Consider the following 57,171-nt stretch of genomic DNA (forward strand, 5'->3'; position numbering starts at 1 on the left):
CCGCCTGACCCTTGGCTTGGTGTGCCGCTCCATCCCGCGGAGGTCGACACCACAACCCCGGCCCCCCCCCCCGCGGCGGCGGGGGGGGGGGGGGGCCCGCCCCCCCCCCCCACCACCCCTTCCCCCGTTCCGCGCCGACTGGAGAAGCTCCCATGCGCACCCGCACCTCTCTGTACGGTCTGCTCGTCGGCCTGCTGCTGGGCGCGGGCCTGCTGCTCCCGGCCGCCACCGCGACGGCGGCGGACAACGGCACCTGGGGGGTCTTCCCCACGCCCCCGGCCGGTGCTCCGATGACCGACCGCGCGTACTTCTTCCACCAGGGCGCGGCCGGGACCACCGTCAGCGACAGCGCGACGATCCTGAACTCCTCCGACAAGGACCTGACGTTCCAGGTCTTCGCGACCGACGCGATGAACACCCCGGCGGGCGGCGCCTTCGCCCTGCTGCCGGTGGAGACGAAGCCCAAGGACGTCGGCGCGTGGATCACGCTGCCGCCGGAGACCGCGACCACCGTCACCGTCCCGGCCAAGGGGCGCAAGGACATCCCGTTCACCGTGAAGGTCCCGGCGGACGCCACGCCCGGCGATCACGTCGGAGGGATCGTCGCCCTCAACACCGCCGTGGAGGGCATCCAGCAGGAGGGCAAGGTCCAGGTCGGGGTGAAGCGCTCGGTGGGCGCCCGGCTCTACTTCCGGGTGCCGGGGCCGGTGACCCCGGGGCTGAGCGTGGAGGACGTGCGCGTCAGCCGGTCGGCGCCGCTGCTGCCCTGGGTCAAGGACGCCCGCGCCACCATCTCGTACGCCCTGGTCAACCGGGGCAACGTGGTCGTCGAGCCGAAGGTGACGGTGTCCGCCGAGGGGCTGTTCGGGCGCGAGGTGCTGGACCGGCCGGCCCGCGAGCTGAAGCTGGTTCTGCTGCCCGGCCAGCGGATCGAGCTGACCGAACCGTGGCCGGACGCACCGCAGTCGGACTGGGTGACCGTGAAGATCACCGCCGGGGCCGCGGCCCACCCCGATCTCGTCTCCACGTCCGAGACGGACTTCATCGCCGTGCCGTGGCCCGCCGTGGGCTTCCTCCTGGTCGCGGCCGGGGCCGGCATCGCCCTCCTCGTGCTGCGCCGCCGCCGCGCCCACCCGGAACAGGCCGAATCCACACCGGACTTGGCTGAAGCGCGCTGACCGGCGAGGGTGTCCCCGGGGACGGCATCCGGCCGCCTCCGACCACGGGGAGGCACGACCGATGGACCAAGACCACAGAGACACCCGGCCCGGCACGGACGCCGGCCCCGCCGCCCCGGCCAGGGGCGTCGGCCTGCTGACCCGCATCGAGCGCGAGCTGGGCACCGGCACCGCCGCCTACCTGCCGGGGGACGGCTGGATACGGCTCACCCTGCCGCTGGAGGACGGCGGCCCGGCGCCCGTCACGGTGGACGTGGTCGCGGACATCACGCGCGCCCCGCACGGGATCGCGTACCTGCTGCCCGGCGGCGGCCTGAACTTCGCGGCGGACTTCTTCACACCGGGCGGCCCGGCCGACCACAACCTCGCCCACGAGCTGCGCCGCCAGGGCCTGCTCGTCGTCGGTGTCACCCCGCGCGAGGACGCCGCCGCGGCCGAGGACATCACCGCCGAGTGGGGCCTCGCGGCGCACCGCCGGGACCTGGCCCGGGTGGTGGCGGCGCTGGACTCCGTACTGCACCTGCCGTACCAGTACGCCGGGCACTCCGCCGGGGCCGCCCTCGCGCTGGACGCGGCCTCGCACGATCCCTCGCCGCGGCTGCGCCGGGTGGTCGTGCTGGACACGACCGGCCCGTACACCGGCGATCTCGCGGTACGGGCGGCCGCCACCCGGGACGTGTACGCCGCCCAGCTCGCGCAGGGCACCCACGCGGCCGATCCCGGGCTGGCGGCCCTGGTCGCGCGGGCCGTGACCGACCCGGCGGGCTCCTCCGCGGTCCCGTGGCCGCCGGACCCCTCGCTGCGCTTCACCCACGCCGGGCTCGCCCACTTCGCGCTGATCCGCACGGCGGCCCTGCCCGGCCCGGCGAACTGGATCTACGCGCAGGGCCACAGCGCGGGCGGCTACGCCTTCGGCGCCACCCCGGCCGAGGACCGCTTCAGCCTGGCCCACACCCCGCTCGCCACCTGGCACGCGGCCACCGCCGCGCTCGGCAGCGGGCTCCTGCCGACCGCCCTGATGCGGGATCTCGCCGCCGTCTGGGCCGGGGACGGGGCCACGTACCCGATCGCCTGGGAGCGCATCGGCGCCGAGGTGGTCTGGGTCAACACGGAGTTGGGCCGCGGCGACCACCCGCACGGCGCGGAGCTGATCCGCGCGGGCGGCAACGACCGGGTCTCCTTCACGGTCGTCCCCGGCTACGGCCACGGCGACGCGGTCTGGAGCACCAAGGCCGCGGCGGACGTCTGGTCACTGCTGTAGGTCGGGGAAAACGGACTCGCCCCCGCGTGAGGGTTGCGGGGGCGAGCGGTACTGCGGGGCGTGCGGGCGGTCAGTGGTTGCGGGGGAAGCCCAGGTCCACGCCGGCCGGCGCGTCCGAGGGGTCCGGCCAGCGGGTCGTGACGACCTTGCCGCGGGTGTAGAAGTGGATGCCGTCGTTGCCGTAGATGTGCAGGTCGCCGAAGAGCGAGTCCTTCCAGCCGCCGAAGGAGTGGTAGCCCACCGGCACCGGGATCGGCACGTTGACGCCGACCATGCCCGCCTGGATCTCCAGCTGGAAGCGGCGGGCGGCGCCGCCGTCGCGGGTGAAGATCGCGGTGCCGTTGCCGAACGGCGAGGCGTTGATGAGGGCCACGCCCTCCTCGTAGGTCTCGGTGCGCAGCACGCACAGCACCGGGCCGAAGATCTCGTCTCGGTAGGCGTCGGAGTCGGTCTTCACGTTGTCGAGCAGCGAGAGGCCGATCCAGTGGCCGTTCTCGAAGCCGTCCACCGTGTAGCCGGTGCCGTCGAGGACCACGTCGGCGCCCTGGTCGGCCGCGCCCTTCACGTACGAGGCGACCTTGTCGCGGTGGGCGGCCGTGATCAGCGGGCCCATCTCGGAGGTCGGGTCGTTGCCGGGGCCGATCTTGATCTTCTCGGCGCGCTCGCGGATCTTCTCGACGAGGGCGTCACCGATGGAGCCGACCGCCACGACCGCGGAGATCGCCATGCAGCGCTCGCCGGCCGAGCCGTAGGCGGCGGAGACGGCCGCGTCGGCGGCCGCGTCCAGGTCGGCGTCCGGCAGCACGAGCATGTGGTTCTTGGCGCCGCCCAGCGCCTGGACGCGCTTGCCGTTGGCGGAGGCGGTTGTGTGGATGTGGCGGGCGATCGGGGTGGAGCCCACGAAGGAGACGGCCGCGACGTCGGGGTGGGAGAGCAGGGCGTCGACGGCGACCTTGTCACCGTGGACGACGTTCAGCACGCCCGCCGGCAGACCGGCCTCGCTCGCCAGCTCGGCCAGCTTGACGGAGGCGGAGGGGTCCTTCTCGCTCGGCTTGAGGATGAAGGTGTTTCCGCAGGCCACGGCCAGCGGGAACATCCACATCGGGACCATCGCCGGGAAGTTGAAGGGGGTGATGCCCGCGACCACGCCGATGGGCTGGCGGATGGCGGCCACGTCCACGCGGTTGGAGACGGAGGTCGACAGCTCGCCCTTGAGCTGCGTGGTGATCCCGCAGGCCAGCTCGACGATCTCCAGGCCGCGCGCGACCTCGCCCAGCGCGTCCGAGTGGACCTTGCCGTGCTCGGCGGTGATCAGCTCGGCGATGGCGTCGCGGTTGGCGTCCAGCAGGGCGCGGTAGGCGAACAGCACCTTGGTGCGGGCGGCCAGCGAGGACTGGCCCCAGGTCTGGAAGGCCTCCTTCGCGACCTGTACCGCCGCGTCGACCTCTTCGGCCGAGGCGAGCGCGACCTGCGTGGTGACCTCGCCGGTGGCCGGGTCGGTGACCGGGCCGTAGTTGCCCGACGCGCCCTCGACGGTCTTGCCACCGATCCAGTGGTTGACGGTCTTCATGTGCCTTGCTCCTTCACAGATGGCGACGTCGCTGAGCGGCTTGCCGGTCGTACTCTTCACGGGCCTGGGCCGCCGCCTTGCGGGTCGCGGTCTCGGCCACAGGAACATCCCACCACGCCTGTGCCGGGGGTGGGCCCGACACAGTGTCGGGCGTTCGGGTCTGTACGTAGACACATGTGGGACGCGTCGCCGAGCGGGCCTGGGCCAGGGCTTCACGCAGGTCACGTACGGTGCGGGCGCGGATCACGGCCATCCCGAGGGAGGCCGCGTTGGCCGCGAGGTCCACCGGAAGGGGGTCGCCGGTGTACGAGGCGTCGGGCGCCCGGAAGCGGTAGGCGGTGCCGAATCCCTCGGCGCCCACCGCCCCCGAGAGGCCGCCGATGGAGGCGTAGCCGTGGTTGTCGAGGATCACCACCCTGATCGGGAGGCCCTCCTGTACGGCCGTGACGATCTCCGTCGGGTTCATCAGGTAGGTCCCGTCGCCGACCAGCGCCCAGACCGGGCGGCGGGGGGCGGCGAGGGCGATGCCGATCGCGGCCGGGATCTCGTAGCCCATGCAGGAGTACCCGTACTCCAGGTGGTACTGGTCCGCCGACCGGGCCCGCCACAGTTTGTGCAGGTCTCCGGGGAGGGATCCGGCCGCGTTGACGAGGATGTCGGTGCCGTCGACCAGGGCGTCGAGCAGCCCGAGGACCTGGACCTGGGTGGGCGGGGCGTCCTCGTCCTCCTCCGGGACGGCGTAGGCCTGCTCGACGCGGGCCTCCCAGTTCGCCCGCCGTGCCGCGTACGCCGTCGCGTACCCGGGGTCCACGCGGTGCCCGGCGACCGCCTCGCGGAGTTCGTCGAGGCTCTCGCGGGCATCGGCGACCAGCGGCAGGGCGGCGAGTTTGTGGGCGTCGTACGGGTCCAGGTTGAGGCCGATGAACCGGACGGCCGGGTTCTGGAAGAGGGTCGAGGAGGCGGTGGTGAAGTCGGTCAGCCGGGTCCCGGCGGCGATGACGAGATCGGCCTCCCGGGCGACGGCGTCGGCGGCGGCGGTCCCGGTGTGGCCGATCCCGCCCAGGTCGGCGGGGTGGCCGTACGGCAGGACGCCCTTGCCCGCCTGGGTGACGGCGACCGGGATCCCGGTGGCCTCCGCGAAGGCGGCGAGGGCCGCCTGGGCCTCGCTGTGCCGGATACCGCCGCCCGCGACGATCAGGGGCCGCGCGGCCCCGCGTACGGCCTCGGCGGCCCGGGCCAGCTCGTGGCGGTCGGGCCGGGGCCGGCGCACCCCCCACACCCGCACCGCGAAGAACTCCTCGGGCCAGTCGTAGGCCTCCGCCTGCACGTCCTGCGGCAGCGCGAGGGTGACGGCCCCCGTCTGGACGGGGTCGGTGAGCACCCGCACGGCCTGGAGGGCGGCCGGGATCAGGGCCTCGGGGCGGGTGATCCGGTCGAAGTGGCGGGAGACGGGCCGCAGGGCGTCGTTGACGGAGAGGTCGCCGGCGTGGGGGACCTCCAGCTGCTGGAGCACGGGGTCGGCGGGCCGGGTGGCGAAGGTGTCCCCGGGCAGCAGGAGCACCGGGATCCGGTTGATCGTGGCGAGGGCGGCGCCGGTGACGAGGTTGGTGGCGCCGGGCCCGATGGAGGTGGTCACGGCGTGCGCGGAGAGCCGCCCGCTCTGCCGGGCGTACCCGACGGCGGCGTGCACCATGGCCTGCTCGTTGCGCCCCTGGAGGAAGGGCATCGTCTCGGGGCCCGCCTCCAGCAGCGCCTGCCCGATGCCCGCCACGTTGCCGTGCCCGAAGATCCCCCAGGTGGCGGTGATCAGCCGGTGCCTGCGGCCGTCGCGCTCGGCGTACTGGCGGGAGAGGAACCGTACGAGGGCCTGCGCGACGGTGAGCCTCACTGGTGCTCCTCCGATCGGGGGAAGGGCAGCCGGGGGTCGATGTCCTGCCCGTCCCAGCTGCCGCGGATCCAGGCGTGGTCGGGGTGGTCCCGGATCAACCACTCCCGGGGCTCGCCGGGCGCCCCGGCCATCACGTTCAGGTAGTACATGTCGTGCCCGGGGGCGGCGATGGACGGCCCGTGCCAGCCGTCGGGGATGAGCACGGCGTCCCCGGTCCGCACCTCGGTGAGGATGTCGGTCTTCCCGGCGGGCGAGGGGGTCACCCGCTGGTAGCCGAGCCCGGGGGTGCCGCCGTGCGGGGCGATCTCGAAGTAGTAGATCTCTTCGAGCCGGGACTCCTCGCCGGGGTGGTGCTCGTCGTGCTTGTGGGGCGGGTACGAGGACCAGTTCCCGCCGGGGGTGAGCACCTCGACGGCGATGAGCCGGTCGCAGGCGAAGCCGTGCGGGCCGGCGGCGGCGAAGTTGTTCACCTGCCGGGAGCACTGTCCTGCTCCGCGCAGCTCCACCCCCACCCCCTCGGCGGGCCCGTACCGGGCGGGCAGCCGCTCGGCGCACCGCGCCCCTGCGAGGGCGAAGCGCCCGCCGCCGGCGGAAGTGACCTCGGCATGCCCGTCCCGGGGCAGGTACGCGAAGTCGGTGACGCCGTCGAACACCCCGCGCCGCCCGCGCAGTTCGAAGACTTGCGGTGCGCTGCCGGGGCTCTGCCCCGGACCCCGCTCCTCAAACGCCGGAGGGGCTGGGTTGGTCCCCGCCGCCGGGGCCGCAATGGCGCTCCGAGCGTTGCCCGCGCCTGGCGGGCCGGAGTGCCCGGAGGGCACATCCAGCCCCGCCGGCGTTTGAGGCGCGGGGTCCGGGGCGGAGCCCCGATCTGGAACCCGCACCTGACCGTCCGGGGCCGGCTCCGCGCAGCGGACGCGGCACGCGCCCGACAACGGGAGCACGATCCACTCCGCCTCCCCGCACCGGTGCGCGTACGACTCCCCCGGAGCGAGGTCGAGGACGATCAGCCTCGTCCACTCCATCCCCCACTCAGCAGTCACCGGCACGGCCCAGCACCTCCTCCACCTCGTCGGAGAACGGCATCGCCGACGAGCACGCCAACCGCGAAGCGACGATCGCCCCGGCCGCGTTCGCGAACCGCATGACCCGCTCCAGCCCCCACCCTGCGAGCAGCCCGTGGCACAGCGCCCCGCCGAACGCGTCCCCGGCCCCCAGCCCGTTCACCACCTCCACCGCCACCGGCGGCACCTCCGCCACCGTCCCGTCGCGGTGGACCGCCAGCACGCCCTCCGGGCCCCGTTTGACCACGGCCAGTTCCACGCCGGCGGCGAGCAGCGCCCGTGCCGCCGCGTACGGCTCCGCCGCGCCCGTGGCGATCTCGCACTCCTCCGCGTTGCCGACGGCCACCGTCGCCCCGGCCAGTGCCCGCTCGTAGTACGGCCCCGGTTTCTCCCGCCACAGCATGGGCCGCCAGTCCAGGTCGAACACCGTGATCCCGGACTTCGCCCGCGCCTCCAGCGCGGCCAGCGTCGCCGCCCGCGAGGGCTCCTCGCTCAGGCCCGTCCCCGTCATCCAGAACACCCGCGCGGCCCGTACCGCCGCCAGGTCCAGCTCCTCGGCCGCGATCTCCAGGTCGGGGGCCTTCGGCAGCCGGTAGAAGTACAGCGGGAAGCGGTCGGGCGGGAAGATCTCGCAGAAGGTGATCGGCGTGGGGAAGTCCGCGACCTCGGCCACCCACCGGTCGTCCACCCCGAACCCCCGCAGCTCCGCCCGCAGATACGCCCCGAAGGGGTCCGCCCCGGTCCGGGTGATCATCGCGACGCGCCGCCCCAGCCGGGCCGCCGCGACGGCCACGTTGGCCGGGGAGCCGCCCAGGAACCTGCCGAAGGTGTCCGCGTCCGCCAGTGCTACGCCGGTCGTCAACGGGTAGAGATCCACCCCGATCCGGCCCATCGTGATCAGGTCGAACGCGAACGGATCGCCGGTGCCCGCGCCTGCGCCTGTGCCGGTCACAGTCAGTCCTCCCACTTCGTCTCGCACCCTAAGGTGGCCGTCATGACGTCCTCCCCACCCGCGTTGACCCGTATCCGCATCGGATCGGCTCCGGACTCCTGGGGTGTCTGGTTCCCCGACGATCCCCGGCAGACCCCCTGGGAGCGGTTCCTCGACGAGGTCGCCGACGCGGGGTACGAGTGGATCGAGCTCGGCCCCTACGGCTATCTGCCCACCGACCCCGCCCGACTCGCCGAGGAAACAGCCAAACGCGGGCTGCGGGTCTCGGCCGGAACCGTCTTCACCGGACTCCATCACGGGCCCGCCGTGTGGGAGGACACCTGGGAGCACGTGTCGCGGATCGCGGCGCTCACGCAGGCCATGGGCGCGGCCCATCTCGTCGTCATCCCCTCCTTCTGGCGGGACGACAAGACCGGCGAGGTGCTGGAGGACCGCACCCTCACCCCCGGCCAGTGGCGTGAACTGACCGCCCAGACCGAGCGGCTGGGCCGCGAGGTGCGGGAGCGGTACGGGCTGCGGATCGCGGTCCACCCGCATGCCGACACGCACATCGACACCCCTGAGAACGTGGCCCGGTTCCTGGATGCCACCGACCCCGGCCTCGTCTCGCTCTGCCTGGACACCGGGCACTACGCGTACTGCGGCGGCGACAGCGTCCAGGCCGTCGAGACCTTCGGCGAGCGCATCGGCTACCTCCACCTCAAGCAGGTGGATCCGCGGATCCTCGCCGAAGTCGTCGCCGACCAGGTGCCCTTCGGTCCGGCCGTGGCCCGGGGGGTGATGTGCGAGCCGCCGTCGGGGGTGCCCGCCCTGGAACCGGTTCTTGCCGCCGCCCAGCGGCTCGGCGTGGACCTGTTCGCCATCGTGGAACAGGACATGTACCCCTGCGAGCCGGACCGGCCGCTGCCGATCGCCCGCCGCACCCGCGACTACCTGCGCTCCTGCGGCGCCCGCTGACTCCCCGGGAGGGATACGACATGAGCACGCTCGGAATCGCGGTGATCGGCACCGGGAAGATGGGAACGGACCACGTCCGCCGGATCGGCCGGACCGTCGGCGGCGCCCGGGTGGTGGCGGTGGCCGACCCGGACGGGGACCGGGTCAAGGAGGTCGCCGCCGGCCTGGACGGGGCCGGCGCGTACACCGACCCGGCGGCCGCGATAGCCGCGCCCGGGGTGCGGGCCGTGCTCATCGCCTCGCCCGGACCCGCCCACGAGGAGGCGATCGGGCACGCGCTGGCGCAGGAACTGCCGGTGCTGTGCGAGAAGCCGCTCACCCCGGACCCGGCGGGGGCCCTGCGCGTCATGGAGGCCGAACGGCGGCTGGGGCGACGGCTGGTGCAGGTGGGGTTCATGCGCCGGTACGACGCCGAGTACGAGCGGCTCAAGGAGCTGCTGGACGCGGGCGGGATCGGGCGACCGCTCTTCCTGCACTGCCGGCACCGCAACGCCGCCTCCCCGTCCTTCTTCACCAGCGACATGCTGATCAGCGACTCGGTGGTGCACGAGGTGGACGCGGCCCGCTGGCTGCTGGGGCAGGAGATCACCGCCGTCACGGTGCTCTCGCCCCGGCCCACGGCAGCCGCCCCCGAGGGGCTGCGCGATCCCCGGCTGGTGCTGCTGGAGACCTCCGGCGGGGCCGTCGTCGACGTGGAGATCTTCGTCAACTGCGGTTTCGGCTACCAGGTGCAGTGCGAGGCGGTCGGCGAGGCGGGCAGCGCCCGGATCGGCGACGGCCACGCGATGGTGGTGCAGTCGGCGGGCCGCTGGGGCGGCGCGATCGACCAGGACTTCACGGTGCGCTTCGCCGACGCCTACGACCGGCAGCTGCGCGCCTGGGTGGCCGCGGCGGCGCGGGGCCGGGTGGCGGGCCCGGACGCGTGGGACGGCTACGCCGCGGCCGCCGTCTCGGAAGCGGGCCTGACGGCCGCGCGCACCGGCCTACGGACCCCCGTGGAGCTGGCGGAACGACCGGCCCTGTACCACTGATCCCCTCCTCCAAACCTTTTCTTCCCCTTCGACCCCTGTGCCACATCTGTCACAGGGGTCGCCTTTGTGTCACGCATGTCCGCATGACGCGGGTCTTCCGTCACAGGCGGTCGACAGCCCCTCCCCTGCCCTCACCCAGCGTCGTTCCCCGGGCAGAACCCTGAGTGATCGTCAGTGTCCACGCGCCGGCTCCCCCGACGGCCTCCCGGCCGGCCCCGCGGCGTGGACAAGGAGGTGTGGTCATGAGCGACCGACAGCTGTGGTCGTACAAGGAGATCGCCGCCCACATCCGGGTCCAGCCGGACACCGTGCGCTCCTATCGCAAGCACGGGCTGCTCCCCCCACCCGATCATGTGGAGGGCGGCAAGCCCTATTGGTACGCCGACACCGTCCGCGCCTGGGTGGCCCGCCGCCCCGGCAACCGAGGCCGCCGCGAGGACTGACGCACAGCCCCGGGACGGGACTCCCGGGCCCCGTCCCGCACCCACATGCAGTACGCCAATCCGCTGATCGGCCCGCGAAACCCTCAAGCGGTCGCTGCCGCGAACCGATTACCGGACTGGAGCCGACCCAGCTCCGCACGCCCTCCGCATCGGTTCGCAAGGAGCACCGCATGACCCCCGAGACCACCATGAGATCAGCTCACACCCGCCGTCCGCGGAGGAGAACGTGGGCCGCCGGCTGCGCCGTGGCGTCCTTGGCGCTCGCGCTGGCGGGCATCGCTTCCCCGGCCACGGCCGCGGACGGCCCCGGCAAGGCCTCCGCGGCCGGGAAGTCCTGCAAGACATCCAAGCCGAAGGGCAAGAAGGGCCCGAAGGCCACGTGCCCGGCGCCGCTGGCCGGCTATGAAGTGGTCGTCCTCGACAACCAGCTGGTCGCAGCCCACGACAATGCCCAGGCCATCGTGCCGTGCCCCGCCGGCAAGAAGGTGATCGGAGGCGGATTCTTCGGGTTCATCCCTGAGGTGCAGGCCTTCCGGTCCTTCCCGCAAGGATCCGAGTTCACCGCCTGGGTCGTGGTCGTCCAGAACAACTCGAACGTCACCAGCGCTTTCGACGCCTACGCCATCTGCGCGAACGTCGAGAGCTGACGCCACGCCGTTCTGCCGGGAGGCACCCCCGGGCCCGCGGGCACCGGGGGCTCCCGGGCGGGCGCCCCCTACCGGGCCCCGGCCGGGACGGGCTCCGGTTCCGGGTGCTCCGCCGCCGGCTGCGGCGACTCGCCCTCGCTGAGGCCGATCCGCTCGTGCAGGCGGCGCAACGGGCCCGGTGCCCACCAGGTGGCCTTGCCGGTCAGCTTCATGACCGCCGGGACCAGGAGGCTGCGGACGACCATGGCGTCCATCAGCACCGCCAGCGCGATCCCGAGGCCCAGCATCTTGGTGTTGGTCACCCGCGAGGTGCCGATGGCCACCATCACCACCGCCAGGATGAGGGCCGCGGCGGTGATCAGACCGCCGGTGCGGGCCAGTCCGCCGCGCACGGCCCCCTCGTGGTCCCCGGTCCGGTCGTACTCCTCCTTGATCCGGGATATGAGGAACACCCCGTAGTCCATGGACAGCCCGAAGGCGATGCAGAACATCAGCACGGGCAGGGTGGTCTCGATGTCCCCGGTGGCGGTGAAGGAGAGCAGTCCGGAGAGGTGGCCCTCCTGGAAGACCCACACCACCGCCCCGAACATCGCCGTCAGGCTGAGGGCGTTGAGCAGCACCGCCTGGAGCGGTATCAGCAGGCTCCCGCTGAGCAGGAAGACCAGCAGCAGCGTGGCCACTGCCACCAGGGCCAGTGCGGTGGGCAGGGCGTCGGCGATCGCCTCCCGGGTGTCGACGAGCCGCGCCGCCTGCCCTGCCACGGAGGTGCGGAAGTCGGCATCGACCTTCCGCACGTCGCCGACCAGGCCCTGGGCCCGCGGCCCCACAGCCTCCCCCTCGGTGGTCACCGAGAAGTACGCGTAGCTCGCCTCGGCGCCGGTGCTCACCGGCCCGTCGACGCGGACCACCCCGGGCAGCGCGGCCACCCGATCCCGGTAGGCGGCGAGCTCGGCGGGGCCGTGCGCCCCCTCGGCGAACACGGTGAGCTCGCCGCCGGGGCTGCCCGGGAAGCCGTCCCGGATCTGCTGCTGGACCACACGCGACTCGGCGGTGCCGGGCAGCTGCCGGTCGTCCACGGTGCCGAACTTGACGCCGAGGAAGGGAATTCCGAGGAGCAGCAGCCCGGCGGTGGTGGCCACCGCGAAGACCGGGGCCCGGCGCATCACCAGCGCGGCCGCCCGCCCCCAGCCCCGCCTCTGCTCCGCCGTGGCACCAGGCGCGGCGTCGGGCCCGGCATCGGACACGGGCCCCCGCCGCCACAGTCGGCGCAGGTCCAGGGAGTTGACCCGCTCACCGAGCAGTACCAGGGCCGCCGGCAGCAGGATGAGAGCGGCCGCTGCCGCGAGCAGGACCACCGCGACCCCGGCGTAGGCGAAGGAGCGTAGGAAGGGCATCGGGAAGAGGACCATCGCCGAGAGGGCGACCGCGACCGTCAGCGCCGAGAACAGCACGGTGCGCCCGGCGGTGCGCACGGTGGCCCCGACGGCGCCCACCGGATCCCGCCCCGCCGCGAGCTCCTCGCGGAATCTGCGGACGATGAACAGGGCGTAGTCGATGGCGAGTCCGAGGCCGAGGGCGGTGGTCAGGTTCTGCGCGAAGACGGAGACCTCGGTGAACTCGGTGAGGCCGCTCAGCACCGCGTTGGTGCCGAGGATGGCCACGATGCCGACGCCGAGCGGCAGCACGGCCGCGACAGCGCTGCCGAAGACGAGGACGAGCAGGACGAGGGTGACCGGCAGGGCGATCAGCTCGGCGCGCAGCAGGTCCTCCTGGATGGTCGTGGTCACCTCGCGCTGGACCGCGACCGGCCCGCCGAGGGAGACCCGCACCGGTCCGTGCTCGCCCCGGTAGTGGGGGGCGATCCGCTCCAGCACCTCGGAGGCCGCCTTCGGGTCACCCGGCACCCTGGCCGCGATCAGGGCCTGCCGGCCGTCCTCGGAGCGCAGCGCGGGCAGGTGCGTGCGCCAGTACGAGCCGACGCCGACGACCCCCTGTTCGGCGGCGAGCCGCGCGGTCAGCCGCTCCGCCTCGGCGGCGACGGCGGGATCGTCCACCCCGGCGGCCTGTGACCCGGCCTCCACGAGCAGCAGCAGATTGGGCTGGGAGCCCGGGAACTCGCGCTCCAGGGCCTTGGTGGCGTAGGTGGACTGGGCGCCCGGGTCTTCCCAGCCGCCACTGCTCATCCGCTCGGCGACGCCGCCGCCCGCGAACACGGTCAGCGCCGTGACCACGAGCGCGAGCAGCAGCGAGAGACGTGGCCGGGCCGTGACGAAGCGGGTCCACCTGCCGCTCTCCCCGTGCCGCTCTCCCCCGGAAGACGGCGGCTTTTTGACTTCGGACATGACTCGGTGTCCCCTTCACCGTGATTGCCAGGCCGAATAGACTGGCAAACACGAGCAGTCGCTCGCGTTTCCTCAGAATGCGAGCGACCTCTCGTGTTTGTCAATCACCCACGGGAAGCAGGGGATGAGACATGCCGGGGACCGCCAAGGACACATCCGCCGCAACCGGTGAAAACAGCGAGACCGGCACGGCCACCCCGCGCCGCCGCCAGGCCCGCGGCGAGCGCCGGATCAGCCAGCTCCTGGCAGCCGCCGCCGGGGTGTTCTGCCGTACCGGCTACGCCGCCGCCAGCACCAACGCCATCGCGCGCGAGGCCGGAGTATCGCCGGGCACGCTCTACCAGTACTTCCCGAACAAGGAGGCCATCGCGATCGAGCTCGGCGACCAGCTGCTCCGACACGCCCGCGAGACGCACGGCCAGGCCTTCCTGCCCCAGAACCTGAGCCTCCCGCTGCCCGAGGTGCTGGACGCCGTCCTGGACCCGCTGATCGCCTTCAACTGCGAGAACCCGGCCTTCTGGGCCCTCATGCACGGCTCCGGCATCCCCGGGAGCATCGACAAGGAGCACGAGGAGCTCCACTCCAGCATGATCACGCAGGTCCAGGGCGCCGTGCACGCCTTCGTCCCCGAGGCCACACCGACCGAGCTCGCCCACATCTCGAACATGATCCTGGGCATCTTCAAAGCGTCCCTGGACCTGATCCTGACGCACGAGGGAGCCGAACGCGACGCTTACGTCGCGGAGCTGAAGACCGTCCTGCTGCGCTACCTGGAACCGATGGTCACCACGACTCGCTCCCACTGACCCGCCGCGGCCGGCCGCGCTCCGGCTTCGCCCCCCGCGCGCCCGCCCGCAGCCGCAGCCCCACCAGCGGGAACACCAGCACGGACAGCATCCCGGCGCCCACCAGCGCCGCCGCCTCCCCGGGCTCCACCATCCCGTCCTCAACCCCCAGCGTGGTGATCGCCACCACCAGCGGCAGCGCGGTGGACCCGAAGAGCACCAACGCCGCACGGTCCCGCCGCCCCAGGTCCCGGGGCGCCAGCAGCCACATCGGCAGCCCCCGCACGACCAGGAACAGCAGCAGGAACACCGGCAGCAGCAGAAGCACCCGCCCGCCCCCGAGCAGGGCCTTCAGGTCGAACTCGATCCCCGTCACCACGAAGAACAGCGGCACCAGGAAGCCGAAGCCCATGGCCTCCACCTTCGACAGCACGGTCTCGGCGCTGTCCGGCGCGGCCCCCTGGAGCACCAGCCGGGTGATCAGCCCGGCCGCGAAGGCCCCGAGCAGGATGTCGAGCCCGAGCACCTGGGCCAGCGCCAGCATCGCCACCAGCAGCAGGACCACCAGCCGGACCGCGAACTGCGCGCTGCTGTGCAGGGTCTTGGCGATGACCTTGGAGAACCACGGCGGCTTGGGCCGCAGCGCCCAGAACACCGCCGCCGCGGTCAGCACCGCGAAGGCGGCCAGCAGCACCGCCGAGCGCGCCGGCGCCCGGCCGCTCAGCAGCAGCGCCATCGCGATGATCGGCCCGAACTCGCCGATGGAGCCCATCGCCATCATCACGGAGCCGAATCTGCTCTGCAGGTCCCCGGCGTCCCTCAGCACGGGCAGGATCGCGCCCAGCGCGGTGCTGGTGAGCGCGGTGCCGACGTAGACCCCCTTGTCGAAGCCGCCCCCGTGGGCGAGCAGGACGCCGACCCCGAGGCCCAGCGCGAGGGCGATCAGCCAGGCCCACACCGACCTCTTGAGGGTGTCCCCCTTGACCTGGTCGAACTGGATCTCGTAGCCGGCCAGGAAGATCAGCATCGCGAGCCCGAGCTGACTGAGTACGTCGATCACCTGGCCGGTGTGCGCCCAGCCGAGCACGTCCGGGCCGATCAGGACGCCGAGCAGGATCTCGAAGATCACCAGGGGGACGGGCAGCCACCGCGCGATGGCGTACGCGAGCAGGGGCGCGAGCACGGCGACGACGGTGATCAGTACGAAGGTTCCCGGATGATCCATAGAGGCCATTTACGTATATTTACGGAGTATCGGCATCCCAAAAGAGGGGCCTTGGACACTCGCATTAATACCCCCTAGGGGTATAGTCTCTGAGTGTCGGGAGAGAGTGGAGCGAAGCACCGCCTCCCCGCGCGACCGGACACACCCTTGAAGAGGAGAACGACATGACCGCCGAGACGGACACCCTGACCACCACCGTCTACCGCGTGACCGGCATGACCTGCGGGCACTGCGAGGGCTCGGTGACCAAGGAGCTCTCCGCCCTGCCGGGCGTCAGCTCGGTCAAGGCCGTCGCCGCGACCGGCGAGGTCACCGTGGTCTCCGCCGCCCCGCTCGCCGTCGAGGACGTCCGCGCCGCCGTGGACGAGGCCGGCTACGAGCTCGCCGAGGCCTGAGCACCCCGGCGGCACCTGCGCCGCCCGCAGCACCCGCAGCACCCCGCCGGGCCGTATCCGACCAGCTCATACTGGTTCCATACGGCCCGGCCCGCCCTCCCCTCTGGAGCCGGAACATGACCAGCACCCTGCACGACGGACCCATAACGGCGGTCGAGCTCACGATCGGCGGGATGACCTGCGCCTCCTGCGCGGCCCGCATCGAGAAGAAGCTCAACCGGATGGACGGCGTCGAGGCCACGGTGAACTACGCCACCGAGAAGGCGCACGTCTCCTACACCGGCGACGTCCAGGTCGCCGACCTCATCGCCACCGTCGTCAAGACCGGCTACGCCGCGGAAGAGCCCCCGCCGCCCGCCCCGCCCGCCACCGAGGCGGCCACCGAGGAGGGAGCGGAGACCGAGGCCCCGGACCGGGCGCTCGCCGCCCTGCGCCAGCGGCTCCTCGTCTCCGTCACCCTCGCCCTGCCGGTCGTCCTGCTGTCCATGGTCCCGGCCCTCCAGTTCGACAACTGGCAGTGGCTCTCGCTGACCCTCGCCGCCCCCGTCGTGGTCTGGGGCGGGCTCCCCTTCCACAAGGCCGCGTGGACCAACGCCCGGCACGGCGCCGCCACCATGGACACCCTGGTCTCCGTCGGCACGCTCGCCGCCTTCGTCTGGTCCCTGTGGGCCCTGTTCTTCGGCCACGCCGGCATGCCCGGCATGCGGCACGGTTTCGACTTCGCCATTTCCCGTACGGACGGCTCCTCCGCCATCTACCTGGAGGTCGCGGCGGGCGTCATCGGCTTCATCCTCCTCGGCCGCTACCTGGAGGCCCGTTCCAAGCGGAAGGCCGGCGCGGCCCTGCGGGCCCTGATGGAACTGGGCGCCAAGGACGTCGCCGTCCTGCGCGCGGGCCGCGAGGTCCGCATCCCGGTGAGCGCGCTCGCGGTCGGCGACCGGTTCGTCGTCCGCCCGGGCGAGAAGATCGCCACCGACGGCACGGTCGTCGAGGGCAGCTCCGCCGTGGACGCCTCCATGCTGACCGGCGAGTCCGTCCCCGTCGAGGTCACGGTGGGCGACTCCGTCACCGGCGCCACCGTCAACGCCTCCGGCCGCCTCGTCGTCGAGGCCACCCGGATCGGCGCCGACACCCAGCTCGCCCGGATGGCCCGGCTGGTCGAGGAGGCCCAGAACGGAAAGGCCGAGGTCCAGCGCCTGGCCGACCGGATCTCCGCGATCTTCGTACCCGTCGTCCTCGTGCTCGCGCTCGGCACCTGGGTCACCTGGCTGCTGATCACCGACAACCCGACGGCCGCCTTCACCGCCGCCGTGGCCGTCCTGATCATCGCCTGCCCGTGCGCCCTGGGCCTGGCCACCCCGACCGCCCTGATGGTCGGCACCGGCCGGGGCGCTCAGCTCGGCATCCTCATCAAGGGCCCCGAGGTACTGGAGTCCACCCGCCGCGTGGACACCGTCGTCCTGGACAAGACCGGAACCGTCACCACCGGCCGGATGACCCTGGCCGGCGTGCACACCGCCGAGGGCGTCGACGAGGGGGAACTGCTGCGCCTGGCCGGGTCCCTGGAGCACGCCTCCGAGCACCCGATCGCCCGGGCCGTCGCCACCGCGGCGGCCGAGAGGGCCGGCGCCCTGTCGGTCCCGGAGGGCTTCGAGAACCGCGGCGGCCTCGGCGTCCAGGGCGTGGTCGACGGCCACGCCGTCCTGGTGGGCCGCGAACAGCTGCTGGCCGACTGGTCAATGGAGCTGCCGGCCGGGCTCAAGGAGGCCAAGGCGGCCGCCGAGGCCGAGGGCGGCACCGCCGTCCTGGTGGCCTGGGACGGCGCGGCGCGCGGGGTCCTGACCGTCGCCGACGCGGTCAAGGAGACCAGCGCCGAGGCGGTGGCCCGGCTGCGGGCACTGGGCCTCACCCCGGTCCTGCTGACCGGCGACAACCAGGCCGTCGCCGAGACGGTGGCCCGCGCGGTGGGCATCGACGAGGTCATCGCCGAGGTGCTCCCGCAGGACAAGGTCGACGTCGTACGCCGCCTCCAGGCGCAGGGCCGTACGGTCGCCATGGTCGGCGACGGGGTCAACGACGCGGCCGCGCTGGCCCAGGCCGACCTGGGCCTCGCGATGGGCACCGGCACCGACGCGGCCATCGAGGCGGGCGATCTGACCCTCGTACGGGGGGACCTGCGGGTCGCGGCGGACGCGATCCGGCTGTCCCGCCGGACCCTGGCCACGATCAAGGGCAATCTCTTCTGGGCCTTCGGCTACAACGTGGCGGCCCTGCCGCTGGCGGCCGCGGGACTGCTCAACCCGATGATCGCGGGGGCCGCGATGGCCTTCTCCTCGGTCTTCGTGGTGACCAACAGCCTGCGGTTGCGTTCATTCCGGTAGTGGATCTCCTCCGCACCGCACACACGTTTCCTTCACGAGAGACGCAGATCACAGTGATCGCAACGTAACCATCCGGGGTCGCCGCGGGTCTAATGAGGCGATGCCAGGAACGTCTTGGGGGACGTTCCACGGAAGTCTTGGGGGACGTCCGTGGCATCAGCCGGCCGGGACACGTGGCCACGGGAAGCTTTGAGCGGCCTTCCCGACCCGAACGGGTCCCGGCACACACCGACGCCCCGGCGCGGGTCCCGTGGGGGGAATCCGTACCGGGGAAAGGAAAGCGCCCCGACCGCCGACCCGTGGGGGGATCGACGGCGGGGCGCTTTTCGTATGCCTGAAGTGCCTTGAGGGCCTCGGGTCAGCGGGCCTCTACGGGCACGAAGTCGCGCAGGACCTCGCCGGTGTAGATCTGGCGCGGGCGGCCGATGCGGGAACCCGGCTCCTTGATCATCTCGTGCCACTGGGCGATCCAGCCGGGAAGGCGGCCGAGCGCGAAGAGCACGGTGAACATCTCGGTCGGGAAGCCCATGGCCCGGTAGATCAGGCCGGTGTAGAAGTCCACGTTCGGGTAGAGGTTGCGCTCGACGAAGTACTCGTCGGCCAGCGCGTGCTCTTCCAGCTTCAGCGCGATGTCGAGCAGCTCGTCGCTCTTGCCGAGCGCCGAGAGGACATCGTGCGCCGCCGCCTTGATGATCTTCGCCCGGGGGTCGAAGCTCTTGTAGACGCGGTGCCCGAAGCCCATCAGGCGGACGCCGTCCTCCTTGTTCTTCACCTTGCGGATGAAGGCGTCGACGTCGCCGCCGTCACGCTTGATGCCTTCCAGCATCTCGAGGACGGACTGGTTGGCACCGCCGTGCAGCGGGCCCCACAGCGCGGAGATGCCGGCCGAGATCGAGGCGAACATGTTCGCCTGCGAGGAGCCGACCAGGCGCACGGTGGAGGTCGAGCAGTTCTGCTCGTGGTCCGCGTGCAGGATCAGCAGCTTGTCGAGCGCCGAGACCACGACCGGGTCCAGGTCGTACTCCTGAGCCGGCACGGAGAAGGTCATGCGCAGGAAGTTCTCGACGTAGCCGAGGTCGTTGCGCGGGTAGACCACCGGGTGGCCGACCGACTTCTTGTACGCGTAGGCCGCGATCGTCGGCAGCTTGGCCAGCAGGCGGATCGTCGAGAGGTGGCGCTGCTTCTCGTCGAACGGGTTGTGGCTGTCCTGGTAGAACGTGGACAGCGCGCTGACCACGGAGGACAGCATCGCCATCGGGTGCGCGTCGCGCGGGAAGCCGTCGTAGAAGCGCTTGACGTCCTCGTGCAGCAGCGTGTGCTGGGTGATTTCGTTGCGGAACGACGCGAGCTGGTCGACGGTCGGCAGCTCACCGTTGATCAGCAGGTACGCGACCTCGATGAAGGTCGAACGCTCGGCCAGCTGCTCGATCGGGTAACCGCGGTAGCGCAGGATGCCCTGCTCGCCGTCGAGGTAGGTAATCGCGGACTTGTAGGCCGCGGTGTTTCCGTAGCCACTGTCCAAGGTGACGAGCCCGGTCTGGGCCCGCAGCTTCGAGATGTCGAAGCCCTGGTCACCGACGGTGCTCTCGACCACCGGGTAGGTGTATTCACCGTCCGCGTACCGGAGTACTACAGAGTTGTCGCTCACGTCATCCCTCACCGACGTAGTGCCTCTTCTTCGAGGTGCCCTGACTGCCTCTACCTTCCCCCATTTGGCGCAGGAGAGTGCACTCGGGGTCGGCGTTTGGTGCTTCCGACGGCACTCAGTGCCGTCAAGCTGCTCATCCTGCCCCCTCCGCACCGGTGGTGGAACCCCAAATGATCGATCATCTAGGTGATGTTTCCCACCGGTATGCGGCCGGACAGTCGCGCCGCCACCGCCGTGTACCTCCTGCCTGCGGAAACGGTACGCACCGCCTGCCCCAGGGCCTTGCGGGACCCGACCAGGACGACCAGTTTCTTCGCCCGCGTCACCGCCGTGTAGAGCAGATTTCGCTGGAGCATCATCCAAGCACCGGTGGTGACCGGGATCACGACCGCCGGATATTCACTCCCCTGGGAGCGGTGGATGGTGACGGCGTACGCGTGCACGAGCTCATCGAGCTCCGAGAACTCGTAGCCGATCTCCTCGTCCTCCTCCGTCCGGACCGTCAGGCGCTGTTCGTCGAGGTCGAGGCCGGTGACCACGCCGACCGTGCCGTTGAAGACACCGTTGGCGCCCTTCTCGTAGTTGTTCCGGATCTGGGTGACCTTGTCACCCACCCGGAAGACCCGGCCGCCGAACCGCTTCTCGGGCAGGTCCGGCCGGGCGGGCGTGATCGCCTGCTGGAGCAGGCCGTTCAGGTTCCCCGCGCCGGCTGGGCCGCGGTGCATGGGCGCGAGCACCTGGACGTCCCGGCGCGGGTCCAGCCCGAATCTGGCCGGAATCCTTCGGGCCGCCACGTCCACGGCGAGCGCCCCGGCCGCCTCGGTGTCCTCCTCCGGGAAGAGGAAGAAGTCCGGCAGCCCGTCCGTGATCGGCGGCACCCCGGTGTTGATCCGGTGGGCGTTGGTGACCACGCCCGACTGCTGGGCCTGGCGGAAGATCCGGGTCAGCCGGACCGCGGGCACCGGGCCGCCCTCGGCCAGCAGGTCCCGCAGCACCTCCCCGGCGCCGACCGAGGGCAGCTGGTCCACATCCCCGACCAGCAGCAGGTGGGCACCCGGTGCCACCGCCTTGACCAGCTTGTTCGCCAGCAGCAGGTCCAGCATGGAGGCCTCGTCGACCACGACCAGGTCGGCATCGAGCGGCCGCTCCCGGTCGTACGCCGCGTCCCCGCCCGGTTTGAGCTCCAGCAGCCGGTGCACCGTGGAGGCCTCGGCCCCGGTGAGCTCGGCCAGCCGCTTGGCCGCCCGGCCGGTGGGCGCGGCCAGCACCACCTTGGCCTTCTTGGCCCGGGCCAGCTCGACGATCGAGCGCACCGTGAAGGACTTCCCGCAGCCGGGCCCGCCGGTGAGGACGGCGACCCGGCGGGTCAGCGCCAGCTTGACCGCGTCCCGCTGCTCGGGGGCGAGGCTGGCCCCGGTCCGCCCGGCGAGCCAGCCCAGGGCCTTGTCCCAGTCCACGTCCTGGAAGCCCGGCATCCGGTCGTCCTCGGCGTGCAGCAGGCGGCGCACCTGCCCCGCCAGTGACAGCTCGGCCCGGTGGAAGGGCACCAGGTACACGGCGGTCAGCGGATCCGGGCCGCCCTGCGGGTCCGGCACGGATTCCCGTACGACTCCCTCCGGATCGGCGGCGAGCTCGGCCAGGCACTCGATGACCAGCCCGGTGTCCACCTGGAGCAGCTTGACCCCGTCGGCGATGAGCCTCTCCTCGGGGAGGAAGCAGTGCCCCTGGTCGGTGGACTGGGACAGGGCGTACTGCAGCCCGGCCTTGACCCGCTCGGGGCTGTCGTGCGGGATGCCGACGGCCTGGGCGATGCGGTCGGCGGTGAGGAAGCCGATCCCCCAGACGTCGGCGGCGAGCCGGTAGGGCTGGTTCTTCACCACCGAGATGGAGGCGTCGCCGTACTTCTTGTAGATGCGCACCGCGATGGAGGTGGAGACGCCGACGCCCTGGAGGAAGACCATGACCTCCTTGATGGCCTTCTGCTCCTCCCAGGCCGCGCCGATCAGCTTCGTGCGCTTGGGGCCGAGCCCGGGCACCTCGATCAGCCGCTTCGGCTCGGCCTCGATCACGTCGAGCGTGGCGGTGCCGAAGTGCTCCACGATGCGGTCGGCGATCCTCGGGCCGATGCCCTTGATCAGGCCGGAGCCGAGGTAGCGGCGTATGCCCTGGATGGTGGCGGGCAGGACCGTCCGGTAGTTCTCCACCGTGAACTGCCTGCCGTACTGCGGGTGGGAGCCCCAGCGGCCCTCCATGCGCAGGGATTCGCCGGGCTGGGCTCCGAGCAGGGCGCCGACGACCGTCAGCAGGTCTCCCCCGCCGCGGCCGGTGTCGACGCGGGCGACGGTGTACCCGCTCTCCTCGTTGGCGTAGGTGATGCGCTCGAGCACCCCCTCGACCACCGCCAGTTGCACAGCCCCGTTCGTTGCCATGCCCCGAAGCTACCGTCCCGCTCCGACAGCGCGTCAGGCCTGTGGAAAACCAGAAGGGGGTCCGGCCTCGCGGCCGGACCCCCATCACGGTTACCCCTCCCGTGCCGGACTTCCCGATCCCCCCAGATCCCCTCCCGGAAGTGCCGACGCACCATACGACCCGCGATCGCCCCGGACGGTTGCACCCGGTTCCACAGCTTTACTTTTCCATTACGCAGCGCTCACCCGAGGTGCCGGTAAATCGGCACAGAAGTAGCGTTTCAGGCATGAGCGAACCTTCATTCCAGGACGACGTGTTCAATGAGCTCGGCGACGACAAGCTGACCGAGATCGCCGGACTGCTGGGCACCGACGCGAACGGCGCCCGCGACACCGTCGCCCAGACGGTCGGCGCCATGACCGGCGACCTCCAGCAGAAGGCCGGCGCCGATGACGACGACGGCGCGGAGGTCCGCCAGGCCTTCGCGGAGGTGGCGGAGCCGCCGCTCCAGGGCGTGTCGACGCTCGGCGGTGGCCTCGGCGGCATGCTCAGCGGCGGGATGATGGCCGGGGTGCTCGCCAAGGTGAGCAAGCCCGTGGCCAACGCCGTCTCGAAGAAGACCGGCATCCCCGCCCCCACCATCGCCCGGGTCATCGAAATGCTGATCCCGGTCCTGCTGGCCGTCCTCGCCAAGCGCGCGGCCGCCGGCAAGGGCGCGGCCGCCGGCGCCCCGACCGCGGGCGCGACCCCGGCAGCCTCCGGCGCGGCCCCGGCCGAGGGCGGCTTCGACCTGGGCGACCTGCTGGGCAACATCCTGGGCGGCAAGAAGTAAGAAGCAACACGTACGGGTGAACGGCGACCGGGGAACCACGAGCCATCCCCCGGCGCCGCCCCCCGCGCTATCCTCGGGCGCCATGGACACGCCCAAGGACGCCCCCGTCGGCCCGGTGCGCCTGCGGGATCCCGAGCCCGGCGATCTGGGCTGGATCGTGCAGCGGCACGGCGCGCTCTACGCCGCCGAATACGGCTGGAACGCGGAGTTCGAGGGCCTGGTGGCCCGGATCGTCGCGGACTTCGCCGAGGACCACGACCCGTATCTGGAGCGGGTCTGGATCGCCGAGCTGGACGGCCGACCGGTCGGCTCGGTGATGTGCGTACGGGAGGAGGGCACACCCGGCACCGCGCGGCTGCGCCTGCTCCTGGTGGACCCGGAGGGCCGCGGCCACGGCATCGGCACCCGGCTCGTCGACGCCGTCGTCGCCTTCGCCCGCTCGGTGGGCTACCGCGAGCTGGTGCTGTGGACCAACGACGTGCTGACCTCGGCCCGTTCCCTCTACCTGCGCGCCGGCTTCACCCTGGTCGCCGAGCGCCCGCACCGCTCGTACGGGGTCGCCCTGACGGGGCAGGACTGGCGGCTGCCGCTGCAGGAGAACTCCCCGCACTGACACTTCCCGCGCCGGCGCCCGAACCGACCCCCGTACGGTTCGAGGCGCGCGCGGGGGCCAGCGAGGTCAGCGCCACCCCGCCGACCAGGAGCACCGCGGCCAGCCAGCGCAGGCCCGAGACGGACTCCCCCAGCACCAGGGCCGCGGAGGACATCCCGAAGACCGGGACCAGCAGCGAGAACGGCGCCACCGAGGAGGCCGGGTAGCGGCGCATCAGGTAGCTCCAGGCGCCGAAGCCGAACACGGTGGAGATCCAGGCGACGTAGCCGATGACGGCCGCCCCGGACCAGTCGAGGGCGCGCAGCGCGGCCAGGTCCCGCTCGGGCCCCTCCAGCAGCAGCGAGAGCGCGAACAGCGGCAGCACCGGCACCGTGCACACCCACACCATGAAGTTCATCGCGTCGGGCGGGGAGGCCTTGCGGGTCAGGACGTTGGAGACGCCCCAGCAGGCGGCGGCCGCGACGACCAGCACGAAGCCGGTCACCGGCCCGGAGATGCCGCGGTCGATGGCGGCGACCCCGATCCCGGCGAGCGCCACGGCCATGCCCAGCACCCGTACCCGGCCGGGCCGTTCGCGCAGCACGACGGCGGCGAGGACGGCGGTGAAGACGGCCTGGACCTGGAGGACGAGGGAGGACAGCCCGGCCGGCATCCCGGCGGCCATGCCCGTGAAGAGGAGGCCGAACTTGGCGATGCCGAGGGCCGCCCCGACCCCGAGGATCCACTTCCAGGCGACCTTGGGGCGGCCCACGAAGAACACGGCGGGCAGGGCGGCGACCAGGAAGCGCAGGGCGGACAGGAGCAGCGGCGGGAAGTGGCCGAGCCCGATCTCGATGACGACGAAGTTGAAGCCCCAGACGGCGGCGACGAGCACGGCCAGAGCGGTGTGTACGGGACGCATGATCCGAGCATCGGCGCCCCGACCGTGTAGCACCAGCGCGAATCACTTCCGGGATGGATGAAGGATTGCTTACGAATAACAGCGGGGTGCCACCATGGGGCCATGCTCGATCTCGCCCGGCTGCGCGCCCTGCACGCCGTTTCCGTCCACGGCTCGGTCGCGGGCGCCGCGGCCGCCCTCGGCTACACCCCCTCCGCGGTCTCGCAGCAGATCTCCAAGCTGGAGCGGGAGACCCGCACCACCCTGCTGGAGCGGCGCGGCCGCGGGGTCGCGCTGACCGAGGAGGCCCGGCATCTGGCCGATACGGCGCAGGAGTTGCTGGCGATCGTGGAGCGCGCCGAGACCACCCTGGAGGAGCGCCGCGGGCAGCCGACCGGTCTGCTGACGGTGGCCGCGTTCGCCTCGGCGGCGCGCGGGCTGCTGCCGGGGGTGCTGGCCGATCTGGCCCGCCGTCATCCCTCGCTCGACGTACGCCTGACCGAGGTGGATCCGCACCTGTCGGTGGACCTGGTGGCCCGCGGTGTCACCGATCTGGCGGTGGCCCACGACTGGGACATCGCGCCCCTGCCCGCCCCCGAGGGCGTCGAGCAGGTGGTGATCGGGGACGACCTCTGCGACCTGGTCGTGCCCGAGGGCCACCCGTTCACCACGCGGCAGGTCGTCCGCCGCGCCGACCTCGGCGGTCAGCGGTGGGTGTGCCAGCCGCCCGGGCGGGTCTGCCACGACTGGCTGGTCCGCACCCTGCGCACGGCCGGCTTCGAGCCCGAGCTCGCGCACGTGGCGGAGGAGAACCACACCATCGTGGCCCTGGTCGCGGCCGGGCTCGGGGTGGCGGTGGTCCCCCGGCTGGGCACGGGCCGGCTGCCGCCCGGCGCGGTGGCCGTGCCCCTGGAGCCCGGGCCCGTACGCCGGTTGTACGCCCTGTGGCGGACCGGGGCCGCCCGCAGGCCCGCGATCACCGAGGCGGTCCGGACCCTGCAGGAGCACTGGAACCGCTGAGGGGTGGCGTCCGGGTGAAGGAGCGGCGGCAGGCCCGGGGAGGCACGCCCGGCGGCGTACGAACTGCTCGCGCAGGACGGCCGCGCTCCCGTGGCCGACCCGCGGGCGACCTCCTCCACCGGCAGTTCGGTGGTCTCCAGGAGCTCCTCGGCGCGGCTGAGGCGCAGGTTGAGGAGCAGGTTGAGGAGCCAGGTGTGCGGGGTGGTGCCGGTCGCGGCGGCGAACCGGCGGGCGAAGGAGCGCCGGCTCATCAGGGCGCGCCGGGCCAGTTCGGCGACGGGCAGCGGCTCGTGGAGGTGCTCGCGGGCCCAGGCGAGCACCTCGGCCACGGCGCCCCGTTCGCGGCCGACGGGGCCGACGTGCCGCTCTGAACGGCCGCCCGTGCCATACGGGGGACCTCCCGAGTGTCCGGGACTCCCCGGGCCGGCCCCGGAGTAGGGTCCGGCGCGTGTCGAAACACGCCTCCCGCCGGACCCTGCTCGCCGCGGCCGCGATGGCCGCCGTCACGGCCGCCGGGGTCGCCTCCACCGCCTTGGGCATCCGCCGCGCCCCCGAGGACGACCACCGCCCCGGGGACCTCGCGCCCGGCCGCCACCCCGACCGGGCCCGGCTGCGCCGCCTGATGGACGGGATGAGCCTCGCCGAGAAGGTCGGGCAGCTCTTCGTGTCCCGGGCGTACGGGCATTCGGCGACCGACCCCGACCCGGCCGACGCCGAGAAGAACCAGTCGCTGTTCGGGGTGCGCACCGCCGCCGAACTGGTCTCCCGCTACCACCTCGGCGGGGTCATCTACTTCGCCTGGGCCCACAACACCCGTACCCCGCGCCAGATCGCCGAGCTCTCGGTCGGCCTCCAGCAGGCCGCCCTGGCCTCCGGCGCCGGGATCCCGCTGCTGCTCTCCACCGACCAGGAGCACGGCGTCGTCGCACGCATCGGCAAGCCGGCGACCCTGCTCCCGGGGGCGATGGCGCTCGGGGCCTCCGGTTCCACCGCCGAAGCCCGCCGGGCCGCCCGGATCGCCGGGCGGGAGCTGGCCGCCATGGGCGTCCGGCAGGACTACGCGCCGGTGGCGGACGTCAACGTCAATCCCGCCAATCCGGTCATCGGCGTACGGTCCTTCGGCGCCGCGCCGCACGCGGTGGCGGACCTGGTCGCGGCCCAGGTCCGCGGCTACCAGAGCGCCGGGGTGGCCGCGACCGCCAAGCACTTCCCGGGCCACGGGGACACCGAGACCGACAGCCACGTCGGGCTGCCGGTGATGCGGCACACCCGGGCCGTCTGGGAGGAGCTGGACGAGCCGCCCTTCCGGGCCGCGGTGGAGGCGGGGGTGGACGCCGTCATGACGGCGCACATCGTCTTCCCGGCGCTCGACCCCTCGGGGGACCCGGCGACCCTCTCGAAGCCCATCGTCACCGGCATCCTGCGCGAACGCCTGGGCTTCCGGGGGGTGGTGGTGACCGACGCCCTCGACATGGCCGGGGTGCGGCAGAAGTACGGCGACGACCGGGTCCCGGTACTGGCCCTGCTGGCGGGGTGCGACCAGCTGCTGAACCCGCCGGACCTGGGGCTGGCGCACCGCAGCGTGCTGGCGGCGGTCGAGGCAGGCGAGCTGACGGAGGCGCGGATCGAGGAGTCGGTGCTGCGGATCCTGGAACTGAAGGCGCGCCGGGGCCTGTTCGACGAGGCCGCCCCCGCCGCCGCGGAGCTCGACGCCACCGTCGGCATCCCGGAGCACCTGGAGGCCGCCGACGAGATCGCGGCCGCCACGACCACCCTGCTGGCCAATCCCGCCGGGCTGCTGCCGCTGGACGCCTCGGCCGGTCCCCGGCTGCTGGTCACCGGCACGGACCCGGCCTCCCCCAGCGGCACCACGGGACCCCCGACGGCCGTGCTGGCCCGGGAGCTGACCGTGCTGGGCTGCCGGGCCGAGGTGGCGGCGCCCGACCGGGCGGTGGCGGCCGCGGCCGGTCACACGGCGGTGCTGGTGTGCACGTACAACGTGCCGGAAGGCGAGAGTCCGCAGCGCACCCTGGTGGCGGACCTCGTCGCGACCGGCGTCCCGGTCGTCGTGGTGGCCATCCGCAACCCGTACGACCCGGCCCGCCTGCCGGCCTGCGCGGCGGAGCTGGCGACGTACTCCTGGACGGACGTGGAGATGCGGGCGGCGGCCCGGGGGCTCACCGGTGCCGTACGGCCGGCGGGCCGCCTCCCGGTCGCGGTGCCGGGCCGCTACCCGCTGGGCCACGGGCTGTCGTACTGACCCGTGGCCCAGCCGGAAGGCGCGTTACGGCCGCAGCTGCGGCTCGCGCTCCAGGTCGCGCTGGTCGAGCTGCGCGTCGGGCGCCGCCAGCGGCGCCGCGCGGCCCGCGTCGGCGAGCGCGGCGGCCGGGGCCACGCCGGCCCACTGGAGGATCTTCGCGGTCGCGAGGGCCTTCTCGCCGTCCAGCAGCTTGGCCACGTTCGCGCCGTGGTTGGCTCCCGGCGCGATCATCACGTAGCTGTCGCGCGCCCCGTAGCCGAGGTGGAACGGCTCGGCGCCCCACGGGTCGTTCTGCCCGTAGACGAAGAGCATCTGGTGGGCGTTGTTGCGGACCCACGTGTCCACGTCCCGCATGGCCTGCGGCTGGAAGGTCATGGGGATGTCGCGGGGCACGAAGTTGCGCGGCGGCTGGTAGCCGTAGCGGCTCAGGCCGTCCAGGTGCGGCTGCTTGATGTCCGGGGAGCCGAGCTGCGTACCGGCCTGGTAGTAGTACGGCGTGTACGTCTCCAGGCCCTGGTCGGTGTAGGCGGAGAAGCCGGAGATCGCGTCGACCGTGTCCCAGATCTCCTGGTCGGAGGCGGTGGCGGCGGTGGGGATGGAGGCGCAGTCCGCGAGCAGGCTGTACTGCCAGAAGGCCCACACGTAGTCGAGCACGACGGCCTCGTAGGCCTTGTCGAGGTTGCCGACGGTGGTGAAGGTCCAGCCGTTCTCGGCGGCCGCGGCCGCGTACTTGGCCTCCAGCGGCTCACGGCGTACGAGGGCCTCGCGCTGGACGGCGTTCAGCTTGTCGCGGCACTCCTTGGTGCCGACCTTGGTGAAGAACCGGTCGTAGGCCGAGTCCTCCTTGTTGACGACGTCGTTGGGGGCGACGTACGCGACGACGCCGTCCATGTCGCGCGGGTAGAAGCGCTCGTAGTAGGTCGCCGTCATGCCACCCTTGCTGCCGCCCGTGGCCAGCCAGTTCTTGGTGTAGATCTTCTTCAGGGCGGTGAAGATGCGGTGCTGGTCGCTGGCGGCCTGCCAGATGTCCAGGTTCGCCCAGTTGGCCGGGGTGGGGCGGGAGGGGTTGAAGAATCGATACTCCAGCGACACCTGGTTGCCGTCGACGATGGTCGTCGGCTCGCTACGGCGCGGGTTGGTGTTGACGTTGTAGCCGGAGGTGAAGAACACCGTCGGCCGCGAGACGTCCTTGTGCAGAAGGGTCAGGCGCTGCTTGAAGGTGCCCTTCCACGGCTGCCGGTGGTCGACCGGCTGCTCGTAGTTCAGTACGAAGAAGCGGTAGCCGGGGTACGGCTTCTCCTCGATCAGGCTCATCCCCGGGATGCCGAGGATCTGGTCCTTGATGTCCGTCGCGGCCGCCGGCTGCGCGGCGGTGGCCGCTTGTGCCGTGAAGCCGGCCGCACCCATGGTGCCGATCAGCACCACGAGCGACAGCAGCCATCCGAGCGTCTTGCGCATTCACCCTCCCCTTGAGTTCACTTCGGTCGCCGTGAACCTAGCGGGGTCAACGCACTGCTGAACAGACCTAGTTGGGCCGGTCCGTCAGCACAGGATCCAGCCGGAATCGACGGATCCGGCCCCCACGCTCCCCTTTACATACACGCAGCGGCTGATCGCACCCACGGTGACGGGACCGGCATATCGGGTGAATCGCCCGATATCGCGGACCGGGGCCCCGCCGCGCGGCTGGATGCTCACCGCCATCGGGCGCCGCTCCCCGGGATCCCGGGCGACGGCCATCGCGCAGGCCTGGGTGCGGCTCTTGTAGAGGCGCACCTCACCCGTGTCGAACGGCAGCGTCACGGCCAGCCGGCCCCCACAGAGGGTGTCGGCCGCCGACCGGACCCCCGTCGACGTCTGCGCCGCCCGCGCGGACGGCGCCGCGAACAGCCCTCCGACACAGAGCCACAGCGCCGCCGCGAACACTCCCAGGGGCGCGACCCACCGGCCGCACCCCCTCCGCCCCTTCAGCACCCTGCCCCCCGATAGGTCGTACGTACAACGTGCGCACGTACGTACGACACCCGGGCCCCACGGAAGGTTGCGGTGGACAAGGAGCGGCCAAGGGACCGGCTACGCTGGGTGACTCCATCACAACTTGCCGTAGCCGCGAAAGGCACCACCATGACGAACGACCTGCTCGACCGCAAGCTGGAGCGCTCCTTCAACCGCCTCGACGCCGACGGGAGCGGGGTCATCGACTCCACCGACATCATCGCGCTCGGGTCCCGGCTGCTGACGGCGCTGAACGAGCCCGCCGACTCGCCCAAGGCGGACGCGGTGATGAACGGGCTCGCCGACTTCTGGCAGGACCTGTTCACCGAGCTGGACATCGACCGGGACGGCAAGGTCACGCCGGAGGAGTACAAGCTGGGCATGACGCGGCTATACGCACAGGGCGGGCCCGCCTACGACCGTTCCTTCCGGCCGATGATGAAGGCGCTCCTGACGATCGTCGACACCGACGGCGACGGCCGCATCAGCCCGGAGGAGTTCCACCGGGCGCAGGAGGCCTTCGACACGGAGGTGAGCCCCGCCGACGCCGAGGCGCTGTTCCGGCGGATCGACGCGAACGGGGACGGCACGCTCACCGTGGACGAACTCCTCGCCGCCGTCCGCGAGTACTACACGGGCAGCGACGAGGACGCCCCGGGCAACCTGCTCTTCGGCGAGCTCTGAGCCTCCGGCCCCACTGGGCTCACGCCGCGGTGGCCGGCTCGTCCTCCCCGACGAAGGTGCGCCACAGCTCGGCGTAGCGGCCGCCGCGCGCCAGGAGTTCTGCGTGGGAGCCGTCCTCCACGACCCGGCCGCGGTCCATGACCACGACCCGGTCGGCGCGGGCGGCGGTGGTCAGCCGGTGGGCCACCACGAGGGTGGTGCGCTTGCCGGCGAGCCGGTCGGTGGCCTGGTTGACCTGGGCCTCGGTGGCCAGGTCGAGGGCGGCGGTGGCCTCGTCGAGCAGCAGCACGTCCGGGTCGACGAGCTCGGCGCGGGCCAGCGCGATCAGCTGGCGCTGGCCGGCGGAGAGGTTGCGGCCGCGCTCGGCGACGGTGTGCAGGTAGCCGCCGTCGAGGGTGGCGATCATGTCGTGGGCGCCGACCGCGCGGGCGGCGGACTCCACTTCGGCGTCGCTCGCCTCGGGCCGCCCGTAGGCGATCGCGTCGCGGACGGTCCCGGGGAAGAGGTAGGGCTCCTGCGGGACGACGCCCAGGCGGTGGCGGTACGCCGTCAGGTCGAGCTCCCGCAGGTCGGCGCCGTCGGCGGTGATCCGGCCGGAGGTCGGGTCGTAGAACCGGGCGACCATCTTGACCAGGGTGGACTTCCCGGCTCCGGTCTCGCCGACGAAGGCCACGGTCTGGCCGGCGGGTATCCGCAGGCTGATCCCGGCCAGCGCCTCGCCCTTCTCCCCCCGCTCCTCGGCGGTCCCGTACTGGAAGCGGACGTCCTCGAAGGCGATCTCCCCGCGCAGTTCCGAGAGCTCCACGGGAGCGGCCGGGCGCGGGGTGGTGGTCGGCTCGCGCAGCAGCCCCTGGATGCGGCCGAGGGAGACGGTGGCCTGCTGGTAGCCGTCGAAGACCTGGGAGAGCTGCTGGACGGGGGCGAAGAACAGGTCGATGTAGAGCAGGTACGCGACCAGCGCGCCGGTGGTGAGCGTCTGGGCCTCCACCCGGCCCGCGCCGACGATCAGCACGGCGGCCGCGGCGCCCGAGGACAGCAGCTGGACGAAGGGGAAGTAGACGGATATCAGCCACTGGCCGCGGACCCGGGCGGCGCGGTACGAGTCGCTGCGCTCCGCGAAGCGGACGGCTCCGGCGCGCTCGCGGCGGAAGGCCTGCACGATGCGGAGCCCGGCGACGGACTCCTGGAGGTCGGCGTTGACCAGGCTGACCCGGTCGCGGGCGAGCTCGTACGCGGCGACCGACTTGCGGCGGAAGACGATCGTGCCGAGCACCAGCAGGGGCAGGGTGGCGAAGACGATCAGAGCGAGCTCGACGTCGAGGACGAGCAGGGCGACCAGGATGCCGAAGAAGGTGAAGACGGAGACGACGGCGGTGACGAGCCCGGTCTGCAGGAAGGTGGACAGGGCGTCCACGTCGGTGGTCATCCGGGTCATGATCTTGCCGGTCAGCTCGCGCTCGTAGTAGTCGAGGCCGAGGCGCTGGAGCTGGGCGAAGATCTTGACGCGCAGGGCGTACAGCACGCGCTCGCCGGTACGGCCCGTCATGCGGGTCTCGGCGAACTGCGCGGCCCACTGCCCGACGACCACGGCGAGGGCGAGGCCCGCGGCCGCCCAGACGGCGCCGAGCGCGGCCTGCTGCACGCCCTTGTCGATGCCGTGCCGGATCAGGATCGGCAGCAGCAGTCCGGAGCCGGCGTCGACGGCGACGAGGCCGAGGCTGATGGCGAGCGGCGCCCAGAACCCGCGCAGCAGGCGGCGCAGGCCGTAGCTCTCCTCGGCGGCCGTGGCGCGGGCCTCGTCCACGTCGGGGCTGTCCTCGGCGGGCGGCAGCGCGGCCACCTGGGCGAGGAGTTCGGGGGTGGCTCCCGGCATGCCCAGGCCGGGGGCGGCCCCCTCGGACTCCTCCTGGCGGCGCCAGAGCTCGGGGGTGATCCCGCCCGCGACCCGGCGCTTGGCATTGACGGGCTCGGAGTCGATCTCGGCTTCGAGCTCGATGTCCCGCTCCAGGTCCCGCTCGAACTCGGCCATCGCGGCAGCCGCGTCGGGGGTGCGCGGCGAGGCGGCCCCGAGGGCGTCCGGGTCGGTCAGCAGCCGCCGGTAGAGGGCGGATCCGCGCTCCAGCTCCTCGTGCGTGCCGATGGCGGCGAGCCGCCCGTGGTCCAGTACGGCGATCCGGTCGGCGAGCGCGAGGGTGGAGCGGCGGTGGGCGATGAGGAGGGTGGTGCGGCCGGCCATGACGGACCGCAGCGCCTCGTGGATCTCGTGCTCGACGCGGGCGTCGACGGCGGAGGTGGCGTCGTCGAGGAGGAGCAGCCGCGGGTCGGTGAGGATGGCGCGGGCCAGGGCGATGCGCTGGCGCTGGCCGCCGGAGAGGGTGAGCCCCTGCTCGCCGACCTTGGTGTCGTATCCGGCGGGCAGTGCCTCGATGAAGCCTTCGGCCTGCGCGGCCCGGGCGGCGGCGCGTATCTGCTCGTCGCTCGCGTCCGGGTGCCCGTAGGCGAGGTTGGCGCGGATGGTGTCGGAGAAGAGGAAGGAGTCCTCGGGGACCAGCCCGATGGCGTCGCGCAGGGAGGCGTAGGTCAGCTCGCGGACGTCGTGGCCGCCGACGCGGACGGCGCCGTGGTCGGCGTCGTAGAAGCGGGGCAGGAGGAGCGCGAGGGTGGATTTCCCGCTGCCGGAGGTCCCGACGACGGCGACGGTCTCCCCCTCCGCGAGGGAGAGCGAGAACCCGTCGAGGACAGGCCGCTCCGGGTCGTACCCGAAGCGGACGTCGTCGAACTCGACGGTGCCGGGCGCGTCGGCCGGCAGCTCGTGCGTGCCCTCCTCGATGACGGGCTCGGTGTCGATGAGCTCGAAGACCCGCTCGACGCCGGCGCGGGCCTGCTGGCCGACGGTGAGGACCATGGCGAGCATGCGGACGGGGCCGACGAGCTGCGCGAGGTAGGTGGAGAAGGCGACGAAGGTGCCGAGGGTGACCTGCCCCCGCGTGGCCATCCAGCCGCCGAGGGCCAGCATCGCGACCTGCCCGAGGGCGGGCACGGCCTGGAGGGCGGGGGTGTAGCGCGAGTTGAGCCGGATGGTCCGCATCCGCCCGGCGAAGAGCCCGCGGCCGGCGGCGCGCAGCTTGGCGGTCTCCTGCTCCTCCTGGCCGAAGCCCTTGACGACGCGGACGCCGGTCACGGCCCCGTCGACGACGCTCGCGACGGCGGCGGCCTGGCCCTGGGCGTACCAGGTGGCGGGGAAGAGCTTCTTGCGGCTGCGCTTGGCGATGAACCAGAGGGCCGGGGCCATCAGCAGGGCCACGAGGGTCAGCAGCGGGGACAGCGCCAGCATGATGCCGAGGGATATCCCGAAGAGCAGGAAGTTCCCGATGGTCATGGGCAGCATGAAGAGCAGGCCCTGGATCAGCTGGAGGTCGCTGGTGGCGCGCCCGACGACCTGACCGGTGGACAGCTCGTCCTGCCGCCGCCCGTCGAGGCGGGTGATGGCGTCGTACATGTCGGTGCGCAGGTCGTGCTGGACGTCGAGGGCGAGCCGCCCACCGTAGTACCTGCGTATGTAGGTGAGCACGTAGACGAGGACGGCCGCGCCTATGAGCATGGCCGCCCACGGCCCCATGGGCTTGGTCCGGTCCCCGATGACGTCGTCGAGGATCACCTTGGTGACCAGCGGCACGAGCGCCATGACGGCCATGCCTGCCAGCGAGGACCCGAGCGCCAGCAGCACGTTGGCCTTGTACCGCCAGGTGTAGGCGGTGAGCCTCCTGGCCCAGCCCTGTTTCCCGCCAGCCGCCGTCTCTGCCGCCGCCACGTGGTGCCTCCCCGTTCGTCCTGTCCTGCCGGAAGCGCCAACGCTCCGACCGGCGGATTTCATCCCGCCGCAACAATTCGAACGTGTATGCCGGGCGGCTCCGGCGCACGCGGGGAGCGGCCGGTCGGGGCAGTGGCGGTCCGGGTCAGCCGGGCGGCGCGGCCCCGGGTGCGGGGCCGGGGGGCGGCGGACAGACTGGGCGCATGTCCGAGCCGCAGGCGGCGAGCCCGTCGAAGGCGTTCCTGGAGAAGGTGGCGTACGTCGCCGCGCCCGGGACCATCGTCCTCGGCCTCCTCTACTACTTCGGCAGCACCTACACGGAGGCGTACTACGCCACTTTCGGCGTGCCGACGGCCGACCTCCAGTTCTCCGTCCAGTCCTATCTCGTCAGGAGCCCGAGAGCGATCTTCTTCCCGCTCTGGTTCCTGCTGTTCTGCGGGCTGGCCGTGCTGCTGGCGCTGGGGTGGGCGGGGCGGCGGCTGGCCCGGCCGGGGCAGTGGCGTCTGCGCGGGAGGGTGACCGCCTGGCTGCTCGCGGCCGGGTTGCTCCTGGTGCTGGCGGGCTTCCCGGTCTTCTTCTGGGAGGACCGGCTGCCGCGGCTCCCGCGTGGCTGGCTCCGCGAGTTCGTTCCCTGCCTGGCGGTGGCCCTGGGCGCCACGCTGGCGTTCTTCGCCGTCCAGCTGCACCTGACCGGCGGTGCCGACGGGCAGGACCGGCGGGACCACACGGCCGACCGGCTGTGGCTGGCGGCCGGCGCCCTGCTCCTCGGGGTGCTGACGATGAGCCTGTTCTTCGGCATGGCGCGGTACGTGGCGGCGGCGGGCCGCAACGTGGCCATGAACGACGCCGCGGCGGGCTACCTCTCCAGCCCGAGGGTGGTCGTCTACTCCAAGGTCCCCGTCACCCACCACGCCCCGGGCATCGTCCCCGAGGACCTGGGCAGCGCCAAGGCCCCGTACCGCTACCAGTACCGCGGCTTCCGGGTCCTCGCGAAGGCGCCGACCCGCTTCTACCTCGTCTCCTACCTTCCGCACCGGCGGGAGCGCACGCTGGTGGTCCTGCCCGACGACGAGACCGTCAGGATCGAGATCCGCCCGTGAGGGACGCCTCATAGCTGTCGGTGGGCCCGGGCGCCTCGGAGTACGCGTCGGAGGTCGGCGAGGGCGACGGGGTCTCCACCCCCGTGGTGTCCTCCCCGCCGGGCGTGGCCTCGCCGGAGATGCCGACGGTCAGCACGTTGCCGTCGGAGGTCCTCGCGGTCAGCTGCCCGGTGAAGGGACCGGCCGCCGTCGCGACGTGCCGCACCCGGATCCGGCAGGTACCGCCCGGCTGCAGCTCGACGCCCGAGCAGCCGTCGTCGACGACCGACATCTCGCCGCTCTCCGCGGTGGCGGCGACGTTCTGGACGGTGACCGGGCCGCCGCCGCTCGGGTTGACCACGGTGACGTCCTCGCCGGCGGGCTCACCGACCCGCGCGGTCGGCACGTTGACCTGCGACGCGGAATCGTCGGCCCCCTGCCCCAGGAACACCGAGGCCGAGGCGTCGGGGGTGCCGCTCTCCTCGATCGCGGAGGTCTGCGTCCGCGGGGACGGCGACTCGGACCCGCCGCCCGACCCCCCGCCACACCCCGCGGCCGCGGCCAGCACCCCGGCCACCACCGCCCCGGCAAGACCGCGGACGACTGCACGCAGCACGGCACCACCACCTCCGCTCCGGACCGGCCCGCCGCCAACGTCCCACACCCCCGCCCCACCGGCGTCCGTGACACAGCGTCATCACCCGAAGGGACGCGGCGCCCCTACCCGTGCGTCGGGGCGAACATCCGGAGGCCGGCCGGAAGCACCAGGACCGAAGGGCCCGGTTCGGCCAGGGACTTGGCGAGGTCCTCGCGCAAGGTGGCCGGGGTCGTGGTGGCGGCCGGGATGCCGAAGGAGTGGGCCAGGGCCACGAAGTCGGGGCGGAGGAGATCGGTGCCGGTCGTGCTGCCGTACTCGCGCAGGATGCCGTAGCCGCCGTCGTCCACGATCAGCCAGGTGACGTCCAGGTCGTGCTGCTTCGCCGTGGCCAGCTCCGCCAGGGAGTACATCGCGCCGCCGTCGCCCGAGACGGCCAGAACCGGGGTGCCGGGTTCCGCGACGCACGCGCCGAGGGCGGCCGGGAAGGCGTAGCCGAGGCCGCCGGCGCCCTGGGCCGAGTGCATGGTGTTGGGGTGCTTCGCGTCGAAGGCGGACCAGGCCCAGTAGGACAGGATCGTCATGTCCCAGAAGGACGGGGAGCGCGGCGGAAGGGCCTGCCGGATCGAGGTCAGGAGCTGCTGCTCCAGGGCCACGTCCTGGGCGGCCAGGCGGGCCGCGATGTCGGAGAGGACGAGGCGGACGCGCTCGGGGGCCTGGGGGTCCTCGCGTTCGGGGACCGTTTCGAGGAGGGCCTGGAGGGCGAGGCGGGCGTCCGCGTGGATGCCCAGGGCGGTGTGGTTGGACTCCAGCTTGCCGAGGTCCGCCTCGATCTGGACGACCCGTCCCGTCGGGAAGAACGTGTGGTAGTTGGAGGAGAGTTCGCCCAGGCCCGAGCCGACGACCAGGAGGACGTCCGCGTCCTCCAGGAAGTCCGTCATGTGGCGGTCCTCCAGCCAGGACTGGAGGGACAGCGGGTGGGTCCAGGGGAAGGCGCCCTTGCCGCCGAAGGTGGTGACCACCGGGGCGTTCAGGCGTTCCGCCAGCTGCTTCAGCTTGCCCGCCGCGTCCGCGCGGATCACGCCGCCGCCCGCGATGATCACCGGGCGGGCGGCCGAGGACAGCCAGTGGGCCGCCACCGCCGTGAGCTCGGGGCGGGGCGCCAACTCGTGCGGGGTCGCGTCCATGCCGGTGACCTGCGGGATGAAGGTCTCGGCGCGGATCACGTCCTCCGGGATCTCCACCCACACCGGTCCGTGGGGAGCGGTCAGGGCCGACTCCCAGGCCTCGGCGATGACGGAGGGGATCTGGGAGGGGCTGCGGGCCACGTGGACCGACTTGACCACGTCCCGGAAGGAAGCGGACTGGTCGCGCAGCTCGTGCAGGTGGCCGCGCCGGCCGCCGCCCAGGCCCGCCACCGGGACCTGGGAGGAGATCGCCAGGACGGGGGCGGACGCGGCGGCCGCCTCCTGCAGGGCCGGCAGGGCCGTCAGCGCGCCCGGGCCCGTGGAGAGCAGGAGCGGGACGGCCTCGCCCGTGAGGCGGCCGTACGCGTCCGCCGCGAAGCCCGCGTTGTTCTCCACCCGGAGGGTGACGAGGCGGAGGTCGGAGCGGCCGACCGCGTCGAAGATGCCGAGCGCGTGCTGGCCGGGCAGCCCGAAGGCGGTGGTCGTACCGAGGGAGCGCAGCGTTTCCACGACCAGGTCCCCGCCCGTCCGCCCCGGCGGCGGCGCGAGGGCGGCCGCCGTCTGGGCTTCGGTGGGACGGAGTACCAGGTCGTGGTCGTGCGTCACGCGCTTACGTGCCCTTCTTACTTCGCCTTCGCCGCCGCGATCTGACGGCTCATGATCGTGGTGAGCTCGTACGCGGTGTGCGAGGCCGCGACCGAGGTGATCTCCGCGTGATCGTACGCCGGGGCCACCTCGACGACGTCGGCGGAAACGAGGTTGCAGGAGGACAGGCCGCGGATGATCTCCAGCAGCTCGCGGGAGGTCATGCCGCCCGCCTCCGGGGTGCCGGTGCCGGGCGCGTGCGCCGGGTCGAGCACGTCGATGTCGATGGAGATGTACAGCGGACGGTCGCCGATGCGCTGGCGGAGCTGGTCCGCGATCTCGTCGGCGCCGCGGCGGTAGACGTCCGCCGAGGTGACGATGCCGAAGCCCATCTTGGCGTCGTCGTCGAGGTCCTGCTTGCCGTACAGCGGGCCGCGCGTACCGACGTGGGAGAGCGCCTCGGTGTCGAGGATGCCCTCCTCGACGGCGCGCCGGAACGGGGTGCCGTGGGTGTACTCGGCGCCGAAGTACGTGTCCCAGGTGTCCAGGTGCGCGTCGAAGTGGAGCAGGGCGACCGGGCCGTGCTTCTTCGCGACCGAGCGAAGGAGGGGGAGGGCGATGGTGTGGTCGCCGCCGAGGGTCATCAGGCGGGAGCCGGAGGAGAGGAGCTCGTCGGCCGCGGCCTCGACGGTCTCCACGGCCTCGTTGATGTTGAAGGGGTTGACGGCGATGTCACCTGCGTCCGCGACCTGCGCGAGGGCGAAGGGGGAGGCGTCCTGGGCCGGGTTGTACGGGCGCAGCAGGCGGGAGGCCTCGCGGATGGCGTTGCCGCCGAAGCGGGCGCCGGGGCGGTAGGAGACACCGGAGTCGAAGGGCACGCCGACGACGGCGACGTCGGCGGAGCCGACCTCGTCGAGGCGCGGCAGGCGGGCGAAGGTCGCCGGGCCCGCGTAGCGCGGGATGCGGGAGGAGTCGACGGGGCCGCGCGGCTGCGTGCTCATGGGGGATGCCCTTCTGGAGGTACTGCTGGTTCCTGCTGGTGCGGTGCTTCGAGCGTAAGCCGACACCTCCGGGCCGCGAAGTGTACGTTTTATCCACAGACCATCCCCTGATGTGTACGGAGTATCCACTCATGGAGGCACCGCCCACCCCACCCGTCCCTCTCGGCGCGCTGCTCGCCGACCGGGAGCTGGGCCTGCGGCGGCTCGCGGGGCCCGGGGAGGCGGAGGTGCACGGGGTGCACGCCTCCGAGATGGCGGATCCCTCGCCGTACCTGCTGGGCGGCGAGCTGCTGCTGACGGCCGGGGCCGACCTCGCGGAGCCGGTTCCGGGGGCCTCGTCGGCCGGCACGGACCCCGGGGAGTACGTCGCCCGGCTGGTGCGGGCCGGAGCGGCCGCGGTCGGGTTCGGGGTGACCCCGGTGCACGAGACGGTGCCGCGGGCCCTGATGGACGCCTGCGACCGGCACGGGCTGCCCCTGGTCGAGGTGCCGCCCGGGACCCCCTTCACGGCGGTCGCCCGGACGGTGTGGCGGCTGATGGCCGAAGCCCGCACGCGGGAGCTGCGCCGGGTCACCGAGGCGCAGCAGTCCCTGGCCGCGGCGGCCGGCCGGCCGGACCCGGTCGCGGCCGTACTCTCCCGCCTGGCGGCGGCCCTGGGCGGCTGGGCGGCCCTCCTCGCCCCGAGCTCCCCGGACACGGGCCCGGTGGGCCCGGTCCCCGGCGGAACGGGCGGCACCCGGCCGGGCGCCACCGGCCCGAGCCCCGCCGGCGACGCGGGCAGCCTCGGAACGGGTCCCGCAGGGGCAGGTACCGCAGGCGCGAGTGCCGCAGGGCCGCGCCCGGCCAGGGCCGCCGGGGGTGAGCCCGGGGTGGAGGTGCGGGGTGCGCTGGAGAGGCTCGCGGAGCGCGTGGCGCCCGGTTCCGCGGCGACCGCCACCGACACGCTGGCCGGTACGGACCTGGCCGTCTACGCGGTGGGCGGCGGGCAGGTGCTGGCCCTCGCCACCCCGGGCCGGGCCCCCGGCGACCACACCATCGCCTCCGTCGCCGCCGTGCTGCTCGCCCTGCTCACCGCGAGCCGCCCGGCCGGGACGGAGGCGGCCGCCCTCACCCGGCTGCTGCTCGACGGCGACCCGGCCGCGGCCCTCGCCGCCGGGCCCTGGTACGCCGTGCACGCCCGGGGCACCGGCGATCCGCAGACCCTCGCCGCCGCGCTGGGCACCGCACTGCTGGACCCGCGCGGGCCGGTCGTACGACTGCTCACCGACCGGGAGCCCGACGCTCAGCCCGGCTGGCGGCTCGGGGTGAGCGCCGCGGCCGCGGCCGGAGGCCTGGCCACCGCCGACGCGCAGGCCGGGCGGGCCCTGGAGCGCGCCGAGGCGGCCCGTACCGCGCTGGCCCGGCACCGGGCCCCCGGCTTCGCGGGGCTGGTCGGCGCGGCCGAGGCCCGCGCCCACGCCGAGGCCCTGCTCGGCCCCCTCTCGCCCGCCCTCCGGGACACCCTGCGCGCCTGGCTGGCCCACCACGGCAGCTGGGACCGCAGCGCCGCCGCGCTCGGCGTGCACCGCAACACCGTCCGCCAGCGCATCGGCCGCGCCGCCGAGCTGCTGGGCGCCGACCTGGACGACCCGGACGCCCGAATGGAACTGTGGTTCGTGCTACGCACTCTGGACAGCGGGGATAACCGGCCGGTAACTTAATCTGAGCAAGCGCTTAGACGTAAGCCATCAATTGAGCAACCACGACGGCGCGCAACCACCTCCGCGAGAGCGGCGGCGGTTTGGCCGCAAAAGGGAGTGTCGGCTGTGCGCCGTACCGTTTTCAACGAGGACCACGAGGCGTTCCGCGAGACCATCCGCGCCTTCATCGAGGCCGAGGTCGTCCCCGTCTACGACGAGTGGTTCGCAGCCGGACAGGCGCCGCGCGACTTCTACTACAAGCTCGGCGAGCTGGGCGTCTTCGGGATCAACGTCCCCGAGGAGTTCGGCGGCGCGGGCCTGGACACCCACAAGTTCGAGGCCGTCCTCTACGAGGAGACCTCCCGCGCGGGCGTGAACTTCGGCGGCTCCGGCGTGCACGTGCTGCTGGCCCTGCCCTACATCAAGATGCTGGCCGACGACGAGCAGAAGAAGCGCTACCTGCCGAAGTTCGTCACCGGCGAGGAGATGTGGGCCCTGGCGATGACCGAGCCGGGCACCGGCTCCGACGTCGCGGGCATGAAGACCACCGCCAAGCTCTCCGAGGACGGCACCCACTACGTCCTCAACGGCGCCAAGACCTTCATCACCGGTGGCGTCCACGCCGACCGCGTGATCGTCTGCGCCCGCACCTCCGCCCCGCGCGAGGACGACCGCCGCTTCGGCATCTCCCTCTTCGCCGTGGACACCAAGTCCGAGGGCTACTCCATCGGCCGCAAGCTGGACAAGCTCGGCCTGCGCACCTCCGACACCGCCGAGCTGGCGTTCGTCGACGTGAAGGTGCCGGTCGAGGACCTGATGGGCGAGGAGGGCAAGGGCTTCTACTACCTCGGCCACAACCTGGCCTCCGAGCGCTGGGGCATCGCCTTCGGCGCGTACGCGCAGGCCAAGGCCGCCGTCCGGTTCGCCCAGCAGTACGTGCAGGAGCGCACCGTCTTCGGCAAGCCGGTCGCCCACTTCCAGAACACCAAGTTCGAACTGGCCGCCTGCCAGGCCGAGGTGGACGCCGCCGAGGCCGTCGCGGACCGCGCCCTGGAGGCGCTGGACGCCCACGAGCTGAGCGCCGCGGAGGCCGCCTCCGCGAAGCTCTTCTGCACCGAGGTCGCGCACCGCGTCATCGACAAGTGCCTCCAGCTGCACGGCGGCTACGGCTACATGAACGAGTACCCGATCGCCCGCCTGTACGCGGACAACCGCGTGAACCGCATCTACGGCGGCACCAGCGAGATCATGAAGTCGATCATCGCCAAGTCGATGGGCCTGTAAGCACCCTTGAACGGAGCGCTCACAGATCTCCTCGATCTGCTCGACCTGGAGCAGATCGAGGAGAACATCTTCCGCGGGACCAGCCGCACCTCCCTGGTCCCGCGCGTCTTCGGCGGACAGGTCGCGGCCCAGGCCCTGGTCGCGGCCGGCCGGACCGTGCCCGAGGACCGCACCGCACACTCCCTCCACTCGTACTTCCTCCGTACGGGTGACGCGGGCGCGCCCATCGTCTACACCGTCGACCGGATCCGCGACGGGCGCTCCTTCACCACGCGCCGGGTCGTCGCCGTCCAGCACGGGCAGCCGATCTTCCACCTCTCCGCGTCGTTCCAGACGTACGAGGAGGGCCTCGACCACCAGGCCGCCATGCCGGCCGCACCCGACCCGGAGACCCTGCCGACCGCGGCCGAGTCCCTGCCCGCGTACCGGGACATCTTCCGGGACCCGGGGACGGTCGAGCGGCTGATCGAGGCGCGCGGTGCGGTGGACCTGCGGTACGCCACGGTCCCGCCGTGGGGCAGCGTCGGCGAGCCGGTGGAACCGCGTTCGCAGGTGTGGTTCCGTACGGCCGACAAGCTGGAGAGCGCCGACCCGCTGCTCCACACCTGCCTGGCCACCTACGTCTCGGACATGACCCTGCTCGACTCGGTGCTGCTCGCGCACGGCCGGGGCGGATGGGCGGTCGGCGACGTGGTCGGCGCCTCCCTCGACCACGCGATGTGGTTCCACCGGCCGTTCCGCGCGGACGAGTGGCTGCTGTACGACCAGGAGTCGCCGTCGGCGGCCGCCGGGCGGGGCCTGGGGCAGGCCCGCATCTGGACCCAGGACGGGCGCCTCGCCGTGACGGTCATCCAGGAGGGTGTCGTACGCGTCCCGCGCGGATAGCCGATCGCCGCCGAGGTCGACAACGTCTGCCCCGGCAACGGCGTCGCAGGCGTTACGCGAGGCCCGCGGCGGCCAGGAGGTAGGCCACCATCGGGTCGTAGAAGCGCGGGTCGCGGACGTGGTCGTCCAGGGGGACCGCCACCTGCAGCGTGCCCTCCGCCTCGCCGAGGAAGAGCGCCGGGTCGTTGCAGTCGGCGTAGCCCACCGCGTCCAGCCCCCGCTGCGCCGCGCAGCCCGCCCAGCCGTGGTCGGCTACGACCAGGTCCGGCTGGGGGCGGCCCGCCGCGGCGAGCCCGTCCAGGATCGCGGCCATCGGTTCCGGCGAATGGGTGTGCCACAGCGTCGCCCCCCGCTCCAGCACGGCGACGTCCGCGAACTGCCACACCGAGCCCTCGTCGGCGACGAGACCCGACGGGATGACGACGATCTCGCAGCCCGCCGCCCGCAGGGCGTCGGCCGTGGCCCGGTGGACGTCCAGCAGCCCGCCCGGGTGCCCGGTGGCCAGCAGCACGCTCTGCCGGTCCAGCGCCGCCTTGCGCAGCCGCGCCGCCATCCGGTCCAGGCCGGCCACGGTCAGCTCCGGGTCGATCGTGTCCTGCCCGACGCGGTGCACCGGATCGTCCACGACGCCGACGCGCTCGGCCATCACCGCCAGGACGTCCTGCTCGTCGGTCCATCGGTCGCCCAGTTCCAGGCCGAGCCAGTAGTGCCGGTCGCCGTTGGCGAGCTTCCTGTAGTGGGAGAGGTTGTTCTCCCGCGGGGTGGCCACGTGCCCCGCGATCCGCGTGCGGACCAAGTGGTCGATGAGTTCTGCTCGGCTGGGTACAGGCGTCTCTATCGGCTTCGGCATACGGGCCATTCTGCCGCCGCGCAGGCGGAGGCGCCGCGCCCATCCCAGCCGGCGGACGCCCCCGCTCACCCCGACAGCGCCCCGAACGCCCCGTGCGCGAGCCGCCGGAGCAGCGACTCGGTCGCCTCCCGCCCCAGGGCCGCCAGGTGGGGGGTGGAGTTCAGCAGGCCGAAGACCGCGTGCACGGAGACCCGTACCTCCGCCTCGCCCACCTCCGGGTGCAGTTCCCGTACGACGTCCACCCACAGCTCCACGTACTGCCGCTGCAGCTGCCGTACGAGCTTGCGGTCGGCCTCCCGCAGCCGGTCGAGCTCCCGGTCGTGCAGGGTGATCAGCGCCCGGTCGTCGAGCGCGAAGTCGATGTGGCCGTCGATGAGGGAGGACAGGACCAGGGCCGGATCGCCCGCCGCCTCCTCCACCCGGCGGCGGCCGCCGGTCAGCAGCCGCTCGCTGATGCCGACGAGCAGCTCGGCGAGCATGGCGTCCTTGCCCGCGAAGTGCCGGTAGAGACCGGGGCCGCTGATGCCCACCGCGGCCCCTATCTCGTCGACCCCGACGCCGTGGAAACCACGCGCGGCGAAGAGGCGGGCGGCCTCACTGAGGATCTGCTCGCGACGGGTCGGGGCGGCCGCTCTGGTGCTCATGGGAAACCATTCTAGACAGGGCCGTTAGCGGTCGTTAACCTAAGCGGTACATGCGTTAACGCTCATTAACAGCGTGCACCGAGCAAGGGAGCTCGACCGATGCAGCAGGCACCAGTGCTGACGAGCGCCGCGGACCCGGCGTCCGAGGCCTGGCGGACCAACGAGGCCGCCCACCGCGAGCTCGCCGAGGGCCTGCGCGCCCGGCTGGAGGCGGCCCGCCTCGGCGGCGGGGAGAAGGCCCGCGCCCGCCACACCGCCCGCGGGAAGCTCCTCCCGCGCGACCGCGTGGACACCCTCCTCGACCCCGGATCCCCCTTCCTGGAGCTGGCCCCGCTGGCCGCCGAGGGGATGTACGGGGGCGCGGCCCCCGCCGCCGGGGTCATCGCGGGCATCGGCCGGGTCAGCGGCCGCGAGTGCGTGATCGTCGCCAACGACGCCACCGTCAAGGGCGGCACGTACTACCCGATGACCGTCAAGAAGCACCTGCGCGCCCAGGAAGTGGCCCTGGAGAACCGTCTCCCCTGCCTCTACCTGGTCGACTCGGGCGGTGCCTTCCTCCCCATGCAGGACGAGGTCTTCCCCGACCGCGAGCACTTCGGCCGCATCTTCTACAACCAGGCGCGCATGTCCGGCGCCGGCATCCCGCAGATCGCCGCCGTCCTCGGCTCCTGCACGGCGGGCGGGGCGTACGTCCCGGCGATGAGCGACGAGGCCGTCATCGTCCGCGGCCAGGGCACGATCTTCCTCGGCGGCCCCCCGCTGGTGAAGGCCGCCACCGGTGAGGTCGTCACGGCCGAGGAGCTGGGCGGCGGCGAGGTCCACTCCCGGATCTCCGGCGTCACCGACCACCTCGCGGAGGACGACGCGCACGCACTGCGGATCGTACGGAACATCGTGGCGACCCTGCCCGAGCGCGGCGCCCTGCCCTGGTCGGTCGAGGCTCCCGAGGAGCCCAAGGTGGACCCGTACGGGCTTTACGGCGCGGTCCCCGTCGACTCCCGCACCCCGTACGACGCCCGCGAGATCATCGCGCGGATCGTGGACGGGTCCCGCTTCCAGGAGTTCAAGGCGGAGTTCGGGCAGACGCTCGTCACCGGCTTCGCCCGGATCCACGGGCACCCGGTCGGGATCGTCGCCAACAACGGCATCCTCTTCTCCGAATCCGCCCAGAAGGGCGCCCACTTCATCGAGCTGTGCGACCAGCGCGGCATCCCGCTGCTCTTCCTCCAGAACATCTCCGGCTTCATGGTCGGCCGCGACTACGAGGCCGGCGGCATCGCCAAACACGGCGCCAAGATGGTCACGGCGGTGGCCTGCACGCGGGTCCCGAAGCTGACGGTGGTGGTCGGCGGCTCCTACGGCGCGGGCAACTACTCGATGTGCGGGCGGGCGTACTCGCCGCGCTTCCTGTGGATGTGGCCCAACGCCAAGATCTCGGTGATGGGCGGCGAGCAGGCCGCCTCCGTCCTGGCCACGGTCAAGCGGGACCAGATCGAGGGCGCCGGCCAGGAGTGGCCGGCCGAGGACGAGGAGGCCTTCAAGGCCCCGGTCCGCGCGCAGTACGAGGAACAGGGCAACGCCTACTACGCCACGGCCCGGCTGTGGGACGACGGGGTCATCGACCCGATGGAGACCCGGCAGGTGCTGGGACTGGCCCTGACCGCGTGCGCGAACGCCCCGCTGGGCGACTCGGGCTTCGGCATCTTCCGTATGTGACGTGAGGACCTCACTGATGTTCAGCACTGTTCTGGTCGCGAACCGCGGCGAGATCGCGGTCCGGGTCATCCGCACCCTGCGGGAGCTCGGCATCCGCTCCGTGGCCGTCTTCAGCGACGCGGACGCGGACGCGCGGCACGTACGGGAGGCCGACACTGCCGTCCGGATCGGCCCGGCGGCGGCCGCCGAGAGCTACCTGTCGGTGGAGCGGCTGCTCGACGCGGCCCGCCGCACCGGGGCCGAGGCCGTCCACCCCGGCTACGGCTTCCTCGCCGAGAACGCCGCCTTCGCGCAGGCCTGCTCCGAGGCCGGGCTGGCCTTCATCGGGCCGCCGGCCTCGGCGATCTCCCTGATGGGGGACAAGATCCGGGCCAAGGAGACGGTGCGCGCCGCCGGCGTCCCGGTGGTGCCCGGCTCCTCCGGCAGCGGTCTGTCGGATGCCGAACTGGTCGCGGCGGCCGAGGGGATCGGCATGCCGGTGCTGCTCAAGCCCTCGGCGGGCGGCGGCGGCAAGGGCATGCGGCTGGTCCGCGACGCGGCCGTACTGGCCGAGGAGATCGCGGCGGCCCGCCGCGAGGCGCGGTCCTCCTTCGGCGACGACACCCTGCTGGTCGAGCGGTGGGTGGACCGGCCGCGGCACATCGAGATCCAGGTGCTGGCGGACGCACACGGCAACGTGGTCCACCTGGGCGAGCGCGAGTGCTCGCTCCAGCGGCGGCACCAGAAGGTGATCGAGGAGGCGCCGAGCGTCCTGCTGGACGAGGAGACTCGGGCGGCGATGGGCGCGGCGGCCGTGGAGGCGGCGCGCTCCTGCGGATACGTCGGCGCGGGCACGGTGGAGTTCATCGTCCCGGGCGGGGACCCGTCCTCGTACTACTTCATGGAGATGAACACCCGGCTGCAGGTCGAGCACCCGGTGACGGAGCTGATCACCGGGCTGGACCTGGTGGAGCAACAGCTGCGGGTGGCGGCGGGCGAGCCGCTGGGCTTCAAGCAGTCGGACGTCCGCCTGACGGGCCACGCGATCGAGGCCCGCGTCTGCGCGGAGGACCCGGCGCGGGGGTTCCTGCCGTCCGGCGGCACCGTGCTGGCGCTGTCGGAGCCGTCGGGTGGGGCGGTGCGTACGGACTCCGGGCTGCTGGCGGGGGTTCCGGTGGGCTCCACGTACGACCCGATGCTGTCGAAGGTCATCGTGCACGGGCCGGACCGGGCCTCGGCCTTGCGCATGCTGCGGGGCGCTCTCGCCGACACGGTGATCCTGGGCGTCCAGACCAACGCCGGTTTCCTGCGCAGGCTGCTGGCCCACCCGGACGTGGTGTCGGGCGACCTGGACACCGGGCTGGTCGAGCGCGACCTTTCCGAGCTACTCCCGGACGGCGTCCCGCCGGAGGTGTACGCGGCGGCTGCGCTGCTGAAGGCCGCTTTCCCCCACCCCGCCCCTTCCCGAAACTGGGGCTCCGCCCCAGACCCCGCGCATCAAACGCCGGCGAGGCTGGGTGGGCACGCCCGGGCGGGGCAGGGTGGGCACGCTCCGGCGGGCCCGAACGGGTGGGTCGATCCGTTCGACGCCGCCAATGGGTGGCGGCTCGGCGGTACGCCCGCCTGGACGGTGCACCACTTCCGGCTGCCCGGCCAGGATCCCGTGGAGGTCCGTACCCGCCCCCTGGGCGCGGACTCCGAGCTGCTGATCTCCGACGGCACCGGCCCAACTCCAGCCTCGCCGGCGATTGAGGCGCGGGGTCTGGGGCAGAGCCCCGGCACACCGGCGCGCGCCCGGATCGTCAGCCTCACCCCGGACCACCTCACCATCGAACTCGACGGGGTCACCCACCGCTTCAGCCACGCCACCTCCCCGGAGGGGACCTGGCTCGGCCGCGACGCCGACTCCTGGCACGTGCAGCACCACGACCCGGTAGCCGCTCAAGGCGCGGCGAGCGCAGGGGCGGACACCCTCGCCGCCCCCATGCCCGGCACCGTCACCGTCGTCAAGGTGGCCGTCGGCGACAAGGTGACCTCCGGTCAGAGCCTGCTCGTCGTCGAGGCGATGAAGATGGAGCACGTCATCTCCGCCCCGCACGCCGGGACCGTCACCGAGCTCGACGTGACCCCCGGCAGCACCGTCGCCATGGACCAGGTCCTGGCCGTGGTCACCCCGGACGAGGAGGAGAGCGCGTGAACCGCCTGCCCATGACCGTCCCGAGCACCGGCCTGCCCGCGCGGGTCCGGATCCACGAGGTCGGCGCCCGCGACGGGCTGCAGAACGAGAAGACGGCCGTACCCACCGCCGTCAAGGCCGAGTTCATCCACCGGCTCGCCGCGGCCGGCCTGACCACCATCGAGGCCACCAGCTTCGTCCACCCCAAGTGGGTGCCCCAGCTCGCCGACGCCGAGCAGCTCTTCCCGCTGCTCGGCGACGTCGAGGCGGCGCTGCCGGTGCTCGTGCCGAACGAGCGCGGCCTCGACCGTGCGCTGGCCCTCGGGGCCACCCGTATCGCCGTCTTCGGTTCCGCGACCGAGACCTTCGCCTCCCGCAACCTCAACCGGACCGTCGCCGAGTCGCTCGCCATGTTCGAGCCCGTCGTGGCCCGCGCCAAGGAGGACAAGGCGCATGTGCGCGGCTACCTCTCGATGTGCTTCGGCGACCCCTGGGAGGGCCCGGTCCCGGTCCACCAGGTGGTCCGTACCGCCAAGGCCCTGCTCGACCTCGGCTGCGACGAGCTGAGCCTCGGCGACACCATCGGCGTCGCCACCCCCGGCCACGTCCAGGAACTGCTGAGCAGCCTGAACGAGGTGGGCGTCGGCACCGACCGGATCGGCGTGCACTTCCACGACACCTACGGCCAGGCCCTGTCCAACACCCTCGCCGCGCTCCAGCACGGCGTGACCACGGTCGACGCCTCCGCCGGCGGCCTCGGCGGATGCCCGTACGCCAAGAGCGCCACCGGCAACCTCGCGACCGAGGACCTGGTGTGGATGCTCGACGGCCTCGGCATCGAGACCGGGGTCGATCTGGCCGCCCTCACCGCCACGAGCGTGTGGATGGCCGAACAGCTGGGCCGTCCCAGCCCCTCCCGTACCGTCCGCGCACTCTCCCACAAGGAGTAACGAAGACCATGGCCCTCGACCACCGGCTCACCCCTGAGCACGAGGAACTCCGCCGCACCGTCGAGGCGTTCGCGCACGACGTCATCGCACCGAAGATCGGCGACCTGTACGAGCGCCACGAGTTCCCGTACGAGATCGTCGCCGAGATGGGCCGCATGGGCCTGTTCGGCCTGCCCTTCCCCGAGGAGTACGGCGGCATGGGCGGCGACTACCTCGCCCTCGGCATCGCCCTGGAGGAGCTGGCGCGCGTCGACTCCTCGGTCGCCATCACCCTGGAGGCCGGGGTCTCCCTCGGTGCCATGCCGATCTACCTCTTCGGCTCCGAGGAGCAGAAGCGGGAGTGGCTGCCGAAGATGTGCTCCGGGGAGATCCTGGGCGCCTTCGGCCTGACCGAGCCCGGCGCCGGCAGCGACGCGGGCGGCACCCGCACCACCGCCGTCCGCGAGGGCGACGAGTGGGTCATCAACGGCTCGAAGTGCTTCATCACCAACTCCGGCACGGACATCACCGGTCTGGTCACGGTCACCGCCGTGACGGGCCGCAAGGCGGACGGCCGCCCGGAGATCTCCTCGATCATCGTCCCGTCCGGCACCCCGGGCTTCACGGTGGCCGCGCCCTACTCCAAGGTCGGCTGGAACGCCTCGGACACCCGCGAGCTGTCCTTCGACGGCGTACGGGTCCCGCTGGCCAACCTCGTCGGCGAAGAGGGCCGCGGCTACGCCCAGTTCCTGCGCATCCTGGACGAGGGGCGGATCGCCATCTCCGCGCTCGCGACGGGCCTGGCCCAGGGCTGCGTGGACGAGTCGGTGAAGTACGCCAAGGAGCGGCACGCCTTCGGCAAGGCGATCGGCGACAACCAGGCCATCCAGTTCAAGCTGGCCGACATGGAGATGCGCGCCCACATGGCCCGCATCGGCTGGCGGGACGCGGCCTCCCGCCTGGTGGCCGGCGAGCCCTTCAAGAAGGAGGCGGCGATCGCGAAGCTGTACTCCTCCACGGTGGCCGTCGACAACGCCCGTGACGCCACCCAGATCCACGGCGGCTACGGGTTCATGAACGAGTACCCCGTGGCCCGCATGTGGCGGGACTCCAAGATCCTGGAGATCGGCGAGGGCACGAGCGAGGTCCAGCGCATGCTGATCGCGCGTGAGCTGGGCTTCGCCGGCTAGAGCGGCGGGTGCGGCGGAGCGCGCCGGAGGGGGTCCTGAGAAAAACTTAGGGCCCCCTTACCAATTTCAGCCAAGGTTAGGCTAACCTTCCCACCGAACGGCTCAGTGGCCGCCCGGCACGCACGAAATCGGACATCGACATGCCCAAGTCCCGAATCTCCCCCTTCACCCGTCGCGGATTCATCGCGGCCGGCGGCGCCCTCGGCCTGGTCGCGGTGCTCACCGCGTGCGGCGGCGCCGACTCGAAGGAGGGTGACGGCGGCTCGGACAAGTCGGCCGCCTCGGGCGCCTGGACCTTCAAGGACGACCTGGGCAAGGACGTCAGCACCAAGGCCAAGCCGAAGAACATCGTCGCCTTCACCGGCACCGCCGCCGCGCTGTACGACTACGGCATCCCGGTCAAGGGCGTCTTCGGCCCGACCAAGACCGCCGACGGCAAGGCCGACGTCCAGGCGGGCTCGATGGACATCTCCAAGGTCGAGATCCTGGGCAACGTCTACGACGAGTTCAACGTCGAGAAGTACGCGGCCCTCCAGCCCGACCTGCTCGTCACCAACACCTGGGACGGCAGCTACTGGTACGTGCCCGAGGCCTCCAAGGACAAGATCCTGAAGGTGGCCCCCGCCGCCGCGATCGGCGTCGGCGGCAACGTCTCCATGGACAAGGCCCTGGAGCGCACCGCGGACCTCGCCAAGTCCCTGGGCGCCGACATGAACGCCAAGAAGACCGTCGACGCGAAGTCCCGCTTCGAGGCCGCCTCCGCCAAGCTCCGCGAGGCCACCAAGGCCAACCCGGGCATCAAGGTCCTCGTCGGCTCCGGTTCCGCCGACCTCTTCTACGCCTCCACCCCGGACACCTCGGCCGACCTGAAGTACTTCAAGTCCCTCGGCGTCGAGTTCGTCACCCCGGAGAAGCTGGACGAGGGCGGCTTCTTCGAGAGCCTGAGCTGGGAGAACGCCGGCAAGTACAAGGCCGACGTCATCCTGCTCGACAACCGCACCGGCACCCTCCAGCCGGCGGACCTGAAGGCCAAGGCCACCTGGGCCGAGCTCCCCGCGGTGAAGGCCGGCCAGGTCACCCCGCGCGTCACCGAGCCGATCTACTCGTACGAGAAGTGCGCCCAGATCCTCGAGGACCTCGCGAAGGCCATCCAGGGCGCCAAGAAGGTCAGCTGACCCACAGACGTGATCCGGCGCCCGGGGCCCACAACGGCCCCGGGCGCCCCGCGCCGTACCGATTCCCAGGGGGGACTCCTCGTATGACCGCCACCGCACAGGACGCCGACGCCCCGGCGGCCGCGCACTTCCGCTTCTTCGCGCTCGAAGTACTCCGCACGCGCCGCCTCGGCCACTCGTTCCTGCGCGTCACGTTCGGCGGGGAGTCCCTCGCGGACTTCCGTTCGGGCGGCTACGACCAGAGCCTGTCGCTCTTCCTGCCGCCGCCGGGACACGAGCACACCGTGCTCCCGTCCACGGACGAGGACACCTGGTTCGGCGCCTGGCGCGGGATGCCCGACGAGGAGCGTCCGGTGATGCGCTCCTACACCGTGCGCGAGCAGCGCCGTACGGACGGGGGCGTGGACGAGGTGGACATCGACTTCGTCCTCCACGGCGACACGTCCCCCGCGTCGCACTGGGCCGGGCGGGCGGTGACCGGCCGGCGGATCATGGCGATCGGCCCGGCCGTCGCCGAGAACAAGTCCGTACGGTTCCAGCCGCCGGCCGCCACCGACGCGATCTGGATGTACGCGGACGAGACCGCCCTGCCGGCCGCGGCGGCGATCCTGGACCGGCTGGACGCCGGAACCCGGGTCCGGGCCTGGTTCGAGGTCCCGCACGAGGACGACCGGCTGGACCTGCCGACCCTCGCCGACGCGGACATCACCTGGATCGTGCGCGCGGGCGCGGGCCGCGAGCGGACCGAACAGGTACTGGAGGCGCTGCGCTCCGGCGAACCCGCCTCGGCCGAAGCCCCGTACGCGTGGCTCGCGGGTGAGGCGGGCACCGTCCGCGCGGTGCGCCGCCACTTCGTGCAGGAACGTTCCGTCGACCGCCGCGCGGTGCGTTTCACCGGCTACTGGCGGCTCGGCGCGAGCGAGGAGGAGCTGCTCGCGGAGGCATACGCGGGCCAGGCTCCGAGCGAGGACCCCGCGTCCGAGCTCTAGTCAACAATCCTGTTTCACAGGGCATTTGAGAGAAGGGCCCCGGCTTCGGCCGGGGCCCTTCTCCATTTGGCGTCTCAGTTAGGTTAGGCTAACCTAATCAACGCCTGCCCCACCCCCACCTTCTCCCCCTGCCCGGAGGAAAGTTGATGCGCCAGCATCTGCTGAACGAGACGACCGCGGATCTCTACCGGCGTTCTGTCACCGAGGGCGTCGACCGCGTCGCCGCCAAACTCGCCACCACGGAACGGCCCCACACCGGCATATCCGTCGACGAACTCGCCCCGGTCATCAACGGGATCGACCTCGACACCCCGCTGGCCGACGCCTCGGCCGCGCTCGCCGAGCTGGAGGACGTCTACCTCCGCGACGCCGTCTACTTCCACCACCCGCGCTACCTGGGCCACCTCAACTGCCCGGTGGTCATCCCCGCCGTGGTCGGCGAGGCCGTCATGGCGGCCGTCAACTCCTCCCTCGACACCTGGGACCAGTCCATCGGCGGCACGCTGATCGAGCGCCGCCTGATCGACTGGACCGCCCGCCGCATCGGCCTCGGGGAGGGCGCGGACGGCATCTTCACCTCCGGCGGCAGCCAGTCCAACTTCCACGCCCTGCTGCTGGCCCGCGACGAGGCCTGCCGGACCGTCATGAAGCGGGCCCTGGACGCGGGCGTCGGCCTCACCAAGGCCGAACTCCTCCCCAAGCTGCGCATCTTCACCTCCGAGGCCAGCCACTTCAGTGTGCAGAAGTCGGCCGCCATGCTGGGCCTGGGCTACGAGGCCGTCATCTCCGTCCCGGTCGACCGCAACCGGCGCATGGACACCTCACTCCTCGCCCTGGAGCTGGAGAACTGCGCCGCCGAGGGCCTCTTCCCGATGGCCGTCGTCGCCACCGCCGGCACCACCGACTTCGGGTCCATCGACCCGCTCCCCGAGATCGCCCGCCTGGCCGCCGAGCACTCCTCGTGGATGCACGTGGACGCCGCGTACGGCTGCGGACTGCTGGTCTCCCCCACCCGCCGGCACCTCCTCGACGGCATCGAGCGCGCCGACTCGGTCACGGTCGACTACCACAAGTCCTTCTTCCAGCCCGTGAGTTCCAGCGCGATGCTGGTCCGCGACCGCGACACCCTCAAGCACGCCACGTACCACGCGGACTACCTCAACCCGCGCCGCATGGCCGAGGAGCGGATCCCGAACCAGGTCGACAAGTCCATCCAGACAACCCGCCGCTTCGACGCCCTCAAGCTGTGGATGACCCTGCGCATCATGGGCGCCGACGGGGTCGGGTCCCTCTTCGACGAGGTCGTCGACCTGGCCGCCGCCGGCTACGAGGTCATCGAGGCCGACCCGCGTTTCGAGGTCGTCGTCAAGCCGCAGATCTCCACGCTCGTCTTCCGCTTCCTGCCCGGCGAGGACGTCCCCGCCGACCTGGCCGACGAGGCCCAGCTCCACGCCCGCAAGGCCCTCTTCGCCTCCGGCGAGGCCGTCGTCGCCGGCACCAAGGTGGACGGGAAGCAGTACCTGAAGTTCACCCTCCTCAACCCGCAGACCACGACGGCCGACATCGCGGCCGTCCTCGACCTCCTCGCCGCACACGCCGAGCAGTTCCTGGGAGAATCCCTTGCCGTCCACCACTGAGCCCCACGACTTCATCGGCATCGGCCTCGGTCCCTTCAACCTGGGACTCGCCTGCCTGACCGCGCCGATCGAGGAACTCGACGGCCTGTTCATCGAGTCGAAGCCGCACTTCGAGTGGCACGCGGGGATGTTCCTGGACGGCGCGCACCTGCAGACGCCGTTCATGTCGGACCTGGTCACGCTCGCCGACCCGACCTCGCCCTTCTCCTTCCTGAACTACCTGAAGGACAAAGACCGGCTGTACTCCTTCTACATCCGGGAGAACTTCTACCCGCTGCGCGCGGAGTACAACGACTACTGCCGCTGGGCCGCCGACCGCCTCGACAACGTCCGGTACTCCACCTCCGTCACCGAGGTCACCTACGACGAGCGGACCGCCCTCTACGAGGTCCACACCGACCAGGGCGAGACCCACCTGGCCCGCCGCCTGATCCTGGGCACTGGCACTCCGCCGCACGTCCCGGCGTCCTGCGAGCACCTCGCCGGCGACTTCCTCCACAACTCCACCTACATGCAGAACAAGGCGGAGCTCCAGCGGAAGAAGTCGATCACCCTGATCGGCTCCGGCCAGAGCGCGGCCGAGATCTACTACGACCTGCTGGCCGAGATCGACGTGCACGGCTACCAGCTCAACTGGGTCACCCGCTCCCCGCGCTTCTTCCCCCTCGAATACACGAAGCTGACGCTGGAGATGACCTCCCCGGAGTACGTGGACTACTTCCACGCCCTCCCCGAGGACACCCGCTACCGCCTCGAAACCCAGCAGAAGAACCTCTTCAAGGGCATCGACGGCGATCTGATCAACGCCATCTTCGACCTGCTCTACCAGAAGAAGATCAGCATGCCGGGCCCCGTCCCGACCACCCTGCTGACCAACACCTCCCTCAACAGCGCGGCGTACGACACCACCACGGGCACGTACACCCTGGGCCTGCGCCAGGAGGAGCAGGAGCGGGACTTCACCCTCGCCTCCGAGGGCCTGGTCCTGGCCACGGGCTACAAGTACCGCACCCCGGAGTTCCTGGCCCCGGTCCGCGACCGCCTGAACTTCGACGGCCGCGGCCGCCTCGACGCCGGCCGCAACTACGCGGTCGACGTGACGGGCCGCGCGGTGTACCTCCAGAACGGCACGACCCACAACCACTCCCTGACCTCGCCCGACCTGGGCATGGCCGCGTACCGCAACGCCTACATCATTGGTGAGCTCCTCGGCCGCGAGTACTACAAGGTCGAGAAGTCCATCGCGTTCCAGCAGTTCGCAGCCCCGGAAGGCACCCTCGTATGAGCACCACCGAAACCCTCTTCACCCGGACGGACTCCGCCCTCGGGGAGTTCTCCATCCGCCCGCTGGACCCCTTCGCGGACGCGGAGCTGCTGCACGGCTGGGTCACGCACCCCAAGGCCTCGTTCTGGATGATGCAGGACGCCTCCCTCCCGGACGTGGAGCGCGAGTACATGCGCATCACCGCGCACGAGCACCACCAGGCCTTCATCGGCCTGCACGAGGGGCGCCCGGCCTTCCTGATGGAGAGCTACGACCCGTCCCGCCTGGAACTGGTCGGCCTGTACGAGGCCCAGCCCGGCGACATCGGCATGCACTTCCTGGTGGCCCCGACCGAAACCCCTCTGACCGGCTTCACCCGCGCGGTCATCACCACGGTCATGGCCTCCCTCTTCGCCGACCCGGCGACGGAGCGGGTGGTCGTGGAACCGGACGTCCGCAACACGGCGGTCCACGCCCTCAACGAGGCGGTCGGCTTCGTCCCCGACGGCCCGGTCCAGAAGCCGGAGAAGGAAGCCCTCCTCAGCTTCTGCACCCGCGCCCAGTTCGAAGCCGCCACCGGCATCACCCAGGGAGCGTCCATATGAGCCTCACCGACGCCGTCTCCCACCTCTCCCCCGAGCTGTGGGCCCGCGCCAACCGCGCGCTGGTCCGCAAGGCACTGGCGGAGTTCTCCCACGAGCGCCTGCTGACCCCGAAGCCGCTGGGCGACGACCGCTACTCGGTCCTGAGCGACGACGGCACCGTCGAGTACCGCTTCCGGGCCGTCCTCCACGCCCTGGACCACTGGGCGGTGGAGGAGTCCTCGATCACCCGCCACGGCGATGGCCGGCAGCTCGACCTGGACGCCCTGGACTTCCACATCGAACTCCAGCGGACCCTGGGCCTGAGCGCGGAGGTCCTCCCGGTCTACCTGGAGGAGATCTCCTCCACCCTGGCCGGTGCGGGCTTCAAGTACACGAAGCCCCAGATCCCCTCCTCCGTCCTCGCCAAGTCCTCCTTCCAGGACATCGAGACGGGCATGACCGAGGGCCACCCGTGCTTCGTGGCCAACAACGGCCGCCTGGGCTTCGGCGTGCACGAGTACCTCTCGTACGCCCCGGAGACCGCGAGCCCGGTGCACCTGGTGTGGGTCGCGGCCCACAAGGACGTCTCCACCTTCACGGCGGGGGCGGGCCTGGACCACGACTCGTTCATGCGCGAGGAGCTGGGCGAGGCGGCGGTCGCCGGCTTCCGGGCCAGACTGGCCTCCCTGGACCTGGACCCGGCGGACTACCACCTCTTCCCGGTCCACCCCTGGCAGTGGTGGAACAAGACCACGGTCACCTTCGCGGCCGAGATCGCGAACCGCCGCCTGGTCCTGCTGGGCGAGGGCGAGGACTCGTACCTCCCCCAGCAGTCGATCCGCACCTTCTTCAACACGACCACCCCCACCAAGCACTACGTGAAGACGGCCATCTCGGTTCTGAACATGGGCTTCATGCGGGGCCTGTCGGCGGCGTACATGGAGGCCACTCCGGCGATCAACGACTGGCTGCACCAGCTGATCGAGGGGGACGAGACCCTCCAGTCGGTCAACTTCTCGATCATCCGCGAGCGCGCGGCGATCGGATACCACCACCGCCAGTACGAGCGCGCGACGGACCGCTACTCCCCGTACCGGAAGATGCTGGCCGCGCTGTGGCGCGAGTCCCCGGTCAACTCCCTGCGGGACGGCGAACGCCTCGCGACGATGGCCTCCCTCCTCCACGTGGACGCGGAGGGCAAGTCCTTCGTAGGCGCGCTGATCGCGGAGTCTGGCCTCACCCCGTCGGAGTGGCTGAAGCCGTACCTCCGTTCGTACCTCCTCCCCCTCCTCCACTGCTTCTACAAGTACGACCTCGCGTACATGCCGCACGGCGAGAACACCATCCTGGTCATCAAGGACGGCGTCGTGCAGCGGGCGATCTTCAAGGACATCGCCGAGGAGATCGTCGTCATGGACCCGGACGCGGTCCTCCCGCCGGCGGTCGAGCGGGTGCGGGCGGACATCCCGGAGGAC

44 protein-coding genes and 2 pseudogenes (1 of these 46 cut by a window edge) are annotated in these 57,171 nt (G+C 72.2%); 28 read left to right on the forward strand and 18 right to left on the reverse strand.

All coding sequences use genetic code 11. From position 1 onward, the window contains the following. Positions 1-152: 152 nt before the first annotated feature. Complete coding sequence (locus ACGFYU_RS30185) at positions 153-1,178, forward strand: WxL protein peptidoglycan domain-containing protein (protein ID WP_393830474.1); 1,026 nt, start codon at positions 153-155, stop codon at positions 1,176-1,178. Between the two features lie 61 nt (positions 1,179-1,239). Further along, positions 1,240-2,439, forward strand: a complete 1,200-nt coding sequence (locus ACGFYU_RS30190; RefSeq protein WP_393830475.1) for a hypothetical protein — start codon at positions 1,240-1,242, stop codon at positions 2,437-2,439. A 70-nt stretch (positions 2,440-2,509) separates the two neighbouring features. Here the strand turns inward: ACGFYU_RS30190 and ACGFYU_RS30195 are convergent, their stop codons facing one another. From ACGFYU_RS30195 to iolC, 4 genes are read right to left on the reverse strand one after another with little or no spacing between them, the layout of a single operon-like run. Further along, positions 2,510-4,009: a CoA-acylating methylmalonate-semialdehyde dehydrogenase gene (locus ACGFYU_RS30195; RefSeq protein ID WP_393830476.1), complete on the reverse strand. Its 1,500-nt coding sequence runs from the start codon at positions 4,007-4,009 to the stop codon at positions 2,510-2,512. A gap of 13 nt (positions 4,010-4,022) precedes the next feature. Continuing rightward, entirely contained in the window at positions 4,023-5,897 is a 1,875-nt protein-coding gene (iolD, locus tag ACGFYU_RS30200; protein ID WP_393830477.1) for a 3D-(3,5/4)-trihydroxycyclohexane-1,2-dione acylhydrolase (decyclizing), read from the reverse strand. After that, complete coding sequence (gene iolB / locus ACGFYU_RS30205; protein WP_393830478.1) at positions 5,894-6,943, reverse strand: 5-deoxy-glucuronate isomerase; 1,050 nt, start codon at positions 6,941-6,943, stop codon at positions 5,894-5,896. Before iolB ends, iolD begins: the two co-directional genes overlap by 4 nt. Next, positions 6,927-7,910, reverse strand: coding sequence for a 5-dehydro-2-deoxygluconokinase (gene iolC / locus ACGFYU_RS30210; RefSeq protein WP_393830479.1), 984 nt, complete (start codon positions 7,908-7,910; stop codon positions 6,927-6,929). The genes iolB and iolC overlap by 17 nt, the downstream gene beginning before the upstream one ends. A 42-nt stretch (positions 7,911-7,952) precedes the next feature. On the opposite strand from iolC, the gene ACGFYU_RS30215 reads away from it, so the two are divergent. The 4 genes from ACGFYU_RS30215 (at position 7,953) to ACGFYU_RS30230 (ending at position 10,988) form a co-directional block, all read left to right on the forward strand. Further along, positions 7,953-8,867, forward strand: coding sequence for a sugar phosphate isomerase/epimerase family protein (locus ACGFYU_RS30215; RefSeq protein WP_393830480.1), 915 nt, complete (start codon positions 7,953-7,955; stop codon positions 8,865-8,867). Between the two features lie 20 nt (positions 8,868-8,887). Beyond that, positions 8,888-9,898, forward strand: coding sequence for a Gfo/Idh/MocA family protein (locus ACGFYU_RS30220; RefSeq protein WP_393830481.1), 1,011 nt, complete (start codon positions 8,888-8,890; stop codon positions 9,896-9,898). Positions 9,899-10,140: 242 nt separating this feature from the next. Next, on the forward strand, positions 10,141-10,341 hold the full coding sequence (locus ACGFYU_RS30225; RefSeq protein WP_030710687.1) for an AlpA family transcriptional regulator: 201 nt from the start codon (positions 10,141-10,143) through the stop codon (positions 10,339-10,341). Positions 10,342-10,511: 170 nt separating this feature from the next. Further along, complete coding sequence (locus ACGFYU_RS30230) at positions 10,512-10,988, forward strand: hypothetical protein (RefSeq protein WP_393830482.1); 477 nt, start codon at positions 10,512-10,514, stop codon at positions 10,986-10,988. A gap of 68 nt (positions 10,989-11,056) precedes the next feature. Here the strand turns inward: ACGFYU_RS30230 and ACGFYU_RS30235 are convergent, their stop codons facing one another. After that, positions 11,057-13,330: an MMPL family transporter gene (locus ACGFYU_RS30235; RefSeq protein ID WP_393830483.1), complete on the reverse strand. Its 2,274-nt coding sequence runs from the start codon at positions 13,328-13,330 to the stop codon at positions 11,057-11,059. A gap of 131 nt (positions 13,331-13,461) precedes the next feature. On the opposite strand from ACGFYU_RS30235, the gene ACGFYU_RS30240 reads away from it, so the two are divergent. Continuing rightward, positions 13,462-14,136, forward strand: coding sequence for a TetR/AcrR family transcriptional regulator (locus ACGFYU_RS30240; RefSeq protein WP_393830484.1), 675 nt, complete (start codon positions 13,462-13,464; stop codon positions 14,134-14,136). Here ACGFYU_RS30240 and ACGFYU_RS30245 read toward each other — a convergent pair. After that, on the reverse strand, positions 14,114-15,340 hold the full coding sequence (locus ACGFYU_RS30245; RefSeq protein ID WP_393830485.1) for a cation:proton antiporter: 1,227 nt from the start codon (positions 15,338-15,340) through the stop codon (positions 14,114-14,116). The genes ACGFYU_RS30240 and ACGFYU_RS30245 overlap by 23 nt on opposite strands. 164 nt (positions 15,341-15,504) lie before the next feature. Here ACGFYU_RS30245 and ACGFYU_RS30250 point away from each other — a divergent pair, with 164 nt between their 5' ends. Continuing rightward, positions 15,505-15,735, forward strand: a complete 231-nt coding sequence (locus tag ACGFYU_RS30250; protein ID WP_393830486.1) for a heavy-metal-associated domain-containing protein — start codon at positions 15,505-15,507, stop codon at positions 15,733-15,735. Between the two features lie 116 nt (positions 15,736-15,851). Then, positions 15,852-18,116 carry a heavy metal translocating P-type ATPase gene (locus tag ACGFYU_RS30255; protein ID WP_393830487.1) on the forward strand — a complete coding sequence of 755 codons (2,265 nt, stop codon included), beginning with the start codon at positions 15,852-15,854 and terminating at the stop codon, positions 18,114-18,116. Between the two features lie 358 nt (positions 18,117-18,474). On the opposite strand, the gene ACGFYU_RS30260 is transcribed toward ACGFYU_RS30255, so the two are convergent. Next, on the reverse strand, positions 18,475-19,764 hold the full coding sequence (locus ACGFYU_RS30260) for a citrate synthase (protein ID WP_393830488.1): 1,290 nt from the start codon (positions 19,762-19,764) through the stop codon (positions 18,475-18,477). 182 nt (positions 19,765-19,946) lie between these two features. Continuing rightward, positions 19,947-22,193: an ATP-dependent RecD-like DNA helicase gene (locus tag ACGFYU_RS30265; RefSeq protein ID WP_393830489.1), complete on the reverse strand. Its 2,247-nt coding sequence runs from the start codon at positions 22,191-22,193 to the stop codon at positions 19,947-19,949. Between the two features lie 266 nt (positions 22,194-22,459). Between ACGFYU_RS30265 and ACGFYU_RS30270 the strand changes: the two genes are divergently transcribed. Together ACGFYU_RS30270 and ACGFYU_RS30275 are read left to right on the forward strand one after the other, a co-directional pair. Beyond that, the gene (locus ACGFYU_RS30270) at positions 22,460-23,005 is read left to right on the forward strand and encodes a DUF937 domain-containing protein (protein ID WP_393830490.1); all 546 of its coding nucleotides are present in this window, start codon (positions 22,460-22,462) and stop codon (positions 23,003-23,005) included. Between the two features lie 115 nt (positions 23,006-23,120). Continuing rightward, positions 23,121-23,618, forward strand: a pseudogene (locus ACGFYU_RS30275) (GNAT family N-acetyltransferase); the annotation flags it as partial. On the opposite strand, the gene ACGFYU_RS30280 reads toward ACGFYU_RS30275, so the two are convergent. After that, positions 23,524-24,519 (reverse strand): EamA family transporter, encoded by a 996-nt coding sequence (locus ACGFYU_RS30280; RefSeq protein ID WP_393830491.1) that lies wholly within the window; start codon positions 24,517-24,519, stop codon positions 23,524-23,526. The pseudogene ACGFYU_RS30275 and the gene ACGFYU_RS30280 overlap by 95 nt on opposite strands. A 102-nt stretch (positions 24,520-24,621) precedes the next feature. Here ACGFYU_RS30280 and ACGFYU_RS30285 point away from each other — a divergent pair, with 102 nt between their 5' ends. Further along, positions 24,622-25,518 carry a LysR substrate-binding domain-containing protein gene (locus tag ACGFYU_RS30285; RefSeq protein WP_393830492.1) on the forward strand — a complete coding sequence of 299 codons (897 nt, stop codon included), beginning with the start codon at positions 24,622-24,624 and terminating at the stop codon, positions 25,516-25,518. On the opposite strand, the pseudogene ACGFYU_RS30290 reads toward ACGFYU_RS30285, so the two are convergent. Beyond that, positions 25,475-25,847: pseudogene (locus tag ACGFYU_RS30290) on the reverse strand (helix-turn-helix domain-containing protein); the annotation flags it as partial. The gene ACGFYU_RS30285 and the pseudogene ACGFYU_RS30290 sit on opposite strands and share 44 nt — an antisense overlap. 164 nt (positions 25,848-26,011) lie before the next feature. On the opposite strand from ACGFYU_RS30290, the gene ACGFYU_RS30295 reads away from it, so the two are divergent. Then, positions 26,012-27,778: a glycoside hydrolase family 3 protein gene (locus ACGFYU_RS30295; protein WP_393830520.1), complete on the forward strand. Its 1,767-nt coding sequence runs from the start codon at positions 26,012-26,014 to the stop codon at positions 27,776-27,778. A 24-nt stretch (positions 27,779-27,802) separates the two neighbouring features. On the opposite strand, the gene ACGFYU_RS30300 is transcribed toward ACGFYU_RS30295, so the two are convergent. Then, positions 27,803-29,236 carry a S28 family serine protease gene (locus tag ACGFYU_RS30300; protein ID WP_393830493.1) on the reverse strand — a complete coding sequence of 478 codons (1,434 nt, stop codon included), beginning with the start codon at positions 29,234-29,236 and terminating at the stop codon, positions 27,803-27,805. Between the two features lie 84 nt (positions 29,237-29,320). Continuing rightward, positions 29,321-29,581 (reverse strand): hypothetical protein, encoded by a 261-nt coding sequence (locus tag ACGFYU_RS30305; RefSeq protein WP_393830494.1) that lies wholly within the window; start codon positions 29,579-29,581, stop codon positions 29,321-29,323. Between the two features lie 321 nt (positions 29,582-29,902). On the opposite strand from ACGFYU_RS30305, the gene ACGFYU_RS30310 reads away from it, so the two are divergent. Further along, a complete protein-coding gene (locus ACGFYU_RS30310; RefSeq protein ID WP_393830495.1) occupies positions 29,903-30,457 on the forward strand; it encodes an EF-hand domain-containing protein in 555 nt (184 codons plus the stop codon). A gap of 19 nt (positions 30,458-30,476) precedes the next feature. Here the strand turns inward: ACGFYU_RS30310 and ACGFYU_RS30315 are convergent, their stop codons facing one another. Continuing rightward, entirely contained in the window at positions 30,477-34,268 is a 3,792-nt protein-coding gene (locus tag ACGFYU_RS30315; protein WP_393830496.1) for an ABC transporter ATP-binding protein, read from the reverse strand. 203 nt (positions 34,269-34,471) lie between these two features. Between ACGFYU_RS30315 and ACGFYU_RS30320 the strand changes: the two genes are divergently transcribed. After that, complete coding sequence (locus ACGFYU_RS30320; protein ID WP_393830497.1) at positions 34,472-35,368, forward strand: hypothetical protein; 897 nt, start codon at positions 34,472-34,474, stop codon at positions 35,366-35,368. Here ACGFYU_RS30320 and ACGFYU_RS30325 read toward each other — a convergent pair. From ACGFYU_RS30325 to speB, 3 genes are all read right to left on the reverse strand, one after another. Next, on the reverse strand, positions 35,346-35,963 hold the full coding sequence (locus tag ACGFYU_RS30325) for a hypothetical protein (protein WP_393830498.1): 618 nt from the start codon (positions 35,961-35,963) through the stop codon (positions 35,346-35,348). The genes ACGFYU_RS30320 and ACGFYU_RS30325 overlap by 23 nt on opposite strands. Before the next feature lie 104 nt (positions 35,964-36,067). After that, the gene (locus ACGFYU_RS30330) at positions 36,068-37,735 is read right to left on the reverse strand and encodes a thiamine pyrophosphate-binding protein (protein WP_393830499.1); all 1,668 of its coding nucleotides are present in this window, start codon (positions 37,733-37,735) and stop codon (positions 36,068-36,070) included. Between the two features lie 17 nt (positions 37,736-37,752). After that, a complete protein-coding gene (gene speB, locus ACGFYU_RS30335; RefSeq protein ID WP_393830500.1) occupies positions 37,753-38,715 on the reverse strand; it encodes an agmatinase in 963 nt (320 codons plus the stop codon). A 131-nt stretch (positions 38,716-38,846) separates the two neighbouring features. On the opposite strand from speB, the gene ACGFYU_RS30340 reads away from it, so the two are divergent. The 3 genes from ACGFYU_RS30340 to ACGFYU_RS30350 all read left to right on the forward strand — a co-directional run bounded on the left by ACGFYU_RS30340 (position 38,847) and on the right by ACGFYU_RS30350 (position 42,563). Then, a complete protein-coding gene (locus tag ACGFYU_RS30340) occupies positions 38,847-40,415 on the forward strand; it encodes a PucR family transcriptional regulator (protein ID WP_393830501.1) in 1,569 nt (522 codons plus the stop codon). Positions 40,416-40,520: 105 nt separating this feature from the next. Continuing rightward, the gene (locus ACGFYU_RS30345) at positions 40,521-41,678 is read left to right on the forward strand and encodes an acyl-CoA dehydrogenase family protein (protein ID WP_393830502.1); all 1,158 of its coding nucleotides are present in this window, start codon (positions 40,521-40,523) and stop codon (positions 41,676-41,678) included. Between the two features lie 6 nt (positions 41,679-41,684). Further along, positions 41,685-42,563, forward strand: coding sequence for an acyl-CoA thioesterase (locus ACGFYU_RS30350; protein ID WP_393830503.1), 879 nt, complete (start codon positions 41,685-41,687; stop codon positions 42,561-42,563). Between the two features lie 52 nt (positions 42,564-42,615). On the opposite strand, the gene ACGFYU_RS30355 is transcribed toward ACGFYU_RS30350, so the two are convergent. Together ACGFYU_RS30355 and ACGFYU_RS30360 are read right to left on the reverse strand one after the other, a co-directional pair. Further along, positions 42,616-43,422: a phosphatase gene (locus tag ACGFYU_RS30355; protein ID WP_393830504.1), complete on the reverse strand. Its 807-nt coding sequence runs from the start codon at positions 43,420-43,422 to the stop codon at positions 42,616-42,618. 56 nt (positions 43,423-43,478) lie between these two features. Further along, positions 43,479-44,057, reverse strand: coding sequence for a TetR/AcrR family transcriptional regulator (locus ACGFYU_RS30360; RefSeq protein ID WP_393830505.1), 579 nt, complete (start codon positions 44,055-44,057; stop codon positions 43,479-43,481). Between the two features lie 99 nt (positions 44,058-44,156). Here ACGFYU_RS30360 and ACGFYU_RS30365 point away from each other — a divergent pair, with 99 nt between their 5' ends. From ACGFYU_RS30365 to ACGFYU_RS30410, 10 genes are all read left to right on the forward strand, one after another. Further along, positions 44,157-45,773, forward strand: a complete 1,617-nt coding sequence (locus ACGFYU_RS30365; RefSeq protein ID WP_393830506.1) for a carboxyl transferase domain-containing protein — start codon at positions 44,157-44,159, stop codon at positions 45,771-45,773. A 16-nt stretch (positions 45,774-45,789) separates the two neighbouring features. Continuing rightward, positions 45,790-47,949, forward strand: coding sequence for an acetyl/propionyl/methylcrotonyl-CoA carboxylase subunit alpha (locus ACGFYU_RS30370; protein WP_393830507.1), 2,160 nt, complete (start codon positions 45,790-45,792; stop codon positions 47,947-47,949). Between the two features lie 11 nt (positions 47,950-47,960). Continuing rightward, complete coding sequence (locus ACGFYU_RS30375; protein ID WP_393830521.1) at positions 47,961-48,878, forward strand: hydroxymethylglutaryl-CoA lyase; 918 nt, start codon at positions 47,961-47,963, stop codon at positions 48,876-48,878. A gap of 8 nt (positions 48,879-48,886) precedes the next feature. Beyond that, the gene (locus tag ACGFYU_RS30380) at positions 48,887-50,047 is read left to right on the forward strand and encodes an acyl-CoA dehydrogenase family protein (RefSeq protein ID WP_393830508.1); all 1,161 of its coding nucleotides are present in this window, start codon (positions 48,887-48,889) and stop codon (positions 50,045-50,047) included. Between the two features lie 140 nt (positions 50,048-50,187). Then, positions 50,188-51,222, forward strand: coding sequence for an ABC transporter substrate-binding protein (locus tag ACGFYU_RS30385; RefSeq protein WP_393830509.1), 1,035 nt, complete (start codon positions 50,188-50,190; stop codon positions 51,220-51,222). 83 nt (positions 51,223-51,305) lie between these two features. After that, positions 51,306-52,211 (forward strand): siderophore-interacting protein, encoded by a 906-nt coding sequence (locus ACGFYU_RS30390; protein WP_393830510.1) that lies wholly within the window; start codon positions 51,306-51,308, stop codon positions 52,209-52,211. Positions 52,212-52,357: 146 nt separating this feature from the next. Continuing rightward, positions 52,358-53,848, forward strand: coding sequence for a pyridoxal phosphate-dependent decarboxylase family protein (locus tag ACGFYU_RS30395; protein WP_393830511.1), 1,491 nt, complete (start codon positions 52,358-52,360; stop codon positions 53,846-53,848). Beyond that, a complete protein-coding gene (locus ACGFYU_RS30400) occupies positions 53,832-55,133 on the forward strand; it encodes a lysine N(6)-hydroxylase/L-ornithine N(5)-oxygenase family protein (RefSeq protein WP_393830512.1) in 1,302 nt (433 codons plus the stop codon). The genes ACGFYU_RS30395 and ACGFYU_RS30400 overlap by 17 nt, the downstream gene beginning before the upstream one ends. Beyond that, entirely contained in the window at positions 55,130-55,717 is a 588-nt protein-coding gene (locus tag ACGFYU_RS30405; RefSeq protein WP_393830513.1) for a GNAT family N-acetyltransferase, read from the forward strand. The genes ACGFYU_RS30400 and ACGFYU_RS30405 overlap by 4 nt, the downstream gene beginning before the upstream one ends. Then, positions 55,714-57,171 carry the 5' portion of an IucA/IucC family protein gene (locus tag ACGFYU_RS30410; protein WP_393830514.1) on the forward strand. 324 nt of this gene lie beyond the right edge of the window, so 1,458 of the gene's 1,782 nt are visible here — the first part of the coding sequence; its start codon is at positions 55,714-55,716; the stop codon falls past the right edge of the window. The genes ACGFYU_RS30405 and ACGFYU_RS30410 overlap by 4 nt, the downstream gene beginning before the upstream one ends.

It is taken from the genome of Streptomyces sp. NPDC048337, assembly GCF_043201175.1.
Classification (GTDB): Bacteria; Actinomycetota; Actinomycetes; order Streptomycetales; family Streptomycetaceae; genus Streptomyces.

What these genes read in the sequence shown, in the direction of transcription:
- ACGFYU_RS30390 (WP_393830510.1), top strand. Translation starts at nt 51,306, where the DNA reads ATGACCGCCACCGCACAGGACGCCGACGCCCCGGCGGCCGCGCACTTC.
- ACGFYU_RS30280 (WP_393830491.1), bottom strand. Translation starts at nt 24,519, where the DNA reads ATGCGTCCCGTACACACCGCTCTGGCCGTGCTCGTCGCCGCCGTCTGG.
- ACGFYU_RS30225 (WP_030710687.1), top strand. Translation starts at nt 10,141, where the DNA reads ATGAGCGACCGACAGCTGTGGTCGTACAAGGAGATCGCCGCCCACATC.
- ACGFYU_RS30395 (WP_393830511.1), top strand. Translation starts at nt 52,358, where the DNA reads ATGCGCCAGCATCTGCTGAACGAGACGACCGCGGATCTCTACCGGCGT.
- ACGFYU_RS30215 (WP_393830480.1), top strand. Translation starts at nt 7,953, where the DNA reads ATGACGTCCTCCCCACCCGCGTTGACCCGTATCCGCATCGGATCGGCT.
- ACGFYU_RS30245 (WP_393830485.1), bottom strand. Translation starts at nt 15,340, where the DNA reads ATGGATCATCCGGGAACCTTCGTACTGATCACCGTCGTCGCCGTGCTC.
- speB (WP_393830500.1), bottom strand. Translation starts at nt 38,715, where the DNA reads ATGAGCACGCAGCCGCGCGGCCCCGTCGACTCCTCCCGCATCCCGCGC.
- ACGFYU_RS30285 (WP_393830492.1), top strand. Translation starts at nt 24,622, where the DNA reads ATGCTCGATCTCGCCCGGCTGCGCGCCCTGCACGCCGTTTCCGTCCAC.
- ACGFYU_RS30230 (WP_393830482.1), top strand. Translation starts at nt 10,512, where the DNA reads ATGACCCCCGAGACCACCATGAGATCAGCTCACACCCGCCGTCCGCGG.
- ACGFYU_RS30310 (WP_393830495.1), top strand. Translation starts at nt 29,903, where the DNA reads ATGACGAACGACCTGCTCGACCGCAAGCTGGAGCGCTCCTTCAACCGC.
- ACGFYU_RS30385 (WP_393830509.1), top strand. Translation starts at nt 50,188, where the DNA reads ATGCCCAAGTCCCGAATCTCCCCCTTCACCCGTCGCGGATTCATCGCG.
- ACGFYU_RS30365 (WP_393830506.1), top strand. Translation starts at nt 44,157, where the DNA reads ATGCAGCAGGCACCAGTGCTGACGAGCGCCGCGGACCCGGCGTCCGAG.
- ACGFYU_RS30300 (WP_393830493.1), bottom strand. Translation starts at nt 29,236, where the DNA reads ATGCGCAAGACGCTCGGATGGCTGCTGTCGCTCGTGGTGCTGATCGGC.
- ACGFYU_RS30370 (WP_393830507.1), top strand. Translation starts at nt 45,790, where the DNA reads ATGTTCAGCACTGTTCTGGTCGCGAACCGCGGCGAGATCGCGGTCCGG.
- ACGFYU_RS30320 (WP_393830497.1), top strand. Translation starts at nt 34,472, where the DNA reads ATGTCCGAGCCGCAGGCGGCGAGCCCGTCGAAGGCGTTCCTGGAGAAG.
- ACGFYU_RS30295 (WP_393830520.1), top strand. Translation starts at nt 26,012, where the DNA reads ATGGCCGCCGTCACGGCCGCCGGGGTCGCCTCCACCGCCTTGGGCATC.
- ACGFYU_RS30380 (WP_393830508.1), top strand. Translation starts at nt 48,887, where the DNA reads ATGGCCCTCGACCACCGGCTCACCCCTGAGCACGAGGAACTCCGCCGC.
- ACGFYU_RS30235 (WP_393830483.1), bottom strand. Translation starts at nt 13,330, where the DNA reads ATGTCCGAAGTCAAAAAGCCGCCGTCTTCCGGGGGAGAGCGGCACGGG.
- ACGFYU_RS30255 (WP_393830487.1), top strand. Translation starts at nt 15,852, where the DNA reads ATGACCAGCACCCTGCACGACGGACCCATAACGGCGGTCGAGCTCACG.
- ACGFYU_RS30195 (WP_393830476.1), bottom strand. Translation starts at nt 4,009, where the DNA reads ATGAAGACCGTCAACCACTGGATCGGTGGCAAGACCGTCGAGGGCGCG.
- ACGFYU_RS30340 (WP_393830501.1), top strand. Translation starts at nt 38,847, where the DNA reads ATGGAGGCACCGCCCACCCCACCCGTCCCTCTCGGCGCGCTGCTCGCC.
- ACGFYU_RS30250 (WP_393830486.1), top strand. Translation starts at nt 15,505, where the DNA reads ATGACCGCCGAGACGGACACCCTGACCACCACCGTCTACCGCGTGACC.
- ACGFYU_RS30375 (WP_393830521.1), top strand. Translation starts at nt 47,961, where the DNA reads ATGACCGTCCCGAGCACCGGCCTGCCCGCGCGGGTCCGGATCCACGAG.
- ACGFYU_RS30265 (WP_393830489.1), bottom strand. Translation starts at nt 22,193, where the DNA reads ATGGCAACGAACGGGGCTGTGCAACTGGCGGTGGTCGAGGGGGTGCTC.
- ACGFYU_RS30270 (WP_393830490.1), top strand. Translation starts at nt 22,460, where the DNA reads ATGAGCGAACCTTCATTCCAGGACGACGTGTTCAATGAGCTCGGCGAC.
- ACGFYU_RS30240 (WP_393830484.1), top strand. Translation starts at nt 13,462, where the DNA reads ATGCCGGGGACCGCCAAGGACACATCCGCCGCAACCGGTGAAAACAGC.
- ACGFYU_RS30355 (WP_393830504.1), bottom strand. Translation starts at nt 43,422, where the DNA reads ATGGCCCGTATGCCGAAGCCGATAGAGACGCCTGTACCCAGCCGAGCA.
- ACGFYU_RS30405 (WP_393830513.1), top strand. Translation starts at nt 55,130, where the DNA reads ATGAGCACCACCGAAACCCTCTTCACCCGGACGGACTCCGCCCTCGGG.
- ACGFYU_RS30185 (WP_393830474.1), top strand. Translation starts at nt 153, where the DNA reads ATGCGCACCCGCACCTCTCTGTACGGTCTGCTCGTCGGCCTGCTGCTG.
- ACGFYU_RS30360 (WP_393830505.1), bottom strand. Translation starts at nt 44,057, where the DNA reads ATGAGCACCAGAGCGGCCGCCCCGACCCGTCGCGAGCAGATCCTCAGT.
- ACGFYU_RS30190 (WP_393830475.1), top strand. Translation starts at nt 1,240, where the DNA reads ATGGACCAAGACCACAGAGACACCCGGCCCGGCACGGACGCCGGCCCC.
- ACGFYU_RS30220 (WP_393830481.1), top strand. Translation starts at nt 8,888, where the DNA reads ATGAGCACGCTCGGAATCGCGGTGATCGGCACCGGGAAGATGGGAACG.